The sequence below is a fragment of the Ruegeria sp. CDSC054 genome, from assembly GCF_059610645.1.
Window position 1 is genome coordinate 113,175 of the sequence record NZ_JBXWOA010000009.1, and the last position, 55,394, is coordinate 168,568.

Genomic DNA, 55,394 nt, shown 5'->3' on the forward strand with positions numbered 1-55,394 from the left:
GGTCGGAGAGCTTTTTTCCCAGATGGAGGACGCCTTTAGGCCTATGGCGCAAGCAAAAGGGCTTGGATTGGGATTTGTGGGTACCGATGCGGTTGTCAGAAGCGATGCCAGTTACTTGCGGCGTATTCTGCAAAACCTTTTGTCGAACGCGATCCGGTACACGGAAACGGGCAGGGTTCTGGTCGGTGTAAGACGACAGGGGAAAACCATATCGATTCAGGTCTGGGATACCGGCATTGGGATCGCACCTGACCAAAGAGACGTTGTTTTTCAAGAATTTAAACGTATTCATTCAGACGCCAGTGCGGCCGAAGGGATGGGTTTGGGCCTTGCCATTGTGGAACGCGCCTGTGGTTTGTTGAAACATCCGATACGTCTGCAGTCCGAACTGGGGCGCGGAACCGTTTTCTCAATCACGGTTCCATCAGCAGGCCAGGCACGCGACGCGCTGAATAGTGGTGAACCGTCGATACCGCCGCGCTCGGACGTGCTGCACAGGACGGTCGCCTTGCTGATTGAAAACGATGACAACCTGCGCGGCGCGCTGTGCATGACGATGGAAAACTGGGGCGTTCAGGTATTGGAAGCGGCCAGCAAAGATGAGGCTGCAAACCTGCTGCGCGAGATCGGGATCCTACCGGATGTCATTGTCGCCGATTATCAGCTGGACGGCGGCAAGACCGGGACCGATGCCATTGCCGAACTGGAGCGCGAATTCGGGCAACTGCCCGGTTGCATCATTTCCGCTGATCGTTCGACCGAATTGGCGACCTCTTGCAAAACGGCAGGCTACCTTTTGCTGCATAAGCCGATTGATGCACAAAAGCTAAAATCAGTGTTAGAGGCTTCGGTCAGTTGACAGGTCAGGGCGTTGGTCCTTTGCCGACTGTGCGCATCATCTGCCGGACGTAGAACTTTGGCGCCAGACGGTTCACCAAATTGGCGATCCGTGCGATCCGTCCGACAGGGATGTAGTCTTTACGTCGCCGATAACCTTGCAAAATCACCTGCGCCGCTGCTTCCGGCTCCATGTAGTCGATGCCATCTGAGGCTGAGCCGGGACGAACGAACCCAGCGTCAGCAGTTTCGGGTCGCCCGATATTGGTCGCAACAAAGGATGGCGCGGCGATGGAAACGCGAACCCCGTGGGCGGATTCTTCGGCGCGAAGGGACTTAAAGAACCCCTCCATCGCGTGTTTGCTGGCTGCATAGGCGGTTCGATGGATGAGCGGTGCAAAACCCGCGACGGAAGAGATTGCAAGGTGCGTTCCCTTGGCCTGCCTGATCGCCTCCAGAAAATTCTGGGCGCAAGTAACCGCAGCGAAGTAATTGATTTCGAACAGGTTTCGGTGAGATGTCATATCGCTGTCAGAAAACGCAGAAATCTGCGAGACGCCCGCATTATAAATAACCAGATCTATGGAGTCTCTTGCCGCAATGATCCGGGTGCAGGTGTCTTTGCATTGATCAGCGTCGGTCAGATCACAGGCATAGATGCTGACTTCATCCTGATTGGCAAGCGCGTCAAGCTCTGGCCCCGGTAAATCGATCAACGCCGTGTGCCAGCCGTCGGCCCTCAGCGCGGCGGACAGCGCACGGCCCAAACCGCCAGCGCCTCCGGTGATGACAGCGGTTGGTTTCATTGGGCAGCCTCCCACCAGCGATCAAACGCCTCGGCACTTGTGAATTTGGGGTGATAGCCGAATTCGCCTTTCAGCGCGGCATTGTTCAACACGGGACGGTATAGAAGGAAACGCACTTGTTCTGGCCCATAGCGCGACAAACCCAGCGGGCGGGCAATGGACAGGGCGATTTTGACCACCGCAGGGGACAGCCAACGCACCGATTTGCCCATTTGTGACGCGATCTGTGAGATGGTCAGCGCGCCGTCACCCGCAACGTTGAAAACGCCGGCAGGCCCGTCCGTGGCCGCACGAACCAGTATATCGGCCAAGTCTTCGTCCCAAATGAACACGAAAGGGCTGTCGGAGCCTTTCAAGCCCAGCAGACTGGGCTTGTGGAACAGAGCCGTTATCTGGTTTTCGACCTTGGGCCCCAATACTGTGCCCACGCGCAGAACAACCTGTTCGAGGTCGGGCGCGCTTTGTCTGGCTTCGGCCAGCATTTCTTCGACCAGCCGCTTGTGCCAGGAATAGGCAAACTCCTTATTGCCTCGTATCGTATCCGTTTCGCGCAAGGGAACCGGGTTATCGGCATGATACCCATAAGCGGCCCCCGAAGAGGTAACCACCAGACGCTTGACCCCGGCGGCAATCGCCGCACTCAGCACATTTCGGGTACCTTCGACATCAACCTGATATTCATGGTCTCTGGTCGAGCTCGGACCGGGGGTCACGATGGACGCCAGATGAACAATGGTGTCCGGTTCTTCGGCCAGAATGACGTTGAGAGGCGCGTTGCCGGTGACATCCATCCGTACGAACCGTGCATTTTTCGGCAAGTTGGCGGGCTCTTGAATATCGGTTGCAGTGATCTTGATGTCGGCCCGACCGCCCAACCGTTGCAGCAAGGCAGTTCCCACCGCACCGGCGGCCCCGGTGATCAGGATGTGGCGCATTCGGGCACCTCTCGTCTTGCGAAGAAGGCGGCCAGAGCCAACCCCGAGATTGCGTGCCAGATGCCCCAAAGTGCGGCGGCCACCGCCATTCCGCCAAGCCCTCCGAAAAAGGCGAAAATCAGGATGAGGCCAAGGCCCGAGTTCTGTATCCCAGTTTCGATTGTGACAGATCGGCGGTCGCGTTCCGACAGGTTGGCGGCCGTCGCGGTCAGATACCCGCCCATAAAAGCCAGCGCGTTATGCAGGATGACGATTCCGATGATCGCGGTCGCAAAATGTTGGAAAATTCCCCAGTTCGCAGCGAGCGCCACCAGGATGAAAGTGATGAAGATCGCCATCGAGAGCCACTGCATCGGGCGGCGGATTTTATCGGCGACGGCTGTGAAACGCGCATTGACCAGCATGCCAAGGATCAGCGGTAGGATCAGCATGAAGCCGACCGTAATGGCCACTGCGACCGGGTCGATTTCTGTCCTTTGCAGGATTTCTCGTGTTGGGGCGTAAAGATTCCCCCACAACGCAACATTAGCGGGCGTGATGATGATCGCGCCGACGGTTGCGAACGCTGTCATCGACACCGAAAGCGCCACGTTTCCGCCAGCACGGTGCGTCATGAAATTCGAGATGTTCCCTCCCGGGCAGGCCGCTACAAGGATCAGCCCCATCGCGACCGACGGTAGTGGATTGACCACCAGCAGCATCAGAAAGGTGAGTGCGGGTAGAACCAAAAACTGGGACGCCAGCCCTACAAGCAACGGTTTCGGTCCGCGCAGGATCCGGCGAAAGTCATCCATCCTAAGATCCAGCGCGATTGAGAACATCACGACGGCAAGGATGACGTTCAGCAGCTTTAGGTTGCCTGCATCGAAGTTCAGCGCGACGTCGTCGATCCCGTTCATGACTGGGCCGCTTTCAGCGCCGCGATCTGTCGGGTCACTTCACCGCGGTAGGTCGCTTTGTCGACGTAGTAAGCCATCCGGGGCAGGTCGATATAGTTCATGCCGCCAGTCGCGCGTTCGAATTTTTCGGATTTGGTCGCGTGAATGGCCTTTGCGGCAGAGTTTCCGGATCTTAGCCCTGCGATATAGCGCGCCACCATCTCGGCCTGTTCATGCCGTCCCTGCCACCCCAGACCGGATGCTTCGATCATACCCAGGACGAAAAGGTCATCGCGGGTTGGGTGCATGCAGTTCAAGTACAGGTGCGGGGCGTCGCCCTGCCAGTTCAAGTGCGACTTGTCGATAAACGGGTAGTGCAGTTTATAACCGGTCGCGGCCAGAATCATGTCGTATTCAGCACTGGTGCCATCACGGAAATGGACGGTCTTGCCGTCGAAACGTTCAACGTCAGGGCGCACCTTCAAATCGCCATGCCCGGCGTGGAATAGGATCAGCGAATTGACGACGGGATGGGACTCGTAGAGGGCGTAATCCGGTTTGGGAAAGCCATATTTCTGCGGATCACCCACGAACCATTTCAGAATTGCCCCGTCCACTTTACGTTTCAGCCACATGGGCAATTTGATCTTCCCGCCCATCGTGTCAGCCGGAACACCGAAGACGTATTTGGGTACAAAATAGTACCCCCGGCGCATCGAGATGTCACAAGACTGCCCGTGGTGAATGGCGTCAACCGCGATGTCGCAGCCCGAGTTTCCGGCCCCGATAACCAGAACCCTCTTACCTGTGAATCGCGTCGGATAACGGTAATCCGAAGCGTGGATCAACTCGCCGGTAAATTCTCCCTCAAACTTGGGTAGATTGGGTTCGGACAAGGTGCCGTTGGCGATCAGAACACCCGCAAAGATCTGGCAGTGCTCAGTGCCTGCCTTGTCGCGCCACTTCACCTCCCATCCGCCTGCGTCCAGCGGTGTGGTACTCAGGACCTCGGCACCAAAATGATAGTGCTGGTACAGGTCAAATGCGTTCGCGAAGTCGTGGAAATACGTCTTGAGCTCGCGATGTGATGGATACTCCGCCGTTTCTTCCTGCATAGGGAAGTCGGTGAATTCGGTCATTTTCTTAGACGATATGAGGTGGGCGGTCTCGTACATCGTAGACCGAGGGGCATCGATGTTCCACAGACCACCCACATCATCAGCCAATTCAAATCCTTGAAATGGCACTCCCTGCTCGACAAGTGTCTTGGCCATCGCCAGACCCATGGGCCCAGCTCCGATCAGAGCAAAACACTCTTCCGGGCGGGCCTTCACCGTGACCGGCTGGCCCGCTCCGACTTGCACCTGTTCCATCCGTCTCTCCTCCTGCGACATTATTTATCTTGAACGATCGTTCGAAATAAGGCAAATTAGTTTTTGAAATGGCACAACACGCTGTAAAAGAAAGAAAAAGGGCGCCCTCGCAGCGATCCATTGCGGCACGAGAACGTATTCTTGACGCTGCGGAACTTGTCTTTGCCGAGCAGGGATTCGACGGTGCCTCGATTCGCGACATCGCCGAACGGGCGCAGGTTCAGAAGGCCAACGTGAACTTTCACGGTGGTCCAAAGGATGAGCTTTTTGAACGCATCGTGGCACGCCGCGCCAGCGAGCTATCGCAAGAGCGTCGTGAAGCCATCAGCCGATTGGAGGATCGCGGCGATTGGGACGCCGCGGACCTGATGTCAGCCTTCATGCGGCCGCTGTTGACCCGCGCATTCAGTAATGACCCGCAGTGGCTGGCGTACGCGCGCATTGTGGCGATTGTTTCCGCTGATGCGCGCTGGCATGCGCTGGCCAAAACCCATTTTGATCCCGTCGCTTCGCTGGTCGTTCACAAGCTGTGCACAAAATATCCCAAGGCCGACCCGGCGAACGTTGCCGGGGCGTTGGTCTTTTCAGTGTCGTCCATGCTGGCGTTGTGCACGTCGGAGTGGCGGATTGGGGCACTTTCCGGCCCTGACCAAAAACGCGACGCCGAGGGCGCAATCGGGAACCTGTTGCAGTTCTGTCATGCTGGGCTCGCCGGTGTTTTGAACCCGTCGCGGTAATCTTGGAACGATCACAACACTTCGCCCCAACCCGCTCAACTTGAAGTTACGCATGGGACCAAATCAAATGGTCGCATGCGTTATTATCTAGTGATTATCCAAGTTTATCGATTGGGAGCGTGGGGTGACATGACAGAGAAAAGGGACCGCCTGACCGCGGAGGAGGCGAGGGGGCTGCGGACGGCCAAAGAGCTTGAGGCGCATCTGGCCTGGTTGGACACGTTCACGCCAGCCGCTTTGGGTGTTTTGGCGATCGCTTAGGGAATCTACACTTACCTTGGTGTTTCGTTACTGTTGGAAGACAATGGCGCGGTAATCTTTTTCGCAGCGGTCGCATACTCGATCGCGGTGTCCGTCGGCATCTTTTTGTTCTGGAGCCATATGCTGCGGTTACTTCCGTCGATTTGCACGGCCAGCGGTTCGTTGGCCTGACGTTGTCGACGATCGTTGGATCCGTTGCAATTATAGCCATGTCCAGCTGGCTTAACGCCACTGCACTGGCTGGTGCCGCAGCGGTCGAACAGCACTTGGAAAACACCGTGCGCGACTACCAGGCAGCGCTTGAGCAAGCGCATGACATTGCACTTAGCGGTCAGGCGCTGGGGCAAGAGGTCGAGCGCGCGCGTCAAAGCTTCGAAGATCTGGCTGAGCTGGAGTAAGCCGGTGATCTGCGGCGTGTCCTTCTGATGAGTGGTCAGATCGAAACGGGCGATGCCGAAAGGTTCGAAACTTATTTGTCCGAGATGCAAGAACAACCCGACATGGTCGCGCTGCTCAGCCCGGGCGGCCACGTGTCCGAAGCTTTGTTGATCGGCGCGCAGATTCGCGAGACCGGGTTGTCATCGGCTGTACAGCCGGGCGCGGTCTGCACGTCCGCCTGTCCATATGTTCTGGCCGATGGGGTCGCGCGTATCGTGTCATTGCAAGGCATTGTCGGACTTCATCAGCATTACTAAGACCAACCACGCCTGATCCCCGTGGTCTTTGCCGTTGAAAGCATCCAAAAGGGGCAAGGCGAAGCAATGCAGCAACTGATCGAATTGGGCGTCGATCCTGCTTTGATGCTTTATTCTCTGAACACGCCGCCGGATCAGATCTAGGCCCTTGTAGAAGATGAGCTGGCAAGCACCGGTATTGCAACGCAAATTCTGGAATAGAGCAAAGGCCGGACCAGCGGGCCGTTCTTATCAATTCTGCAAGGCAGAGATGAGCGCCTCGGCCAGCGGTAACGAGGAATATCCGTGCCGGGAGGGCGTCAAACCCAACCGCACAACGACCATGTCTTGGGATGGGAATACACCGATGAACTGCCCGTCATGCCCCTGAAGCCAGACGGCGTCCTCATAGGGCGGCAACCCTCCCGGAGAGTCCAGCCACAGATGACCTTTGGCATACATCCCGTCAGATGCGGCAACCGGCTCAAACATCCAGTCCGTAAAGCCCTCGGGCAGGATTTGTTGGTCGTTCCATTCGCCTTTCTGCAATAGCAGTTGCCCAAAACGCGCCCAGTCACGCGCAGTGGCATACATATAGCTGGACCCGACAAATGTGTCCGCCGCGTCGGTCTCGAGCACGACGGATGTCATGCCCAATGGTTCGAACAGAGCCTCTTGCGGATAGGTTAGGCTGCCATCGGTCAGCTTGTTCTGCCAGACGCGCGACAAGGCTGTGGTCGTCCCCGATGAGTAGTTGAAGTCCGCCCCAACCTCACTTTCCGCCGGACGGCCCGAGACAAAACCTGCCATGTCATCATTAAGATACAGCATCTTGGTCACGTCCGAGACGTCGCCATATTCTTCATTCCATTGCAGACCGCTGGACATGGCCAGCATGTCCTTAAGGGTGATGTTTTTGCGTCCGTCCTGTGCCCAGTCCGGATAACTGTCGGTCAGCGTATCCTCCAGCGACATCTGGCCGGATTTGATCAGGGTACCGATCAAGCCCGCAGTAACCGTCTTGGTCATCGACCACCCAAGCAAAGGCGTGTTTTCGTCAAACCCCTCCGCATAGGTCTCGCCAACGATACGCCCACCCCGCACGACAACCACGGCGCGGTATCCTTCGCCCAGAAGGGTGCTATCTGCCAGGATACGCGCAACTTCAGGATCTTGTGACAATTGAACTTCGTCGCCGGCGGGCCAGAGACCAGTAGGCAAGGGCTCGATTGCGGCTAAGGTCGCAGTGCTGAGTGTCGCGTCATGGATATTGGTGCAGCCAAGCCCCTCGCGATATTGCGAGGTCGCGGGGGCAAAGAACCGGAATATCCGCGCTGTCACGGTTTGGGCCTCGGCGTCCACGTCGATCGATATCTGCTTAAGCAATGGATGCCCCGGGGCCTGAACATCGACGGTCAAAACCTCTTCCGGGTCGCGCCCGGCAATGAAGACATTGGAGCAGACGATCTTGGCCGAATAGTTTGTTCCCACCTTCAAAAGGTCAGGCGGGGCGATCAGCAGATAGCCCACAATTGCGACGACACCCAGAATAAGCGTGCCCGCGATAATTTTCAGCGCTTTGATGATCAATCGATTTTCTGAACCGGTCGTACCGGCCCCCTCCCGTTTCTCTCCGGATTTCGTCCGAGTTAAGAGCGTATCGGCTTTGGTTGCCACCTTTCCGTCGCGTAGGTTCCGACCAAATGCGCCCGTCGACCCGCCCTTGTCGTAGCACTTGGCCAAAGCTTTGGTGTCGTCCTTGATGGTGACATGTCCCGTCGGTGACGCCGGTAACTGGACCAGCAATTGCGATTTTCCGAGCGTAGCTAGGTGACTGGCTATGATGCGCCGACCTTTGACAACATCAGTGGGGTGCGTCAGGCGGCCGAGGCCAGGTGGGTCAGTGGTGCAGGGAACTACAACCGTATCCGTTGATTTTGATCGCCAAGCTGATTTTTTTCGGCCGGTGATCCCGAGGGCGCCCAGCAGGTGTTGATCGAGGCGCGCCAGCACCAGAAACTAACAAACGAAGGCTGGGCGCAGGTCGAAACGGACCGGGTTCAGGCGTGTTTACTGCTGCTGCAAGAGGCCGCGAATTAGCGGACACGCCAATCAAAACCCGCTGACGCGTTCAACTAACCAGTACAGCGACACGCAGCCGATGGTATATCCGGTGACGGGTACTGCGACGACGCCAGCCTTTTGCGAAATCGTTGGCAGCGCAAGACGCCATAACAGGATCAGGCCCGACAGTGCGGCGATGAACAGAAGCTGACCGGTCTCGACCCCGATGTTGAAGGCCAGCAGTGCCGCGAAGATATCCTCTGTTGGAACTCCGATATCGGCCAGCGCGCCAGCAAATCCCAGTCCGTGCAACAATCCGAAGCAAAAGCAGACGATCCAGGGATATTGTTCGGACAGGCGCAGCTCACCATCCTTTCGGTTGAGGATTTCCAAAGCGAGGAACACGATCGACAAGGCGATCACGGCTTCGACCGGTGGACCGGGCACGTTCAGAACGCCCAGCGTGGCAAGCGCCAGCGTAATGGAATGCGCGACGGTAAAGGCTGTAACCGCCCCGACCAACCGCCATGGGTCGCGCACCAGCACAAATAAAGCGAAAACAAACAGAAGGTGATCCCAACCCTCCAGGATATGCTCGAACCCAAGGCGGAAGTAACTGCTCAGAACCGACCAGGTCGTTGGCTGTTCTGGTATGATCAAAGCAGGCGTCTCGGGTGTGAACCGCAAGGTGGAGGGTTCCGACGATATGGGTTGGATGCGCAGCAGAACGTCGTTTCGTTGTTGCTCCAGCCCTTCAATGGTGATGGTGTGACCGGCGATATCCTCCTCGCACTCAAGAACCCAGGTCGTGATCCAAGCTGTTCCGTCGGATCGTGGCTCGGGTCCTCGGTTTTGGGCACATTGAGCGGGTAGTATGGCATCGATACCCATGGGGCGGCCATTCACATCAGGCTTGCGCCATAACACTTGCCAGGTGTTGCTCGCCAATTGCCGCAGGTCCAAATAACCGGGGTCAAGTGCATGTGCATGTCCCGCTTGTGCGGCGAACATCAGCCAGCCCGAGAATAACAGGCAAAAGAGCCGCTTCATTCGACCGCCTTGTCCATGTCGGGTGTTTCGACCTGGTAATTCGACGCCAGGCTTTCATATTGTGCCTGCGCCAGATCCGACCCGGCTTCGCGGCGCCATTCCAGTAAAACGGTATCGCGGATATCTTCCAGCTTTGGCAATATGGGTTCTTGTTTGTCCGTAACACGAACCACGTGGATGCCATATGCGGATCGGACAGGGCCGGACCAGCTGCCTGGCTCCAACGAATTCAGAGCCGCCGAAAAGCCAGTGCCAAAGTTTGCGTCCACCACGCGCACTACTGTCAGAGGCATCGACTTTGGAAGCAAAGTTGTCGGTCCGATGCTGCTCCAGTCCTGCTGAGTGTTTGCAGCCTCGATCGTGCGTTCGATGGCATCCGGATCAGCGTTCTCGCCCAGATAGATCTGGTCAAAAGCGATCTGTGGCGGTTTGGTGAACCGTTCCGGGTTTTCGTTTAGAAAGGTCTGCAACACTTCGGGCTCGGGCTCGATCGAAGCTGCGATTGCGTCAGTCAGAAAATCCATCTTCTGCGCCAGACGTGCACGGATGACCTGATCACCTTGATCCAGCCCAAGCTTGCGTGCTTCGCGCACAAGAACTTCTTCGCGGATCGCCCCGTCAATCAGGGCCTGTAACTCATCTTCCGTCGGTGGGCGGTTCCAGCTGTTTTGGAAACGTGTTTTCAGTAGGGCGACATCGTTACCATCGACTGTGATCGTGTCGGTTTCTTCAACGATGTCCTGTTGCGGGGAAATCCATGCAAACCAACCGAAAATGGCAACCCCGATCAAAATGAAGTGGACTAAAGGTTGTTTTAAAATTTGCATGCGGGTTCTCAATGTCGTGTCGCAATATTGCCGGGCGGGGTTGGCCGCCCGGCAATGTCTTTAGTGTATTGTTCGGTTACTCGCTAGGAGTGTACCAGATCGGCGAGGAGTATGCGCGCTCCTGATGAACCAGTTGCGCCTCTTCCGGCAATTCAATACCGAACCGGACCTTGTCGTACAGGACCCAACGGGGTGTGGGAATTTCAAGCGCCCGGACATAGTAGAAGGCCCGCGCATTTGGATCAAAGTCTGGATCGGCCCAAACCGACACAAGCTCGGCGGTGCCAATCGTGTTACTCCAGCTGGCGGTTTCGATATCGACGGTGTTGCCGACAGCCGGGACTTTGCCGTTTTCATCAGCAGCCCGGTCATCCGACCATGCAACGTCGTAGACTTTCTCGTGCAATTCTCCTTCGCCATCGAGCCACCCTTTTACGACCTGTACCCGGTCCAGATTGGCCCCAACCGGATCGCGTAGCGCTGCAATCAGGAATGAAGGCGCTCCATCACCTTCGTTAGGGCGTAAGTCCGAGCCCATCGGAACGCCTTTGGTGTAGCCAACGTCCGCAAGGAACCGGGTCTCAAGATCTGCTTCGTCAAATTCCCATCCACCAAAGAACCGCAGACCGATCCGAGGACCAGTCGTGGCATAGGTTTCACGCCGTTTGAAAGCATCAAAGATCGCCGAACGCGTGTTCTCGGTGGCCCAGACGGCAGTGTAACCAGATGCGACAAGAAGGTCGCCGGGGATTTCGCCAAGATCATTGGCGATGAAGGGGTGCTGGATTCTTGTGGCCGACGGTTCAACGCTGACGGATTTTCCGAAAAAGTTGTCCTCTTCAGCTGTTGCCAGCGATGTGTGGCTGTCTGTTGCCCCACCCATTCCGAACTTATAAGGGTTCACCCCGAATTTTTCTTCCAGCATCAGGCCACGTTTCAAGGCTTCCCTGGCATATTCACCGGCCAGCATGTCCTCTGTTTTCAGCTCGGTAATATCGAGGTTGCCGACGTCCCAGTTTTCATAGTCCGCAAATTCGTCTTCCGGGCTAAGGAAGGGGTGTGCTTCTCCGTCGCCTTTGATTTGGGTGACCTCATAATGCGGCTCCCACTTGGCGCGGTTCTGCACGTATTCTTCGTCTACCTTGCCGCCGTGATAAGTATCCTCAGTGGGGAACATCCAGCCATTTGACAGGTTGCCATTATGTGCAAAAGCAACCGCGCGACCGCCGGTTTTACCCTGATATTCTTCAAGCCACGCATAAAGCGCCTTGGGGTCGGTGTCGCCGTAAGGAGGCTGAGTCACCGGCGGCACCATTTGCAGTGCCCGAATTGGTCCGTCACGTAGCATGACATTGCGGTGCAGGTTGAATCCCTTGGGAACGGACGTCCATTCAAACCCAATAAAGGCGGTGAAATTGCCGGGGTCGTTATGCCGTTCCGCTGCCATAACGATGTTTTCCCATGTAAATGCGAATGCGTCCGCGCCTGGGCTGTATGACTCAAGTAGGATTTCCGGCAGGGTCATTTGAGAGAAATTAGTAATAATGTCGAAGGCCGCTTTCCCGGCTTCTTCACCACCCGCCTTGTAACCTTCGTACCACTCCAAGCCTTTTGGGTCACCAATAACGCCAGGTTTACCGGCCTGCAGGTCCGGGGCGAAACCCATCAAATCAGTATGATCCGTCAGCACCATCCAATCCAGGGGCCGCGCCAGCCTGACGGCCTGACCGGTCGACGAAATAACCTGTTCCCCCTTTGCAAACCGCCATGCTTCGTCGGGCAACAAAGTGTTCCCGAACGCGCCCGCATCTAGCGACAATCCGGTGTGTAGGTGTGTATCACCCCAAAGCGGCCGTTCGGGGAACGATCGGTTGGCGTAGGGCGAATAAGGGCGGTCTGCAAAGGTGCCCTCGGCAGCCTCTTTGCTGGGGACCGCGTCTGCCCAAACAAGCGCTGGTAGTGTCAGCAAAGAGATCAAACAGGTTGTAAGTCGAAGCATTGAATCCTCCCCAGGTCTTCGCGCTAATCGAATATCGTAAATTCAGTATATTCATTTCTTATAATGTATTGAGCGAGTTTTGGTACTGATTTTTCTACCATGAGACCTGCGTCCAGTGCAGGCTGGTACCCCGCATGGCGGTACCCGCGGTCAGAGTACCTCACCGCCATCGACCGTTTCGCACGGCGGCCACATGCGTGCCCGCCCTCGACATACACTGCGCGAACGTATGCGCCGAAAAGGTAGTACGCGCCGGGATGGGTGAGTTTGTCCTGTTCGTTGAGAACGGCAACCTTCCCGTCGATCAGGCATTCCCGGCAAAATCCGTTGACTTAGAATGCTGGATGCGAGGCGCCAGTGGACGCAGCGGCGGACGCCGATATCCAAAGCGGTAAGGATTTTCGTACTGCAACATCATCGTAGCGGCGCAAAATGCGGATTGCCAAAAAAGGTAGGGCTGTAATCGGCGCGCACGGCACAAGTTTGAGGTTGCTGACTAGTGCCCATCGCGGGCAGATTGATTTCCAGGACAAAGGGACGGACCAGCCAATGACACAACAATCCACGGGCATGGCTGTCTTTTTGACCGGCAGTCTGATGCGGCATGTGACCCGAATGTCGCTGACCACCAGCATTGGTCTTATGGCAATCTTTGCCGTGGATTTCGTGGACATGGTGTTCATCTCAATGCTGGGCAATGACGCCTTGGCCGCAGCGGTCGGCTATGCGGGCACGCTTTTGTTTTTCACCAACTCGATCAATGTGGGGCTGTCCATCGCAGCCGGGGCTCTAGTCGCCCGCGAGTTGGGGGCCGGGCGGCCCGAAAAAGCCCGGCAATTTGGGACCAGCGTTGCCCTTCTTGGGATTCTGATTGGGTTGATTGTGTCTGCTATCGTCATGATCAATATCAAGTTTTTTCTGTCCTTGCTGGGCGCGCAGGGCGAAGTTCTGCAACTGGCCGCACGGTATGTCAGCATCATTCTGCCAACCATGTGGGTTATGGCAGTGGCAATGACTGGTATGGCCGTGCTGCGTGCGCATGGCGATGCGCGCCGATCCATGCAGGCCACGATTTACGGCGGGCTGGCCAACGCGATTTTGGATCCGATCCTGATTTTCGCTGTCGGTCTTGGCCTGGACGGGGCGGCGATTGCCTCGGTTATTGCACGTATCTGTATGTTGATAGCGGCGGTCCGGCCCGCAGTGCGCGTGCACCATGGATTTGCGCGACCGTCGCTGAGGCAAGTGATGGATGACCTCCAACCGGTTCGGGCGATTGCAATACCGGCAGTTCTGACCAATGTCGCCACGCCGGTCGGCAACGCCATCGTGATCCGTGAGGTTGCACAGTTTGGAACAGACGCCGTGGCTGGCATGGCGGTAATAGGGCGGTTGATGCCTGTCGCATTCTCCGTGGTATTTGCTCTATCCGGGGCGATAGGCCCGATTGTCGGGCAGAACTTTGGGGCAGGGCAGTATGACAGGGTGAAGGGCGCGTTCCTGGCGGGCGTGAAATTTACTGCCGTCTATGTGGTTCTGATGGCTGCGGTGCTGTTCGTCCTGCGTGCCCCCATCGCCGACTTGTTTCAGGCCCAAGGCGAGACGCGGGCGCTGATCTATCTGTTTTGCGGGCCGCTGGCCCTTGCGTCCTTCTTCAACGGGGTGATCTTTGTTGCGAATGCCAGCTTCAACAACCTTGGCTATCCCATTTACTCCACGTGGGTTAACTGGGGGCGACATACGCTGGGCACGTGGCCATTTGCAGTGGCCGGAGCCTATTTCGCAGGCGCTCCGGGAGTGTTGTTGGGGCAGGCGCTGGGCGGTGTGATATTTGCTGTAATCTGCTGGGTAATGGTGCGCCGCGTTGTCTCGGGCCTGACTGCGCCATCAGAGGTCGATCCTTTTGCCGGGCAAAGCCGGCTGCAATCCCTGTTCGGGCGCAGGGGGTGGTGAGCCTTCCCAGCGCGTTTGAATACCAACGTTTTTGGTCACCAGAGGCAGTTTTCGTCTCCTTTGTCGCAACAAAGACATCCTCATTTGCCAATTCATGAATTCGTTGTAAGCTGAGCTTATGATTGCAAAAAACGCCAAGTTATTACGGGGCGTTGATTTCAAAAAACACCTTTAACGACCGAGGATGAGCAATGTCCGGAAGTCTTTTGAAGTACACGCGTGTTCTTGAGATTGTCGGAGACACGATCAAAGTCAGGGTGCCTCTGGACGGATCGACCGACGCAGCGGTGCGTTTCAATGATCTGGCCGTAATCGAAACCGTGGACGGCCACAAGACGCTGGCGCAGGCCATTTTCATTGACCGGGATGTTGTCACCCTGCAGGTGTTTTCCGGCACCAAGGGCATCTCGACCGAGGCGACGGCGACGTTCCTGGGCCACCCGATGCAGACGCCATATTCACAGAACATACTGGGCCGCGTTTTTGACGGCGCGGGTGTATCTATTGATGGTGGACCTGACCTGTCGTCTGAGCCGCGCGTGGATATTGGCGGGCCAACCGTGAACCCGGCGGAACGCGCCGTTCCCAACAAGATGATCCGAACCGATGTGCCCATGATCGACGTGTTCAACACGCTGGTCGAAAGTCAGAAAATCCCGATCTTTTCGGTTTCAGGTGAGCCGTTCAACGCGTTCCTCAGTCGTATCGGCATTCAGGCGGACGCGGATATCGTGGTGTTTGGCGGGCTGGGGTTGATCTTTGACGACTACTTTACCTTCAGGACGTCCTTCGAGGATGCAGGCGTGTTTTCCCGAACGGTGATGTTCGTCAATCAGGCGATGGATCCGCTGGTCGAACGGCTGCTGGTACCCGATATGGTGCTGGCCGTGGCCGAAAAATTCGCGGTGGAGGAAGGTAAGCGCGTTCTGGTCCTGCTGACCGATATGACCGCCTATGCTGATGCGATGAAAGAGGTCGGGATCAGCCAGGAACGCGTGCCGTCGCAGCGTGGCTATATGGGTGACCTCTATTCCCAATTAGCCCGTCGGTACGAAAAGGCCTGTGATTATGCCAAGGGCGGATCGGTCACTGTGCTGACCGTGACGACGATGCCCGGTAATGACGTGACCCATCCTGTGCCGGATAACACGGGCTATATCACCGAGGGGCAGATCTATTTGCACTCGGGTGTGATTGACCCGTTCGGCAGCCTCTCGCGGCTCAAGCAGAACGTGATCGGCAAGACGACGCGCGAGGATCACGGGCAGATCATGAACACCATGATCCGGTTCTATTCAGAAAGCCGCGACGCCGCGCAGAAACAGGCAATGGCGTTCGACCTTTCGGATTACGACCATCAGTTGTTGAAGTTTGGTGACCTGTTCAAAACCCGGTTCATGGACATCAACGTTTCAATCTCGCTGGAAGATGCGCTGGATTTGGGGTGGAAAACTCTGGCCGAGTGTTTCGCACCTGAGCAGCTACTGATGAAACAGGCCCTGATCGAAAAGTATTTCCCAAAGGATGCCGATGGCGCGGTTGCAGCTGAATAAATCGTCGCTCGCGCGCGAGCAGACGCAGCTGAAAAGCTATGAGCGGTTCTTGCCATCGCTGGACCTTAAGCGTCAGCAATTGATGGCCGAGCGCGCGAAGGCGCGCGAAGATGTGCAGCGCCTTCAGGATGAGGTGCAGGAACTGGCGCAAAAGGTTGGAGAAAAACTGCCGATGCTGGCGCAGCAAGGCGTTGATCTGGACGGGTTGGTCGCGCTGAAAGACTACAAAGTCAAAGAGGTCAACGTCGTGGGCGTAAAGATGCCTGCGCTAGACCGGATCGAGGTCGCGGTGCGTCTGTATTCCTATCTGGCCAAACCTCATTGGGTCGATGCGGCGGCCCGGTTGCTGCACGATATGATCGAGGCGCGTCTACGGGTCAAAGTGGCCGAAGAGCGGGTGAAGATATTCGATAGGGCTGTGGCCACCATCACCCAGCGTGTCAATCTGTTCGAAAAGGTTCTGATCCCGCGCGCCAAAGCGAACATAAAGAAAATCCGCATTTATCTGAGTGATGAACAGATGCAGGCCGTGGTCCGGTCGAAAATCTCAAAGCGCAAACATGCGCAGGAGGCGGTGTCATGAGTGTCGCGCGCCTCAAGAAACTGTCACTGGTCGGGCGATCAAATCAAAAGACCGAAACGCTTGAGGCGCTGCAGGAATTGGGATGCATGCACGTCCTGCCGCTGGTCCCGCCGCCCTCTGAACCGGAAAAGATCAGCGAGCGTGGTGCGCGGGACGCCTATAAGGCGCTGCGGTTCCTGCATGACGTGTCCGAACCGCGCCGACAAATCCAGCGCGACCCCGGTTTTGACATGGAGCAGTTCGTCAAGGATGTGCTGGACCTGATGCAACGGACCCGTGACATGACGGACCAAAGGGATTTTCTGGCCAACCGGATCGCGCAGGTTCGCCCTTGGGGTGACCTGGATTTTCCACCCGACGATGTATTAGCAGGGAACCGATTGTGGTTCTATCAACTGCCGCTCAAGCATCGCGATGCGTTGGAAGCCCTGGATATGCCCTGGGCTATACTCGAGCAGGACCATAGGTTCATCTATGCCGTGCTGATCGACCCGGATGAGCCGGATGACGATATCCTTCCAGTCCCGCGCACGCACACAGGATCGCTGCCCATTCACGAGCTTGAGGCGCAACTGGAAGAGGCTGAGATCGCCATCGAAGCGCTTGAGGCTGAGCGCGTCGCGCAGACCCGATACCTGACACTGATGCGCCGGAACCTGTCGGTTGCCGAAAGTGCGGCTGAGCTGGCCCATGCTACCCAAAAGGTGCGCGACGAAGAGGCGATGTTTGCCCTTCAGGGCTGGGTGCCCGAGGATCGTATAGATGCGGTTCTGGACATGGCAAACGCCAAGGATGCCGCTGTGCTGATCGAAGAACCCGGCCCCGAAGACAGCCCGCCCACCTTGTTAGAACAACCAGAAAAGCGCAGTGCTGCTGTAGACTTGGCACTGTTTTATCAAGTGCCGGGTTACAAGGATTGGGACCCTAGCGTCATCGTCGCCGTTTCGTTCGCGATCTTCTTTGCGATGATCGTGGCCGATGCCGGGTACGGGGCAATTATCTTGGCGGGGCTCTTGTTGTTTTGGAAACGCCTTGATCGCACACCACATGAGCGTTCCTGGCGACGCTTTGGCGTGATCATCTCGGGGGCGACGATCCTGTACGGCATATTGGTCGGCAGCTATTTCGGCGTATCGCCAACTGAGGGGTCGTTCTGGTCCAAGCTCAAACTGCTCGACCTGAACAATTTCGGCGCGATGATGATGGTTTCGATTGTCGTTGGCGTATTGCATCTGGTGCTGGCCAATGCGCTTGCCGCCCGCGCGGCTTGGGGGCACCGAAACGCCATTGCCAATCTGGGCTGGATCGCGGCGCTGATTGGAGGATTCATTTTGTGGCTTAGCTACATGAAGGGCAATTCTCCGGTGCCGGGTGCGGCCTTGATGGGGATCGGGGTTCTGGCCATCGTCTGGTTCTCAAGCGAGCGGGTCATCAAGAAACCAACCGACTGGTTATGGCGGCTGATCGAAGGGCTGCAAAGCCTTGCCGGGGCGATGGGTGCATTTGGCGATGTGCTTAGCTACATGCGGCTGTTTGCGTTAGGTCTGGCCTCAGCCTCATTGGCGATCACGTTCAACGATCTGGCGGGGTCGGTGATGCAGTCCCTCAAGGGGCTCGGCGTTCTGCTTGCCCTGCTGATCCTAATCATCGGCCATATTCTCAACTTCGCCCTCGCCATGATGAGCGGCGTCGTCCACGGATTACGTCTCAATTACATCGAATTCTTTAAATGGGGTCTGCCGGACGAAGGCGTTGTCTTTCGCCCGTTCGCCCGCAAGGAGGTTCAGGAATGAATGAGCTTGTTTTGACATTGGGTTGGCTGGGCATTTACGCGCCTATGGCGTTGGGCGCGGCCTCCAGCGCGATCGGGTGCTCCATCGCCGGCATGGCCAGTATTGGCGCCATGACAGAAACTGAAGGCGGCTATGGTCGCTTTGTTGGCGTATCAGCCTTTCCGTCGACCATGGTGATTTACGGCATCGTCATCATGTTTACCTTGAACCGAGATGTGACACCCGAAAACGCGGGCGGCTTGTTCGGGATAGGTATCCTGTCAGGCATCGCATTGATGTATTGCGGGATCTGGCAGGGTCGGGCCTGTGCTGCGGCGATCAACGCCACCAAGGAAAAGCCCGAGATCTTTGGCCTGGCACTGGCTCCGGCGGCGATCATCGAAGGGTTCGGCGTCTTTGCCTTTGTCTTTGCTCTGGTGATCAGCGCGGGGATCAGCTGATGGCGCAGGATGGCATGATTTCACACGGTGTGGATGCCCTGATCGATAAGCTGCGAAATGATGGCGTGGCGGCTGGTCAGGCTGACGCTGAAAAACTGCGGTCAGAGGCCAAGGCCGAAGCCGCCAAAATCTTGGCTGACGCGAAACGCGAAGCGGACGACTATCAGAAAAAGGCGCGCAGCGATTCCGACAAATACCGCGCGGCGGGAGAAGAGGCGTTGAATACCGCCATGCGTGATGCAGTTCTGACCATGAAAGGTGGATTGACCGACCGGTTTCGTGAAGATGTCGAACGTCTGGTGACCAAGGAAATGGCTGACCCGAAATTGCTGAAACAGATGATTTTGGAGGTCGTCGGTCAAGAGGCTGATGGCGTCAATCTGGATGGCAAGGTCCAGGTCATTCTGCCTGCCAAAGTCGCGACGCAGGAAGACATCAAGCAGAACGCGGATGACATCCAGTCTGGCAAGCTGACCAAATATGTTCTTGGGCTGACAGCTGAAATGTTGCGCGAACAGGTAGAGCTGCATGCATCGGACGACAACCAAGATGGTATCCGCGTTCGGGCCGAAGATCAGGGCGTTGTGCTGGACCTGACGGACAAGGCGGTCGCCTCACTGCTGATGGAGCATCTTCAGCCGCGGTTCCGTGCCGTGCTGGAAGGTGTGATCCGCTGAGATGTCAGACCCTGACGCCTATATCGCGCTGATCAGCAGCCTGCCGGGATCTGAACGGCTGTTTGTGGCCAAGCAGCCACCGCTGTCACGGCTGCGGTTGGATCGTCGCCTGACCGCGCTTGCATCTGAGGATGCGCGTGTTCTGAAAGCGTTGGAGCAGGCGCTGAACTGGAGTGCATATGACATGGATGTCACGGATGCGCAGGCAGTACAGCGATGCAATCAGGCGTTGGGCAAAATTCCGCAACCAACCTTGCGTAGACTGTTCCTTGAGCGGATGGACTTGCGCACTGTTGTTGCTGCACTGCGCTTGCGCGCGCGTGGAGGCAATCCGCCCTCGGGAGCGTACGGCATTGGACGTTGGAGCCGCCATATTCCAGCCAACTGGGGGGACCCGGATTTCCGCCTTTCGGTGCCGATGCCGTGGATCAGGGAAGCGCGTCAGCTGCTAGAAGCCGAGGACCCTTTGGGTCTGGAACGGCTGTTGCTGTCGGTCAACCACAAGCAACTGAAACGATACGCCGCCCGCCACCTGTTCGATTTTGAGGCCGTGGCAATATACGTCCTGATCTGGAACATTTTTGATCGATGGGCGCAAAGCAACGCTCAGGACGCAGCCACCAGGTTTGAGAAACTGGCCCAGCAGGCCATGGCCAATGTCGAAGAATTCGATTTTGAGAGAGTAAGCGCATGACTGCCCAAACACCTCCAGTTCAAACCGCAACCGCCCGTGTCGTCTCGGTCCAGGAAGGGCTGGTGCAGATTCAGGCCAACCAAGATGCAGCCGGAGTTCCCGGGCAACTGGTCAAGAACGAGGTGGTGTTCATCCTGCCGACCCGTGCTGGACCGGGCGGGCGACAGGAACGGCTCAAAGCCGAGGTGCTGCGCGTGCGCGGGGACACAGCTGATGTACAGGTGTATGAAAGCACAGACGGCGTGGCCGTTGGCGATCCGGTGGAACAATCGGGTCAGTTGCTGTCCGTAGAACTGGGGCCGGGGCTGTTGGGTCAGGTCTTTGACGGCCTACAATCGCCTTTGCCGAAGGTTGCGGCCGAGTTTGGGACCTTCCTGCCGCGCGGTGCTGATGTGGCGCCGCTGGACGATCAGGCGAAATGGTCCTTCACGCCTTCGGTTAAGGTCGGAGATACAGTCACGGCAGGCGACAGCATTGGGACAGTTCCGGAAGGCCGGTTCACCCATAAAATTATGCTGCCCTTCAATTGGGTTGGCGAATACAAGGTCGTTTGGGTTCAGAAAGGGGCCGCGTCGATCCATGAGATTGTTGCCCGACTTGAAGACGAGCAGGGGGGTGAGCACACATTGACGCTGTGTCAGAAGTGGCCAGTTCGGCGACCTTTGCCCGAAAGCATCTTGAAGCGCTCCCTGTCAGAACGCCTGTACCCAACCGAGCCGGTGCTGACCTCGCAACGCCTAATCGACACGTTCTTTCCCATTGCCCGCGGCGGCACGGCCTGCATTCCCGGTCCGTTTGGGGCGGGCAAAACCGTGCTGCAAAACCTGATCGCGCGGAACTCCAAAGTGGATATCGTGATCGTCGTTGCCTGTGGTGAACGCGCGGGCGAGGTTGTTGAAACGATACACGAATTCCCCAAGATGACCGATCCGATGTCGGGCGGCAGTCTGATGGATCGGACGATCATCATTTGCAACACCTCTTCCATGCCCGTTGCGGCCCGCGAGGCATCAATCTTCACCGGAATTACACTGGGCGAGTATTACCGGCAGATGGGCTATGATGTGCTGCTGATTGCCGACAGCACCAGCCGCTGGGCGCAAGCGATGCGCGAAACTTCGGGCAAGCTCGAGGAAATTCCGGGTGAGGAGGGCTTTCCAGCGTATCTGGAAAGCTCGATCAAGGGCCTTTACGAGCGCGCGGGCGCATTGAAAACAAATGACGGCGATCTGGGCAGCCTTACGCTGATTGGCACAGTTTCCCCCGCGGGTGGCAATTTTGACGAGCCAGTGACGCAGTCCACGTTGTCTACCGTGAAGTGCTTTCTGGGGCTGTCCTCGGAACGGGCTTACAAACGGTTCTATCCTGCGGTTGACCCAATGCTTAGCTGGTCGCGATATACCGATCAGCTCTCGGATTGGTACGACAATAACGCTGAGCCCGGTTGGACAGGCAAGGTGCGCGATCTGCTGGCCCTAATTGAAAAAGGCGAACAGGTCGACCAGATGATGCAGGTGACCGGCGAAGAAGGTGTCACCATCGAGGACTTCGTCACGCAGCAAAAAGCGCTGTTCGTGGACATGGTGTACCTACAGCAGGATGCCTTTGACAAAGTCGACGCAACCGTCCCGCTAGAGCGTCAGAAGATGACATTCAAGCTGGTCTATGATGTTACGCAATCAACTGCGGAATTCGAAGATAAGGGTGAAGTGCGTCAGGTGTTCACCCAGCTCACAGGTCTTATGAAGAACTTCCACTACGCCGCGGAAAACACGCCGGAATTCAAGTCGCTGTGGGGACAGATACAGGACCTGAGTCGTGGAAAATTTGGAGTGTAGGTCAGGGATATGGTAGCCCGTAGGGGAATCGAACCCCTCTTTCCAGGTTGAAAACCTGGCGTCCTAACCGATAGACGAACGGGCCATCTGGTAGTGGCATTAGCACAAGTGGTAGCCCGTAGGGGAATCGAACCCCTCTTTCCAGGTTGAAAACCTGGCGTCCTAACCGATAGACGAACGGGCCACGCTGGCTTGTGGAGGGCCTTTTACGGTTTACCTCTGACCCCCGCAAGCCGAAAAATGCAGGGATGCGAAACTTTTTTGGCAGGGCCGGAAATGGGCTCAGTTTGCCTCTGCCGCATCCTCCAGTCTCAGCTGAACGCTTTGCCGTCCACCCCATGTGTTCACCTCAAGCCGTCCGGCGAAATGAAAGCGCGCGCCGCCATGGTTGGACAGCTTTTCACCCATTGGTCCGTCAAAGGCTCCAAAGGCAATGGCATCAAGGCCGCCACCAACCCCGTCGGACAGCGACAGTTTCAGATGCGATTCCCCCACGCGCTTGGCAAATCGCACCTGCAAGTCCGGCAACGCATAGCGCGGGGCAGGGGCGCTGGCCCCGAAAGGACCGGCTTTTTCTATCTGTTCGATCAGATCGACCGAAGCTGCGCCCGGCATAAGCGCTCCGTCTAGCTTCATGTCTGCAGGACCGCCCTTGCCCGCGCCTTGTTTGGCCAACAACGCGCTGAGCCGTTCCATGGCCGGTTCCAACTGATCCCGCATAACGGTCAGCCCTGCGGCCATTTTGTGCCCGCCGCCTTTGACCAAAAGCCCCTCAGCCGCCAACCGTTGGATTGATGCCCCCAGATCAACGCCAGAAACCGACCGCCCCGAACCCTTGCCTTCATCGCCGTCAAAGCCGATGACAATGGCGGGTCTGTTGGCGCTTTCCTTGAGGCGGGATGCCACGATGCCGACAACGCCGGGATGCCATCCTTCGCCCGCCGCCCAGACTAAGGGGGCATCCAGCCCACGTTCCTCGGCCTGTTCCAGCGCCGCTGCACGGACTGCGTTTTCGATATCACGACGCTCGGTGTTCAACTCATCCAATCTTTGAGAAAGCGCTTCGGCTTCGGTCATCGAGTCCGTGCTGAGCAGACGCGCGCCCAGATCCGCTTGACCGATCCGCCCGCCCGCATTGACGCGCGGACCCAGAAGAAAACCCAGGTGATAGCTGGTAGGCGCTGAATCCATACGCGCCACATCCGACAGCGCCACTAATCCCGGTCGTTGCCTCTGCGCCATGACCTTCAAGCCTTGCCGGACCAGCGCCCGGTTCGCGTCGATCAGCGGGGCCACGTCCGCAACGGTTGCCAATGCCACAAGATCCAGCAACCCGATCAGATCGGGACCCTTAACCTGAGCCTCACGCAGTTGCCGTCCGGCCTCAACCAGCATCAGAAACACCACCGCAGCGGCGCAGAAATAACCCAGGTCGCCGCTTTCATCCTGCCGGTTCGGGTTCACTACCGCCACGCAATCCGGCAGCGTTTCACCACCAAGGTGGTGGTCCAACACAATGACATCCGCGCCTTTTGCCGCCGCGATAGGTTCATGGCTAAGCGTTCCGCAATCCACGCAGATGATTAGGTCATGCGCAGCCGCCAGTTCCTGCATTGCAGGCACGTTCGGCCCATAACCCTCATCAATTCGGTCTGGCACGTACAGCGTGGCTTGCAGCCCCATCTGACGCATCCAGACAAGCAACAAAGCCGCCGAACTGCCCCCATCGACGTCGTAATCGGCAAAAACCGCGATCCGCTGCTTGTTTCGGACAGCTTCCAAAAACCGCGTTGCGGCGGTCTCCATATCCTTCATGGACCGGGGGTCGGGTAGCAATTCCTTCAGCTTTGGTTCAAGAAAGCTTTCGGCTTCCATGGGTGGCACTCCCCGCCGCGCCAGAACTTGACATACCGCACGTGGCAGCCCGGACTGTTGCACCAGCATTTCCGTGGCCCGTTCGACCTCGGCCTCCGGTCCGATCCAACGCCGCCCGGTCAGCGACTGCTCAACCCCTAAAAAGCTCATGCCTGCCTCTCATATGCTAAGGCCGGACCCTCTCGGATCCGGCCTCATTGTATCTATCGAAACCTCTGCCAAAGGCAAAGGTGCAAGCCATCACGCGTTGTCGTGCGGCCAGGTTGGCGTGCGGTAGGACATGCGGCGCACCGAACCGGTTTTGGAACGCATCAGCAGGGTGGTGGTTTCAACCCAGCCCGGCTGGCGTTTGATCCGCGGCAACAAAGAGCCACCGGTCACGCCAGTTGCGGCAAAGATCACGTCTGCGGTCACCATCTCATCGCGAGAGTAAACGCGGTCCAGATCGGTGATACCCGCCTTGGCGGCGCGGCCACGCTCGTCGTCGTTGCGGAACAGCAGGCGGCCAAAGATCTGACCACCCATGCATTTCAGCGCGGCAGCGGCCAGAACGCCCTCGGGGGCGCCACCCTGGCCCATATACATGTCGATGCCGGTCTCTTCGCTTTCGGCACAGTGCATGACACCAGCCACGTCACCATCGGTGATCAGGCGGATCGAGGCACCGGTTTCGCGCACTTCGGCGATCATCGCTTCGTGGCGGGGACGCTCCAGAATGCAGACGGTGATGTCGGCGGGCTTGCAGCCTTTGGCGTTGGCCAGCGCTTCAACACGCTCGCGCGGGCTCATGTCCAGGTTCACGACGCCTTCGGAAAAGCCCGGGCCAACGGCCAGCTTATCCATGTAAACGTCAGGAGCATGCAGCATCGACCCGCGCGGGCCCATCGCGATCACGGTCAGCGCGTTCGGCATGTCCTTGGCGGTCAACGTGGTGCCCTCAAGCGGGTCCAGCGCGATGTCCACGCCGGGACCGTTTCCGGTGCCCACTTCTTCGCCGATATACAGCATCGGCGCTTCGTCGCGTTCGCCTTCGCCGATGACAACAACACCGGCGATGTCCAGCAGGTTCAGCTGTTCGCGCATCGCGTTCACAGCCGCCTGATCCGCAGCCTTTTCGTCACCACGTCCGACCAGCGAGGCCGAGGCCAGTGCGGCCTGCTCTGCGACCCGTGCAAGTCCCAGAGACAACAGGCGGTCGTTGAAATCGATTTTGGCAGCGCTCATTTTCGTATCCTCAGGTCAATAAAGGCGTTTCATCGGGCATAGCCTGCGTTTTGTGCAGGCCGCAAGGGTCAAACCTCTTCAATCCGCAGTGCAACGGGCTCACCCGACACGACATCGGTCGTCCGGAGGCCTTCCAAAGCGACATCCAGCGTGGCACGTGTGGTCTTGTGCGTAACAATCAGAACCGGCGCGGTGGCTTCGGTGTGCCCGTACTGGCGCATTCGATCAATTGAGACGCCTGCATCACCCAGAATAGCCGCCACTTTCGCCAGAGCACCCGGTTTGTCGAACAGTGCAAGGCGCAGATAGTAGGGGGCGGGCAGGCCGGTTATGGCAGGTTTTGCCTCTTCCAGTGTCGTGGCGGGACGGCCAAAAGTTGGGATCTGCAATCCCCGCGCCAGATCGCAGACGTCGCCCATAACGGCGCTTGCCGTTGGACCTTCGCCCGCACCAGGGCCGCGCAGGACGACCTGATCGACCGCGTCGCCTTCGATCACCACCATGTTGGTGCCGCCTTCCAGCTGACCCAAGGGCGAGCCGCTGGGGACAAGGCACGGCTGCATCCGCTGTTCCAGACCGCGTGCCGAGCGCTGAGTGACACCCAGCAACTTGATACGATAGCCCATGTCGGCTGCCTGATGAATGTCATCCAGACTGATATGCTGGATGCCTTCGATCTGAATGCCGTCGAAATTCGGTTTGGTGCCAAATGCGATCGAGGACAACAGCGCCAGCTTATGCGCCGCGTCGATGCCGCCCACGTCCAAGTTCGGGTCAGCCTCGAGGTAGCCCAGTTCCGCGCATTCTTCGAACAGCGCGTTATACCCTAGTTCCTGCGATTGCATCCGCGTCAGGATATAGTTGCAGGTGCCGTTCATCACGCCCATGACGCGGGTGATCTCGTTCCCGGCCAGCCCCTCGGTCAGGGATTTGATCACGGGGATACCGCCTGCTACGGCGGCCTCAAAACGGATCACACGGCCTGCGGCCTCCGCTTGTTCAGCCAGCTCCTGACCGTGAATGGCCAACAAAGCCTTGTTTGCGGTCACCACATCCTTGCCAGCGGCCAACGCGGCCTCGACAGATGCTTTGGCGGGGCCGTTTTCGCCGCCCATAAGTTCGACAAAAATATCGACATCGTCGCGCTGCGCCAATGAGACGGGATCAGTCTCCCATGCATACTCCGACAGGTTTACGCCACGGTCTTTGTTTGCGTCGCGCGCAGAAACAGCGGTGATTTCGATCGCGCGACCTGTACGCGCCTGCAGCAGTTCGGCATGGCGGCGCACGATCCGCACGACACCCACGCCAACTGTTCCCAAGCCGGCAATTCCCAGCCGCAGCGCCTGTGTCATCCCGTGGGTTCCTTTCCGCTCGAATGTCCTTGGTTTCGGGCTGTTTGCCCGTTCAAAGGTGCCTTAACGGGTTCGGCGTCGAGGCGCAATCCGGGACAGCGGTAACAGTCGGTTGAAACGCGAAAGGTCAGTTGGTTTGCGCGTTCTGCAGCGCTTCGGCCCTTTTGGCCAGCGCTTCGCGGCGCGCGGTCAGGTCTTCTTCAACCTCGGCCGCTTCGTTCACGGGATCTATGGGCGGGCCAAGAATGTTCTGAAGTGGGACCAGCTTCGGATACGCGGCCGAGCGCACATTCGGCTGTTCGCGTCCTTCCAATTCCGGGAAGTCCGTGCAGGCTGCGCAAGTCAGAAGCAGAACCAAAAGTGGCAGGGGCTTCATACCGAACCCTTTCAATGGAGACTGACCCCGTGATGCACCTTTTGCGGCGGTCGTTCAAGCGGGGTTCTATATGAACGCTTGTTCATATACGATGGCAGTATGGCACGTACCCAAGGCTCACACTCGGATATCACCGGCCCGCGCATTCGAAAAGCAGCGCTGGGGCTGTTTGCCCGACATGGCTATGCAGCCGTGTCCATGCGCCAGATCGCAAAAGACGTGGGTGTGCAGGCGGGGGCGCTGTACAACTACACGCCCGACAAGCAAAGCCTGCTGTTTCGCCTGATGCAGGATCACATGCAGGATCTGTTGGCCGCTTATGGTGAACTTGAAAAACCCGCCGATGCCGAGACCGCGCTGCGCCGCTTTGTCGGCTTTCACATTCGGTTTCATATGGAGCGACCGGATGAAGTCTTTATCGCCTATATGGAGCTGCGCAACCTCACGCCCGAAAACTTCTCGGAAATCGAAGGCCTGCGCCGGGCTTATGAGGATTCGCTTGAAGCCATCTTGCAGGATGGGCAGAAGTCTGGGCTCTTTTCGGTTGCCGATACCAAAATCGCGACCCTGGCCGTGATCGCGATGCTGAATGGTGTGATGACCTGGTACCGTGCAGGCGGACGCTTGTCGCTGGACGAAGTAGAGCAGGTTTATTGGGATATGGTCAGACGCGCCGTAACCGCCTGACCAACTTTGCTTAATCAGTGCGCGGCGCGGATGAATGTGCCATTGCGCAGTTCTTTGAACGCCAGTTCCAGCTCGGCACGCGTGTTCATAACAATTGGACCATGCCATGCGACAGGCTCATCAATCGGCGCACCCGAGATCAACAGAAACCGGACACCTTCCGGACCAGCTTGAACCGTGACCTCATCACCGGTGCCAAACCGAACCAGAGTGCGGTCACCGGACAGATCGCGGATGTTGACCTCTTGGCCCGCGACCTCTTTTTCCAAAAGCACGCCGGTAGGTTGTGATGCATCGGCAAAGGCCGCCTGTCCTTGGAACACATAGGCAAACGCCCGCCGGTAGGTGTCGATGCGAAAGGTCTTTCTCACACCGGCCGGAACCTGAATATCCAAGTACTGCGGGTCGGCGGCAATACCGACTACCGGGCCGGTTTTGCCCCAGAACTCACCAACAATAACGCGCACAGTGGTGCCGTCATCATCAATGACCTCGGGGATCTCTTTGCTTTGGACATCCTGATAGCGGGGGGCTGTCATCTTTTGATCTGACGGCAGATTGCCCCACAGCTGGAAACCGTGCATTTGGCCCGCACCGTTTCCCTTGGGCATTTCCTGATGCAGGATTCCGGACCCGGCGGTCATCCACTGAACGTCGCCTGCGCCCAAAGTGCCGGTGTTGCCCAGCGAATCCGCATGCTCGACCGAGCCGGACAGGACATAAGTGATGGTTTCGATGCCGCGATGCGGATGCCAGGGGAAGCCTGCCTGATAATCCTTGGGGTGATCATTGCGGAAGTCGTCGAACAACAGGAACGGGTCAAGCTCGGACGGGTCCTGAAATCCAAAGGCCCGGTGCAATTTGACGCCTGCGCCTTCCATGGTTGGCATGGCTTTGCGGGTTTCCAATGTTGGTCTAAGGGACATGATGGCCTCCTGAATTTGTGGGGATCATGTATGCTGTTGGCGATATGCGTCAATTTGCGTGCAAACACGGGTGCTGTGCGCAATTCCATAGTCGGCTTCCCTCTGTTTTTCGGCAGACAAAGCGGATAAACCCGGACCGAGCAGAGCAGGGGACGTCAATGCAACAAGAAATTCTGGCCACGGTCCGACCTTCATCATCCAGACGTTGGATAGGGGTGGGGATGCTGTCGACCGTGGGTGTGCTGGTCATCTATGTCGCTTTGACCACGCCACCGGAACCGGCCTGGCTGGTCTTTTTACTTGTCGTTGGTGTGGCGGCGTTCTGGCTGGCCTATCGCATGTGGCAAGCCACCAGTGACTGGATCGAGCTGACCGAGACTGAATTGCGGACCGGTTCAGGGCAGGTGATTGCGCGTGTCGAAGATATCGAGTCGATCGATCAGGGGGTGTTTGCGTTCAAGCCGTCAAATGGATTTTTGTTGAAGACTACGGAAAGCGCAGGAAACAGCTGGGCACCGGGACTGTGGTGGCGATTGGGGCGCCGTGTTGGCATCGGCGGCCTGACCACAGCCGCCGAAACAAAATTCATGATACAGGTGCTACACCCACTGGCTCTACATCCTGCTGACAGAAGTGATCAGAAACGTTCCCCTTGACGATTGGAACAAAACGCGGACGCGTGAAAACAAAGTTATTGAATGTGTGATCTCTGTCCAGCCAAGTGGTGTTCAGCAATGGAACGTAGTCTTTCGACGTTTCGACAATGATCATAGTGTCCAAATCCGCCATTTCCGGAAGCAATTCAACCAAAGGGTCGAGGTTGTCATTGGTCCAATTGCCCTCGAACCCGCAAGTTGTCGACCACTCAATTCTATAGCGCTCTTCTGTACCCGCATCTACATCTGCAGCGATGTACTGGATTACCGACAAACGCATTTTTAGCGGTGAATTGTCGGTCACCATACGGTTGTATACCAAATACATAGATTCCGCATAGTTATCGGTAATTGCATCCTCACCTTCGCGTGAAATCAAGTCACTTACTGTGTACGCAGCTTTTAGGTTGGCGGTGTTTTCGCGAAAACCATCAAAGTACGTATATGTAAGTGTAACAGTCCATACGAGGAGAGGTAAAATAATAGCCGTCTCCACGGACAGGTTGCCGTTTTCGTTGCTCGCAAAAGTGCCAAGCGAGTGACGGATACGTGAAGCAATACGCGTCATTTTAAGGCTCCTGAACAAAGGTCGTCGTCGACGTAAGAGTGACCAGACCATCTTCGCCTGACAGAGCTCGCCCCATTGCCGTCGTGGGAAATACTGGATCGACCTTTGCACAGGCGCGCATGATCATCAGTGCGTTGGATCCGCCGTTTTGGAACACGGTAACAGGTTGAACCTCTTCCGCTCTGTCAACGCAGGTGGGCTCGACCGGAAAATCCAAAACGCCACGCGGATTCTGAACAATCATCTCCAATAGCAGGTTGTCAGAGCATGCGTGCATAACAACCATATGGTCGCAGATGGCATTCTTGATTGTATCGTGCTCAGTATCCGGCAAATTGATCCCAAGTCGAATGTCGCGCACGACCAGATCCATAGAGCGATCCAGCATCGCTTTCTGAATCGTGACCAACGAGTATTCGATGACGCCTAGAATGAAGAATATGTACAAAGGGAACAGTATGGCGAACTCGACGGTCAACGAACCGTCCTCAGTTCGTTTGAACCTGATCACTTTTCCCAGAGCTTTGCGGATCATTGCGTCAGTCTCAGTTGTTTGATTGAAACGGCAATGGAGTCAAAAACTTGTGAAAGCGAGAGGTTATCGTCGCCCAGGCCGCCGCCGTCGTTGACTTTGAAAAAGAAGCCGTCGCCGCTAGAACAGTTATCGATGACCGTGGCACCTGCTTCCGGTGCCTCGAATGCAATGCCATAGACATCAACGTTCTTAGCCTTGATCGCACCGCAAATATCACTCACCCTAGTGTTTTTGGTTCCGCTACCAATCGTTGTGAAGGCATTATTGTACCAGTCTCGAGTGCGCTGGTATTCGAATGCATAGTTATACTCGGCGTTCCAGTCCAAGTTCACACGATTCCACAGTTCCGGGTAGGTCAGTCGGACGGATTCACCCTCTTCATTGAAGGGTTCCGAGTGCCCTCTTGTTCCGCGTCGGGTATATAAATACTCAGGTGGGTTTTCCGAGATTTGAACACTGTACTCACCGGAGCGGGTAAGCGTTCTGGTGCAGTCGTATTTAATCCATAATCCGGCGCCCCAGTCGTAATACTCGCGACAGTTCCTATATTCCCTTTCATAACTTGTGCTGGGATTGTACCAAACATCCGACAATCCATCGCGCAAGTCCTCGTCCAAAATCCAATTGCTGGTGTTCTGTCCGTCTGTCATGACAATCATGATCTTTTTGACATTAGATTCATATGCCAGTGGGCGGTTGCTAAAAGTCGGTGGAACGACTTTGGGGGGAATGTTTCCATCCGCGTCTTTTCCCGTTTCCGGATCAACTACGACATTCGGGTCGGCGTTCTGCGTTGACAGTCTGCTGATGACCGGCTGGAATTGGGGATCCAGCAGCGCGGCACCCCATTTGACTCCGATATCAATCGACGTGTTTCCGCCCGCAGTCATGGCGTTTATCTGTTTGTGCAGGTCAGTGACGATATTGGTTACCGGCGTGATGGAACTGCCGGCTCGGGTAGTGCAGACTGAAGAGGTGGGGGCTTCTCGATTATATCGGTCACTTTTGCCAAAGGGGTCGAAATGGGCCGTCCGATTGAGTGTTTTGTTCGGATCAATCCAAGATTCTTTGAATTGGTCTTCGATTGAAGTGTCCTTGAAATCCACGCAATGGGAATAACTGTGTTCCGTCGTAACACCCGGCATGTTGTCCAGAAGGTTCGCGCCAGCGTTCACCTGGTTGTTGTAGGGTATGATCGAGATAGAAATCTTGTCCGGGTCTTCGCCAAGATAGATCGTATCCACGAATTGTACGGCGGCCTCTCGAAGCGCCTGTATCTTTGTTTTACCCGCCGTTGCGGATGGATCGCCCATAGAGCCGGAAATATCCAGAACCAACGCGATTTCGAGCGACCCAATGGCCTCTTCAGCGACGCTTGTTACCGAAGCTGTCAGTGTGGGATACCCAAAAAACCACATGAAGTGTGTAGGGACGTCGACTTTAGCGTTTGCGGTAACTTTTCTTGATCCGATGGTCGGATCATCAAAAACGATAGGTTCTTCGGTAAGATCGCCGCGGACGTCGGATTTCTCAATGTAAGAAATGACTACATCTTTTGGGGCGAGTTTTTGTTTGACGTTGGCCGCTGCAAGAACCGCACGGTCCAGAGTTCCTTGAAGGCTCGCTCGGTCACGCTCAAAATTCATAATGTCAACGCCGATACCTGCCGTCGCAAATATGAGCAAAAACCCAACAACCACAAAGATCGTGAAAACGCCACCGTCCTCGTCGCGTGAAAAACGACGAGCAGCAGCGGCTGCGTTCCTATAATTCTTGGCGTTGCACTTAAATACGCGCATTTTCATCTAGCCGACCTCGCTGAGCAGATATCCGACGCTGCTAAGGAAAAGTTAACGTATGAAAACTAACGGCGAATCGTGGCGTGAATTGGGCGGAAGCGCCAGAGTTATGGCAACTTTGGGCTGGAACCGTAGATAATTGAACGACTTTATCGCCTCTGTTTTCGGGCGAGCGACAATTTCTCAGGTGTTGAGCCCAACGCGCGACTCAGCCCGGTCTGAGCGCCTTAATGACGATTTCGAGTTTTATTGTTGCTTAATTATTGATCGTTTAGCCAATGGGTGCGACAAAACGTCAGAACGCTCGTCGTTCGTCGGCACGGAGGATTACATGACGGCCATTAATGAACCAAGCTTTCGCGAAAGTGTAGATTTGATGTTTAACAGGGCGGCGTCCCTTATGGACCTGCCGCCGGGGCTTGAGGAAAAGATCCGTGTCTGCAACGCCACCTACACCGTTCGGTTCGGCGTCCGCCTGCGCGGCGATATTCATACTTTCACCGGCTACCGCTCGGTTCATTCCGAGCATATGGAGCCTGTAAAGGGCGGTATTCGTTACGCCCTTGCTGTGAACCAGGACGAGGTCGAGGCGCTTGCCGCTCTGATGACTTACAAATGTGCTCTGGTCGAAACACCCTTTGGCGGATCCAAAGGGGGATTGTGCATCGATCCCCGTAAATACGAAGAGCACGAGTTGGAGCAGATCACCCGCCGCTTTGCCTATGAGCTGGCCAAGCGCGATCTGATCAACCCCTCGCAAAACGTTCCCGCTCCCGACATGGGAACGGGTGAGCGTGAGATGGCGTGGATGGCGGACCAATACGCCCGGATGAACACGACGGACATCAATGCGCGCGCCTGTGTGACCGGTAAACCGCTGAATGCGGGCGGCATCGCCGGCCGGGTCGAAGCAACGGGCCGTGGCATCCAATACGCTCTGCGAGAGTTCTTCCGCCACCCGGAAGACATGCAAAAGGCAGGGTTGTCCGGCAAGCTGGATGGGAAACGTATCATTGTTCAGGGACTGGGCAATGTGGGCTATCACGCCGCAAAGTTCCTGAGCGAGGAGGACGGATCCAGAATTGTCGGCATCATCGAATGGGATGGTGCGCTGTATAATCCCGACGGGATCGACGTGGAATCCGTACGCCAGTGGATCGTCAAGCATGGCGGTGTCAGTGACTATCCAGATGCGACGCACTCGGCCGAGGGTGGTGCAGTTCTTGAAGAAGAATGCGATATCCTCATCCCGGCTGCTCTGGAAGCGGTTATCAACCTGTCTAATGCAGACCGGATCAAAGCGCCTTTGATCATTGAGGCTGCGAATGGCCCGGTGACTGCCGGTGCGGATGAGATTCTGCGCAAGAAGGGCACGGTGATCATTCCGGACATGTACGCAAACGCGGGTGGTGTGACGGTTTCCTATTTCGAATGGGTCAAGAACCTCAGCCATATTCGCTTTGGCCGTATGCAGCGCCGTCAAGAAGAGGCGCGGCATGAGTTGATCGTCAGCGAACTGGAGCGGCTGGATCGTTACCTAGGCGATGCCTGGTCGATGTCGCCGGACTTTAAGGCCAAGTACCTTCGCGGTGCGGACGAGTTGGAACTGGTGCGCTCGGGCCTCGATGACACGATGCGCATTGCCTATCAATCCATGCGCGAAGTCTGGCACAGCCGTGATGATGTCGAGGATCTGCGGACGGCGGCCTATATTGTGGCCATCGACCGTGTGTCCAAAAGCTATCGCGCTAAAGGGCTATGATGGTTTGAAATCAGGGGCAGCCTGGCTTTGTCAGGCTGCCCCTACGATAAGGGCTGGCGGCCTCAACCCCGGCAGATACGCCGAAAACGGTAATGGCGGGCCGTGCCTGCGACAGGTAAGCTGCAGCGACAGAATCGATTACCGGAGTTTTCTATGTTGCGTATCGCCATTGCAGCCGCTTTGCTGGCTACCCCATTAGCTGCGGAAGAGACCAAAGAGCAAAGCTGCAAATATCAGGCAGACGTTGTTGCGGCGATCCAGAAGGCACGGCTGGACCGTGTAAAAGAGCGCAACGTGCCCCAGGCAGTTGCCGAAACCAGCCCGACTTGGCCCGAAAATTACAATGCTGCCATCCCGTTGATCGCGCCTTGGGTCTACGAACAAAAGATGCGCGACGTGCGCAAAAAGGATCTGGGCGCCGCCTGGCTTGAGCTGTGTTTGCAGCAATAATCCACAGCCCCATCATTTCCCTGTGGACAAACGCGCGTCATACCCTTGGCGCGCGTTCTTGTTTCTGTCAGGTTTGACCCATGTCACTGCCCCCCGGATTTCTGGATGAACTGCGCACCCGCCTAAGCCTGTCTCAGGTCGTCGGGCGCAAAGTCATGTGGGATCAGCGCAAGTCCAATCAAGGCAAGGGGGACATGTGGGCGCCATGCCCGTTTCACCACGAAAAGACCGCGTCCTTCCACGTAGATGACCAAAAGGGGTTTTATTACTGCTTTGGTTGTCACGCCAAAGGCGATGCGATCAGCTTTGTGAAAGAGACCGAGAACGTCTCGTTCATCGAAGCGGTGGAGATTCTAGCACGTGAGGCGGGCATGCCGATGCCCGCACGTGATCCAAAGGCACAGGAAAAAAAAGATCGCCGGTCGCAACTGGCCGACGTCATGGAGCAGGCCGCGCAATTCTTCCGCTTGCAACTCAAGACCGGGGCAGGGGGCGCGGCGCGAGACTACCTGACGCGTCGAGGATTGGATGCACAGGCGTTGGACCGGTGGGAGATCGGGTTTGCGCCTGATGGCTGGCAAGGTTTGTGGGATCACCTGCGCGGAAAGAATGTGGCCGAGGACCTGATCCTTGGGGCAGGGCTGGCCAAACCTTCAAACAAGGGCAAAAAGCCTTATGATACGTTCCGCAACCGGATCATGTACCCTATCCGCGATCCGCGCGGGCGGTGCGTCGCGTTTGGCGGTCGGGCAATGGACCCCAATGACAATGCGAAATACCTGAACTCGCCCGAAACGGAATTGTTCGACAAGGGGCGCAGTCTTTATAACCACGGCCCTGCGCGTCAGGCCGCAGGCAAAGGGCAACCTCTGATCGTGGCCGAAGGGTACATGGATGTGATCGCACTGGCCGAAGCTGGATTCGGGGCGTCGGTCGCCCCGTTAGGCACGGCAATCACCGAGCATCAATTGCAACTCCTTTGGCGTGTCTCGGATGAGCCGATCATCGCATTGGATGGCGACACGGCCGGTCTGCGTGCCGCGATGCGGGCCGTTGATCTGGCGTTGCCACTGTTAGAGGCCGGGAAATCCCTACGCTTTGCTCTGATGCCCGAGGGCAAGGATCCCGATGATCTGCTGCGGGCTGAGGGTCCGGCAGCGGTGAAAACAGTGCTTGAAGGCGCGATCCCGATGGTCAAACTGCTGTGGCAGCGTGAGACAGAGGGCAAGGTGTTCGACAGCCCGGAACGCAAAGCTGCGTTGGATAAGTCGCTGAGGGACAAGATCAAACTGATCCGCGATCCCTCGATCCGGTCACATTACGGGCAAGAGATCAAAGACTTGCGCTGGCAATTGTTCCGCCCGCAGCGCCAGCCGCAAAATCGCCAATGGCAGCCACGCGGCAAGTGGCAACCTCCGAAACAGCCGGCAACCCCCGGTGCGCGCTCATCTTTTCTGGCGTCTTCAGAAACCGCGGATATCCAGATGCGCGAGGCTGCAATTTTGGCAATCGCCATCCTGAATCCCACCGTTGTGGTTCAATTCGAACATCAGCTTGAAGAAATGGAGTGCCATGATCCCGATCATGCCGCCTTGCGCGCCGCCATCCTTCGGCATGCGATCGACGACCCAGAGCATCTGAAAGACCACATTTTTGAAACTTTGGGCGGCGAAATCCTTGAAAACCTGCTGGCCCTTCGCCATGTCGCAGTAATCCCTTGTGTGTTCAAACCAGGCGACGTCGAAAAGGCCGAGATGACTCTGGCCGAGGAACTCGCGAAAATCAAAGCGCTCCGGGGATTGGATGCCGAGATTGCCGAAGCTGCAGAGGAACTGTCTGATCTGGCTGATGAAGCGCTGACATACCGGCTGGCCCAGGCCGCCGAAGAGCGTAACCGCACAAGCCGCAGTCAGAACGAGGATAGGGCGGTTTTTGACATCGCCGATAACGGCGCACGAATCAACCGCGACGAGAAAGACGCGTTTCAGGCGATCATGTCTGGCATCAATTTTGAACGGAAACGTCGCTAAAGTGGTGTTTTCGTAAGGCACTGGAAAAGAAAAACGGGTAAACGGGTGGCCGAATCACTTCTACGCGCTAATGATTCGGTACAAACGAATCACCCATCCCTGCAGGAGCATTGAATGGCCGCCAAGGATACAAACGAAGACCGCAAATCCGACGAGCAGGAACAGGAAATCTCGCTGGACATGAGCCAGGCCAACGTCAAGAAAATGATCGCCGAGGCCCGCGAGAAAGGTTACATCACCTACGACCAGCTCAATCAGGTTCTGCCGCCTGATCAGGTCAGCTCGGAACAGATCGAAGACGTTATGTCGATGCTGTCCGAGATGGGCATCAACATCATCGAAGATGAAGAGGCCGAGGAAGAAGAGAACAAAGGCTCGACCGAACTGGTTGCTGCAGAAAGCAACCGAGAGGTTGCGCTGGCGGGTGCTGGTGCTGAAAAGCTGGATCGCACAGATGACCCGGTCCGCATGTATTTGCGCGAGATGGGCAGCGTCGAACTGCTGAGCCGCGAAGGCGAGATTGCCATCGCCAAACGGATCGAAGCCGGTCGCAACACCATGATTGCCGGTCTGTGCGAAAGCCCGCTGACCTTCCAGGCGATCACCATCTGGCACGACGAATTGTTGTCCGAAGACATTCTGTTGCGCGACGTCATTGATCTGGAGGCCACGTTTGGCAACCAATTAGACGAAGACGGGGATGTTGAAGAGCCGGTTGTCGACACGTCTGCGGTTCAGGCGGCGAAACCCGCCAAGGATACCGGCCCCGAGCTGGACGCCGACGGCAACCCGCTGAACAACGACGACGACGATGACGACGACGAGCAGGCCAACATGTCGTTGGCAGCGATGGAAGCCGCGCTGAAAGATCAGGTTCTTACCACGCTGGAACGGATCTCGACCGACTTCTCGATGCTTTCGGAAATGCAGGATAGCCGGATCTCGGCGACCCTGAACGAAGACGACACGTTCTCGGAAAAACAAGAGGCGACCTATCAACAGCTGCGGTCTGAGATCGTCGAATTGGTGAACGGTCTGCATCTGCATAACAACCGTATCGAAGCGCTGATTGACCAGCTGTACGGCATTAACCGTCGCATCATGTCTTTGGACAGCTCGATGGTGAAACTGGCGGATCAGGCGCGCATCAACCGTCGTGAGTTTATCGACGCCTATCGTGGACGCGAACTGGACCCGAACTGGCTGACCGAGATGGCAGAAAAGCCGGGCCGAGGTTGGCAGATGTTCATCGAACGTTCGACCGCCAAGGTCGAGGAACTGCGCAACGATATGGCTCAGGTCGGTCAGTATGTCGGTCTGGATATCCCTGAATTCCGCCGTATCGTGCAGCAAGTTCAAAAGGGTGAAAAAGAGGCGCGTCAGGCCAAGAAGGAAATGGTCGAAGCCAACCTGCGTCTGGTGATCTCGATTGCCAAAAAGTACACGAACCGTGGCCTGCAATTCCTTGATCTTATTCAGGAAGGCAATATCGGCCTGATGAAGGCAGTCGACAAGTTCGAATACCGTCGCGGGTACAAGTTCTCGACCTACGCGACCTGGTGGATCCGTCAGGCGATCACGCGTTCCATCGCGGATCAGGCCCGTACGATCCGTATCCCGGTTCACATGATCGAAACGATCAACAAGCTGGTCCGGACCGGTCGTCAGATGCTGCACGAAATCGGACGTGAGCCGACGCCGGAAGAACTGGCCGAAAAGCTGCAGATGCCGCTTGAGAAGGTTCGCAAGGTGATGAAGATCGCCAAGGAACCGATCAGCCTTGAAACGCCGATTGGCGACGAGGAAGACAGCCAACTGGGCGATTTCATCGAGGATAAGAATGCCGTGCTGCCTTTGGACAGCGCCATTCAGGAAAACCTCAAGGAAACGACTACACGGGTTCTGGCCTCGCTCACGCCGCGTGAGGAACGTGTTCTGCGGATGCGTTTTGGCATCGGTATGAATACCGACCACACTCTGGAAGAGGTTGGTCAACAGTTCAGCGTGACCCGCGAGCGTATTCGCCAGATCGAGGCGAAAGCGCTGCGCAAACTCAAACATCCTAGCCGATCGCGCAAACTGCGGTCGTTCCTGGATCAGTAATCGAAAAGGCGCCTCAACCGAGGCGCCTTTTTCTTATCCGTTCACGCGATGATCACGGTGACCGGTTCAAACCTCAAATTGGCGAGAACTCACAAGGCAAGCGACGTTGCGGCCCCTATTTCTGACTTGTCCACTCATGGGACAGGCCGGGGCGAGGCTGTGCCGCTGACGACCCCCGGCCACCCTTTCCGTGTTACGGTTCCAACCGAGTGCGGAACGTGCTGGGTGCCTGACCGGTCCAGCGTTTGAAAGCCGTAGAAAACGCAGGTTGATCCGCATAACCCAGCGAATAGGCGATTTCCGATAAGGGCATCCCGTTGGTGATAAAAGTCTGCGCCAGATCACATCTCAGGTCTTCGACAATCTCACGATAGCTTGTGCCTTCGTCATTCAACCGTCTGGCAAAGGTGCGCGGGCTCATCCCAAGGTTCGAGGCTGCGTCGTCCGCTTGAATAATCGCGCCGGGCATCGACCGGGTGATAAGCCCCTCAACTTGCGCCCTAAGTTTTTGCGCAGGCTGGTCATTTTCGGCCTGAACCCTGTCGCCATATGACAGAAGATGCTCGCGCAGAGAGGGGTCATATGTCGGCACCGGCAGATCCAATGAAGACAGCGTCAGTATTAATTCCAACCGTTCTGCACCAAAGGACACAGGAAAGCCCGCTAGTTTCTGAAACTCTTTTCTGGCTTCGCCGACCTCGTGCTGAAAGCGGATTTCGATAGGAAAGAAACTTGTCTGCGTTAACGAGCGAATGCGGGCGAGGGCCGCGAAAATCAAAAATTCGGTACGACGGTGATATCGGGCAAAACTGGCATCCTTCCAGTCGGCTTCGATTGAAGCAAAATTTCCAGAAACGCGCAGACTGAAGTATAGCGCCGGGTCTATCATCCCGTGAAATCGCGACGAGTTTTCGATCACCTGCTTCAGATCACGCGAGTATTTACTGATATACGCCGTCAGGCTGGAGGATGACCTGAAGCCAAGCCCAGCACTGGCCGAAAAGGTGATGTCATTCAGCGCGTCGCAGGCGTAGCGGACAAACAACGCCTCTTTGTGCGCGCTATAGGCTGTTGCAGGTGGCGCAATATCGCTGCGGCTCAAACCGGATTTGGCCAGAACGCGGTCACCAATCGAAGGATCTTTTGCCCGTTGATCCAACGTTTTGGACAACACTTGAATGCGCGCAATATCGACGTCCATGTTCAAACCCGAGTTAGCAGCATGTTTCTTATCACAGCCGAAGTTCCGGCCGCTGGTGACAGTGTTGTCACCTATTCAAATGACAATGGCTGAACTTCGCAAGACTACAGTGACCATCAAGCGTATTTTCCGCGTGCTGTCGGGTTAGGCCTTGTGGGGATGAGGCCAGAGCCCAGGAAACTTGTCGCGCAGATGACCCGAGGCTCCCCGACACATATCAATTCGCAAAGATGGCCCAGTGTCGCATTGCCGGAAAGGCGCAGTGGTGGGAATGTGCGTCAAATTGGGTTAGCGGGCGTAACTGATATGACCACACTGGGAACCGATGCGGCAGATGGTCAGGATTTCATCGTCTTTGACGGCGAATGCGTTCTGTGTTCGGGCTTCTTTCGTTTCATCGTCGCGCGGGATAAAGTGCAACAGTTCAAATTTGCCACCGCGCAATCGCCTTTGGGACAAAGGCTATACAAAGAACTTGGACTGCCGACCCGGGATTTTGAAACCAATCTCGTTGTGACCGATGGCGTGGTGCATCAACGGTTGGATGCTTTCGCTGCCGCGATTCACAAGCTGCCAGGGTTCTGGCGTGCTCTTTCGATCTGCAAATACCTTCCAAGTATCATCAAAGACCCACTGTACTACGCGATCGCCAGAAACCGGTATGCCATCTTTGGGCGTTCACCGACCTGCATGGTCCCGGACAAAGCTCTGCGGGCTCGTTTCCTGCCCGAGGGGTTCTGAGTGCAGCCTGATCCTTTTTTGCAAACGTTGCCGATGGGAACAAGCCTGCCCAAAGCGTTGCAGGCATTGCATAGTACGGGCGGGTTTTATTCCGGGCGATGTTCGGTCACGCCGGGCAGGGGATGGCTGGCCAAACTCGCGTTGCGCTTTGCCGGTATGCCGTTTGGGTGCGACGATATCCCGGTGCGGCTCGGCGTCGAGAAAGAAGGGAGCGCTTGGATCTGGACGCGCGATTTCGATGGTCACATCACCCGATCGCAGCTGACTTTGGACCAGGACATGGGATGCGTCCGCGAGCAGTTTGGACAGGTTTGCGTTTGGCTGAAACCGGTTGTTGCGAACGAGCGGTTAGAGATCCAGATCCTGCGCCTCAGCCTGCTGCGAGTACCTTTCCCAAAGGTGCTTCTGCCGCAATCAAAGACCGCGGAATGGCAGGATGATGACGGACGATTCCGGTTTGATGTTGCGGCCCGAATGCCCTTTGTCGGGGACTTGATCCGGTACAAGGGCTGGCTTACGTACGATCACGCGCTGGCCAGCCTGAACTGAAATGATTGTGAACCAGCTTTGCCCGGTAAGAATGTATACTATTTGAAAAATTACCTCGAAGCGAATGAGAGTATGATTATGAAAAAGGTTATGACTTTGGCGGTTTCCGCCGCGATCTTGCTGACCGTGCCAGTGTCATCGGCTTCGGCCGCACGAAACGGGTATCAGACGGTTTCAGTCAACAACACTGTGTTCGAAGTGATCCCGCGGGCACGACAGGATGTGGATGGGTATTGGTGCGCGGCTGCGGACTATGCGCGTCGAACTTTGGGTGCCGGTTGGCAGCAGCGAATTTACGTCTGGCGCGGCTATGGCCCCAGCGAAGCGACGGGTCGCCGCACAGCCGTTCAATTCTCGCTGCAGCAACCTACAAACGTTGCCCAGCAAAGCAGCTCGATCTCGGTCGGCTTTAAGGCTGGCGAAAGCATGTCGGTTCAGGGGGCAAACGGACGTTGCAACATCCGCCCGTTCCGCGACTGATCGAGGACTGATCGCCATATGCAGACCGAGTTTATTATTTCGACGAACGGACCAGGGTTGTACGAATTTACCCGGGACGTGCGCAACTGGCTTAACTCGGTCTCAGGCGATGGATTACTTACGCTTTTCGTACGACATACGTCCTGTTCGCTGACCATTCAGGAAAATGCTGATCCTGAGGTGCAAACAGATCTGCACGCATTTTTTGAACGTTTGGTGCCGCCGTCCGACAACCCCGCTATGGCCTATCTGCGCCATACCTACGAAGGCCCAGACGACATGCCCGCCCATATTAAGGCGGCTCTCTTGCCTGTTTCGCTTTCTGTTCCCGTGTCCGCGGGGCAACCGGTGCTGGGAACTTGGCAGGGCATTTACTTGTTTGAACACCGCACCGCAGCGCATGTGCGAAAGGTCGCTGCGCACTTCGCCTGACCCCTTTATGTTGCGGTGGAAATTTCCGACTACCCAAATCCTAGCGGCTACCCTATAGTTGTGGATAAGTAGGTCGTAGTGCTTACAAAAAGAGGCGGAACCAGGGACGAGGAGACGGTGGATGCGCTGCCCGTTTTGCGGAAATATCGATACTCAAGTCAAAGATTCACGCCCGGCAGAGGATCACGTCGCGATCCGCAGACGCCGGTTCTGCCCTGCTTGCGGCGGACGTTTTACGACTTACGAACGTGTCCAGTTGCGCGACCTGGTGGTGATCAAAACCAACGGCAAACGCGAAGACTTCGATCGGGACAAGTTGGAGCGTTCGATCCGCATTTCGATGCAGAAACGCCCGATTGATCCGGAACGTATTGACCAGATGATTTCTGGAATTGTGCGTCGTCTGGAAAGCATGGGTGAGACCGACATCCCGTCCAGCAAAATTGGCGAGATCGTCATGGAAGCTCTGGCGCGGATCGACACCGTCGCCTATGTTCGCTTTGCGAGCGTATACAAGAATTTCCAGGCGGCCGATGACTTCGAGGAGTTTGTCCACGAACTGCGCCCGCCGCAGCCTTCGACGGACGAGTGAGCGAAACAGATAAGCGATATATGGCGCTTGCCCTGTCTTTGGGGCGGCGCGGTCAAGGAACGTGCTGGCCAAACCCAGCCGTCGGTTGCGTGATCGTACGTGATGAGCGCATTATGGGGCGCGGCTGGACCCAGCCGGGTGGCCGCCCACACGCCGAACCCCAAGCGCTGGCTCAAGCCGGAGACGCGGCGCGGGGTGCAACGGCCTATGTCACGCTTGAACCCTGCGCCCACCACGGCAAAACACCCCCATGCGCCGAGGCCCTGATCGCTGCCGGTGTGGCCCGTGTTGTCGCGGCCATCGAAGACAGCGATCCGCGTGTTGCGGGGCAGGGCTTTGCCATGCTGCGCGAGGCGGGGATCGAAGTTGTCACCGGTGTTCTGGCCGACCAAGCAGCCCAGGATCTTGCGGGGTTCTTCCTGAAAACCGAACAGGGGCGCCCTTTCGTCACCCTGAAACTGGCCAGCAGTTTTGACGGGCGCATTGCCACCGCGACGGGGCATAGCCAATGGATCACCGGCCCAAAGGCGCGGCGTGCGGTGCATGCCATGCGTGCGCGTCATGATGCGGTGATGGTCGGGGCGGGAACCGCGCGCGCCGATGACCCATCCCTGACCGTTCGGGATATTGGGGTCGACGCTCAGCCTGTGCGAATTGTGGTCTCGCGCCATTTGGACATTCCCTTATTGGGGCAGCTGGCGCGCACGGCTGCTGAGATACCCGTTTGGCTATGTCATGGCCCATCCCCGGATGCCGAGCGTGCCCGCGCGTGGGAAGGGCTGGGCGCGCGCTTGCTGCCCTGCGCGCTGGACGACCACCAGATCGATGCAGCGGACTTGTTGCAGCAGTTGGGTAAAGCAGGTCTGACCCGCGTGTTCTGCGAGGGCGGAGCGGCTTTGGCCGCGTCGTTACTTGCCGCGGATATGGTCGATGAATTGGTCGGGTTCACCGCCGGGCTTGCGATCGGTGTCGAAGGGTTGTCAGCCATCGGCACGCTGGGGCTGGACAAGTTGGACAATGCCTCGCGTTTTGAGTTGATCGAGACCCAGGTCATCGGGCCGGACATCATGCACCGTTGGGCGCGGGCGCTGCGTTAACGACGCCAGATATGTGCATGGGTCGCGAATGCGCCTTGTAGTTTTGATAGAACTCGAAGCAGTGGACCGCCTGCGGGTGCAGCACCTTGTGACAGCCGTTCAACCGCAACTTCTACGGGACAGGGCTCACCTGTCACAGGGTCCAAGTACCGGGGATAGTCGATCAGCGCCGCGTGGACCAAACCTAAAACCGGTGGTCGAGCGCCCCTGCGGACTGGGACGGTTCCCAAATCGTTTGTCAGCCCCCAACCCGCATAGAAAGGCGCGCCCAGGGTGGTAACACCGACACCGCGCATCAAAGCCTCAAACCCCAGCAATGAGGTCATGGTCCAGACTTCTTGGACCTGCGGCAGCAGAGCTGCCGGGTCGCAATGGGTGGCGATGACATCGGCGAGGTCTGCGGCCTCGATTGCCCCATCGCGCAGGCCCGCTTCGACATCGGGGTGCGGTTTGTAGACCAGAATGGCGTTTGGGTTAGCCTCGCGAACGACGCGCAACAGATCGGTATTTGTGCGAACAGTGCTGGTGCCCAACTGGATCGAAGCATCGTCTTCGACCTGACCGGGCACCAGTATGCGATGCCCAACTGGCAAATCCGGTGCGCCGACCCCCGTGTTGTACTTGGTGATTTGGGCGGACACGATTTGAGCGATCAACCTTTCGACACGCAATTCCTGATCTGGCCGCAGAGTTTCCCGGGCGGCAATAAACCCTTCCAGTTGGCTGGGATGCGTCGGGTCGTAGTAAATCCCCTGATTGTCCGTTGCCAATGACAGGGGCGGAACAAGATCTGCGCCCAGCCCGCGCGAGCGCAGAAATCCATCTTCTACCCTGACGGCACTTTCCGTGCCCTTGGCTTTACTTGCCCAGACCATATGAGGACGATCTGACTGCGCTGGTTGATCGTCAGTGAAGCGGACCGTTTTCTCGCGCCCAAACATCCGTTGCAGGTGTTTGCGTTTCCACAGGCGCATACCCGAGGCGGTCCATCCCTTGTGATCCTGCCGCCAGGCGCGGGTTCTCGCCTCAAGCGTGTCCAGAATGGTTTCCAACTCGCACAGCTGGTCCCGGTATGGATCGTACCAGGTTGGATAGAGGATCATCGCTGCAGCAAACAATTGCGCGCGCGTCAGGTTGCGTTGGCGGCGTGGCAGGTGTGCTTCATCCTGCGTCAGCCCCCAGCCTGCATAGAAGGGCTGGCCGAAAACACGCGGTTTATGCCCGGCCAAAATTGCCTCGAACCCCATCTGTGAGGATAGGGTGTAAACGCCAACCGCACCTTCCAACAAAGACCACGGGCTGACCGGTGTGCTGATGACCGAGACGCGATCGGATTGGTCAGCGGTGGAGAAATAACCTGAACGATGCCCGGCGATGGTGTCGGGATGTGTCTTGATCAGAACTTTGGCGCCGGGATTCTCTTCCTGCGCCATGACCAGCATTTCGCGAAACCGGGCCTCATCCCCGGCGCTGGCCGTCACAGCCGCGTCGTCGCGGACCTGATCAACCACCAGTACGTAGCCGGGGTCAGGGGGCGGAGCGGTCAGATCAAAGGCCGAGTACTTGCTGAGATGCAGGTCGCGCATCCGTTCAATCCCGCCCCGTGCGCGGTTCAGCAGGGCGGTGTCGTCCAAAGGATCGGTGGCCAACAGCGTTTCCAGATCGGACGTCTGAGCCGCATCGAAATGTAAGCCGGATCGATCAAGCAACAGGCCAAGAGGCGGCTCTCCGCTGCGACCTGGATGCAAAGACCGAAGAAAGGCATCTTCAACGCGCAACACCGGGGCATTGTGCCGATCCGCGACAGCAAGGCCGCGATGGGCCGTCGGGCTATTGCCCCAAACCCCGACGGCATCACCGCCTTTTGGCAGGCCAATCCGGATGTCGTAACCGGACAGGGACAATATTCGGCGAATTCGGCGGGATGTCAGGAAACCACCATTGTAGACAAGCAGCCGGGTACGTTCAGACCCGGCTGTTGTTTCAGGCGACATCAGTTGCCTGTCAGCGTGGCGACATTGGCCAGGGGTGTAAGGCCACCGGAGATCAGGGAAATAGACTTGGTCCACTGCGCATATGGTGCTTCGGTCACGTAAATAGTGTCATCATCGCGAATGACGAAATCCCGTGCAATGAACAGACCGTTTGGTGCCGTCAGGTTCAGCAGGTAAATCATACGCTGATCGCCCTGCAGGTCCGGACGGCCCATCACCGAGCGTGCGATATCCTGACGTTCCTTTCGCAACACGAATATGCCGGTAGGGTCCGAGGATAGGGGCAGCAATCCGCCAACCTGCGCCAATGCTTCAAGCGCCGAAAGGTCCTGGGTGTCAAACGCAACCCGGGATTGGCCACCAGTTGCGCCAAGCGCAATGTACGACCGGCTGTCGGCTTCAACCAGAATGCGATCGCCGCCGCGCAGAGCGACATCCAGCTTTGGGTTGCTGAACAGGTCGTCGTACCACACCGTCCCTTTTTGGTTGCCCCTGAGTAGCGTCACAACCGCTATGTCGGAACCAACGGATACGCCACCTGCACGTGACAGCATGCCTGAGAGGGTACGAGTAGGAAGTTCAATTGGATAGATCCCCGCCGACCCAATGCTTCCTGTTAGTGAAACGGTCGCACCATCTCCCGCAGCCCGGCGGACTTCGACTTGGGGGTCAGGAGTCTGGTCCTGCAATTTTCCAGTAATTATTTGACGGAGTTGCTCGGGCGTGTTTCCAGCGGCGCGCACACGTCCTGCATAGGGCACAAAGATGAAGCCATCGGCGTCTACCTGAACTTCATTGAGTGATGTGGCAGAACCGACGTCACCTGACAGCAGGCCATCATCGACGTTTTCCCAGATCGTCAATCCCAACACGTCTCCAGGGCGAACGGTATCCGCCGTCAGGCTTTGCGCGCTGGTGAAGGAAGACGAGAAACCGAATTGGGGGATTTTGGATGTCGCTCGTGCGACCCTGTCATCCACCTCGACGACAAAGGCATTGCCACCATTTTCAACTGAACCCGCCAAAATCTCGGACTTGTTGGGGCCAGATTTAGGGAGCTGGCACGCGGCCAGCACGCCACATACAGCCACAAGGGCGGCCCCTCGCACCCAGCGAATTGGAAAGCACTGCACTGCCGATTATCCTCAGTCGTCTTTTGTTTGCGTCAAGTTAGCTTGTTCGGGGTCCAACATCCAGCACCAACCAACCCGGCTTAATCGACGAGTTTCAACTGTGGCGTCGACGCCTCGTTGTCGGACAGAACGGACTGATAGGGGTCATGCGCCTGCAGCAGCATGTCGGCGGCGCGGCGCAGCAGTTGCCGTCGCCCACGCAGCGAATAAAAGCCGCCGGGTAACTGACTGGTTTTCAATAGAAATTTCCGGTAAGCTTGGTAGGATTCGTGGTCTGGTACGTCCGGGTCGGCAAAGAACTGGGCAATGGGTTGTTGCGAGACAAACTCGGGTTTGTCGTAGACGGACTTTCCAAAACTGCGCAACGGGATTCCGCGCCACAGAACTTGTTGACCGGCTGTGGAATTGATCGTCACGGCTGTGTTCGCGTCATCCAGCAATCCGGCCAGTTTGCCGCCGGGAACGTAGTGCACGCGATCCGCCACTTGGTGCGCGCGGGCTATTTCGCGCGCCCTGCGGCGCAGCGGCTCGCGGTGGTTTTCGAGCGGATGTTCCTTCAGAACCAGAAGGTGATGGGCCGGAGCGCCTTTGGCGAAACCTGATATGACATGCTCCAGAAAATCCGACATGCAGGTATAGTCTGAATGGGCCTGCACCGAACTGTCATGACCCAGTTGCAACAGGGCCAAGTGATAGGGTGCACCGTTTTGCCGAACGCGCATGGTGGCCCAGCGACGCCTAATCCTGTGGAAAGGCATCAGTGCAAGTCGTTTGAAGTACAGGCGAAACTCTTTTGAAACGGGCAATTCCCGGTGCGTCTTGAAGTTGGAGTACCTCCGGTTCAGGAACAGGACAAACCAGTGATAAAGCGCGCCGTAGAATATGTGTTGCCGCATATCGCCCCAATGGGATGGTGGCGGTGGAACCGGCGCCTCGGACTGGTCAAGCGCATCCTGCATCTGCGCGACGTCCAAAGACATCAGTCGTGAGTGTCCATTTGATCCGTTCCGTTCGTAAGTGACCCACCACGGGCGCAGATACCCCTCTTCGAAAACATGGACAGTCACTCCCATTTCGCGCGCAATATCCACAGCATTGGCATGAACCGGACGGGTGTCGCCGTATAGGACGATATCTGTGACCGACTGTGACCGGATCAGTTCCCTAAGGGTTTCGGGCCATTGCTCGGAATTGTCCAAAAACGGGATGTAGGTGCTGCGGTCAAACCAGAACGCCTGATCGCCCGCATTAAACCCCACGCGCAAAACATCAGCCCCGGCGGCGCGCAAAGCGCGTGCCAGTGCGCTAAAGAAAGGGCCATGCGGTCCCTGCAAAAACAGGAATACACGGCGATGCGAGCGCGAGGCGAGTGGATGCATCCTGGTCTGCTCTTTATCGTTTGGTACCAAAATTATGCCTGTATACATCAATCCGGGCAAGGCAGGGCTTGCCCGCAGCGTTTCTTGGGCTTACCTCGGCGGTTACACATACGCACAGGTTATAAGCTAAGGGTGAAAGCAATGTTCACAGGGATCGTCACCGATATCGGAATTGTTACCGAGTTGGACCAGCAAGGGGATCTGCGCGCCCGGATCAAAACCGGCTATGACACTGCGGGTATCGATATTGGCGCATCCATCGCCAGTGACGGCGTCTGTCTGACCGTGATCGCCCTTGGGGATGATTGGTACGACGTGCAGATCAGCGCCGAGACGGTGTCGAAAACCAATCTCAACACATGGCAAGTTGGCAAACGCGTGAACCTTGAACGCGCCCTCAAGGTTGGGGACGAACTGGGGGGGCACATCGTTTCCGGCCATATCGACGGCGTGGCCGAAGTTGTTGCCCTGCAGAACGAAGGCGACAGCACCCGTGTAACGTTGCGTGCGCCCAAGGAATTGGCCCGCTTTATAGCGCCAAAGGGATCGGTTGCGCTGAATGGCACATCGTTGACGGTCAATGATGTGGACGGCTGCGATTTCGGGATCAATTTCATCCCCCACACCAAAGAAGTGACGACCTGGGGCGATGTCTCGGTCGGAGATCAGGTAAACCTTGAGATCGACACCCTGGCCCGCTACGTCGCCCGCTTGGCTGAGATGTCCTGAACCACAGGTTGAGACGTCGCGTTTCGGCGGAGTGTAGCAGCAAGCGCTCTGGTATTTGAGTGCTTGGTGGTCTATCCAGCCGTCCAGACACGCTCTTGTGAAAGGCTGCCCCATGAGCTTTGAAACCCCCGGTCCCGTCGAGGCCCTGCTGCGCGACGCGATCAGTCCGATCGAAGATATCATCGAAGAGGCGCGCAAGGGCCGGATGTATATTCTGGTCGATCATGAAGATCGCGAGAACGAGGGTGATCTGGTCATTGCGGCCGAGTTTGCGGATGCCGAGGCGATCAACTTTATGGCCACCCATGGGCGCGGGCTGATCTGCCTGCCGATGACGGCGGAGCGCGTCGAAGCCCTTGGCCTGCCGATGATGGCCGTGAACAACTCATCCCGTCACGAAACCGCATTCACCGTGTCCATCGAGGCGCGCGAAGGCGTGTCAACCGGCATCTCGGCAGCAGATCGCGCTCTGACCGTTGAAACGGCGATCAACGAGCAAAATACGATGGCGCACATCGCGACACCAGGCCATATCTTTCCGCTGCGCGCCAAGAGGGGCGGGGTGCTGGTGCGCGCCGGTCATACAGAGGCGGCGGTCGATATCTCTCGGCTGGCCGGGTTGAACCCATCGGGGGTGATCTGCGAGATCATGAAGCCCGACGGCACCATGGCGCGCCTACCTGATCTGGTCGCGTTCGCCAAAGAACATGACATGAAGATCGGCACGATCAGCGACCTGATCACATATCGCTCGCGCAACGACAATCTGGTTGTCGAAACCTCGCGCAGGACGGTGGCGTCTGAATATGGCGGCGAATGGGAAATGCGCCTGTTCACGGATCAGACACATGGCATCGAACACGTCGTCATGATCAAGGGTGACATCACCACGCCCGAGCCGGTTTTGACCCGAACCCATGCACTGCATGAAGCGCCTGATGTTCTGGGCCTGGGGCCGAAATCGCCACAGGAACTGCCGCGTGCTATGGAAAAGATCGCCGCCGAAGGACGTGGCGTAGTTTGCCTGTTTCGTGAACCGCGCAATGCGCTTTACGCAACCGATGACGAAGGCCCGCGCACCATCAAACAAACAGGTCTTGGGGCGCAGATCTTGTCCAAACTGGGCATCCAGGAACTGGTGCTGCTGACCGATACACCGGAAACGAAATATCTGGGTCTCGACGCGTTTGGAATCTCCATCGTCGGAACCCGTTCCATTCTCAAGGATGATTGATCGTGGCTGAACAAGACAAACACGGCGTACTGCCAACGCCGACATTCGACAAGCCTGTGAAACTTTTGATCGTGGTGGCCCCGTTCTATCGCGCCATTGCCGACAATCTGGTTTCTGGTGCAAAGGCCGAGATCGAAGCCGCTGGCGGCACCTGCGAAGTTGTTGAGGTTCCGGGCGCGCTGGAAATCCCGACCGCCATCGCCATGGCGGATCGCCAGTGCAACTATGATGGCTACGTGGCGCTGGGCTGTGTCATTCGTGGCGAGACCACGCATTATGAAACGGTGTGCAACGACTCGAGTCGGGCGATCCAGTTGATGGGTCTGCAGGGTCTTCTTATTGGAAATGGCATCCTGACGGTCGAGAATGACGATCAGGCCGAAGTACGCGCAAATCCCGAAAAGATGAATAAAGGCGGTGGTGCGGCCGCTGCGGCCTTGCATCTGATCGCACTCAGCCGTAAGTGGGGCTCTTCCAAAAAGGGCGTCGGGTTCAAGCCGCCGTCCGAGTCCATCCTTGTGGCGGGCGACAACAACGGACCCACAACAGCATGACCCAGACAGACGCGCCGAAACCGGCCAACCAGAAACGCCTGATGAAATCCGCCGCCCGGCTTTATGCCGTGCAGGCGCTGTTCCAGATGGAGCAATCGGGCCAAACGACGGAAGCAGTCGTGAACGAGTTTTTGGATCATCGGTTTGGCGCTGTCTATGAGGGTGAGGAAATGCTGGACGGCGATATCCGCGTGTTCCGCAAGTTGGTTGAAGACGCGGTGAATTATCAGGCGCCGATTGACCAGATGACCGACCGCGCTTTGGTCGCCAAATGGCCGATCGCGCGCATCGACCCGACCCTGCGCGCCACCTTCCGTGCAGCCGGGGCCGAACTGACCCAAGGCGATACGCCACCAAAGGTCGTCATCACCGAGTTCGTTGATGTGGCGCGCGCGTTCTTCCCGGAAGGTAAAGAACCGAAATTCGTCAACGCAGTTTTGGATCACATGGCCCGCGAAGCACAGCCAGAGGCGTTTTGAGTTAAGCCTTAGTCCAGTTGAATAAGGCGCAGCCACACAAAGCGCTGCGCCTGAAATCTAAAAATACACTTGTTCAAACAAGTCTTCGGCCTCCACCACTCACAGTTTTTTCCAAAGACACCAACATTTTACCGGAACGTAGCCGGCGTGCCACCTATCGATTCCGATAGCCCGGCGGATTGATCAGGCCAAGTTGCATCGCACGGACCAGTGCGGATTCACGGGTCGGGGCTCTCAATTTTTCGCGCGCATTCTTCAAATGGGTTCGTACCGTAATTTCCGAGAGGTTCAACAGTTCGGCGATTCTGTCGTTTCGGTGCCCAAGAGCCAAAAGGTTCAGGACCTGCAGCTCTCGTGGCGTCAGGTCCGGAGTGGTTGGAGCAATGCTTGTGATGTCGTACACACGACCGTGATTGCTGGGGATATCCGATCCCAGATTGGTGGCCAGCACGGTTGCCAGGACACGCATTTCGCGCTGCCGTTCAGTCATTTGAGCCTGGGCGTCCGGTCGGTCCGATGACAGAACCACCAGCTTGACCTCGTTGTCGGGGCAGGGAACCACCAGAGAGTAAAGGTGAATATATCCGGCCTTTTCCAGATCGTGGTTCAAACCCAGCGCCTTGGTGGAATGGCCGTCCGCAGGCCGGAGGCTTGCGGCCTGCACGTAGAGGCTTTCCCTGCCATTTTGAACCTGCGCCAGCATCGGATCCGCTTCGGCGTACCCTTGGCTGTCATAGCGGTTCAGCCAACCTTTGGACATTGAACTTCGAACCCAATGAATGGCGCCAGTCTCGGGTGTAAAGCAAAGCATGTTCAGTGCGTTAAACCCGATCTCAGCCAGCCGGTCTAACGTGAACTCCCACCGTTCCTGATCATCATGGCGCAGAGAAAGTTCTTCGAGAAGATCCAACGTGAACAGGCTGAGGGCATTCATAGAGACTCCGAATATAGTGTCGCACCCGTTGAGGCTGCAGTTTACTCAGCACGACCATGCGCTATCATCACGGTATCAGACAAGGAGCTTTGTCGTGCCCAAACTGATCCGCCTTTACATCACGCAAGTTGCATGGGGATTTGTCATCTCGGCCCTGTTTGTCGGGGTGCTGCTGGCCCTGAACGTGGCCAACTTGCGCGGCCTGATTTTCGGATCCGAGATCGGGTTGATCGCTCTGGCAATGATCTGGTTCATGAACGGCATCGTGTTCGCCGGTGTTCAGTTCGCCTACGCGATCATGAGCTTGGCGGAAAAGCCAACAGGCCCCAGGCGCGGTACACCCGTTGCGGCCAAGTTCGAACCCGCCCGCGTTGCGGTGGACAAGGGCTGAGCCAACCTATTTCGGAAAATGAAGACTCTCCCAGACCGGGCGAGAGATAAGTTTATGTGGCGGGACCGCCAGTCAACCGTGCGGTGTGATTCCCGAGGACCTGTATGTACAGGTGGGCGCCAGGTAATCAGGCCAGGACCTGAACAGAGCCAGCCCCCTCGGAATTGCTTAAGGCCACCAGAATGCTACCAATCACAAGAAGGGCAGAACCCGCCACGGGCCTAAGTAGGGGTTGCGGCGGGTTTGCACAAGGGGTCAGGCGTCAACAGTTTCGTGCAGCGCATTGCGCATCTTGCCCAAATGTTCGTCCCAACCATCATCGAGTGCAAGGATCAGGCCAAATGCCTCTGCGCCTTGCGGCAGCCCTTCGTGAACCAAGCCCAGCCGGGTACCGCCCGGTACCGGGTCCAGCGTCCATTTTACGACACTAACAGCGTCTCCCATGGGTTTGATGGTAAATGTATATTCGAGATATTCGGGCGGACGGGCAGCGCGTACCTCACCCCAGATCAAAAGATCGCCGCTGGATGTCCCGAACATCTCAAGCTTTTGACCCGCGGCAAGCGGTTGTTCGGGTTTGTGAAACCACTCCGCCAATCGGGCGGGCTCAGTCAAATAGGCCCATACGGTTTCCGGCGTTGCCCTCAGGAAAATCTGCTTTTGCAGAACTGCATTCGTCATTTCTTATTCCTTTCAATAGCTTCCTTCAGATTTTTCAGGCGATCATCCCAGAACTGGTCAAAATAGCTGAACCAGTCGAGGATGGGGGCCATTCCATTCGGCTCCAGCCGGTTAATGCGCTCACGTCCACGTGCCTCGACGGTGATGAGGCCGCCATCGGAAAGAACGGTCAGGTGCTTTTTGACCGCTGCACGGGTCATATCGAACTGATCGGTCAGCTGCGCGATCGTCATGTCGCCAGAGGCAAGGATCTGGACGATCTCCCGTCGGGTCGGGTCCGCAAGGGCGCGGAACGCGTTTTGAATTTGCGTCTGCATTCGTCACCTCAATAGTGATACCATTTGGTATTGTAGTTTATGGGATACCAAATGGTATCACGTCAAGAGTCTTTCAGGCGCTTGATTTTTGTTCACGAATTGTTCACATTTCGGGAATGACACTGGATTTACAGCCCGGACAAAAACTGGCCCGTGGGGTTTCGCGCCATTTATTGGCGCATGGCTTTGTATCTGTTGAGGAATTTGTCCCCACCCGCGGTCTGCGAGTCGACGTCATGGGATTGGGTCCCAAGGGGGAACTGTGGGTGATCGAGTGCAAATCCAGCCGCGCAGATTATCTGACGGATTCTAAATGGCAGGGGTATCTGGATTGGTGTGATCGCTTTTTCTGGGCGGTGGACACCGATTTCCCGACAGACTTGTTGCCAGTAGAGACCGGTCTGATCATCGCAGATGCCTATGACGCCGAAATCATCCGAATGGCACCGGAAGATAAGCTGGCGCCAGCGCGGCGCAAGAAGATGATTCAGAAGTTTGCAACAGACACAGCCCGCAGATTGCAGGCATTGCGTGATCCAAGAATTTGAACTGTCAGTCTTTTACGATCCGGGCAGCTTGCACAGCGGCGAGGATTTCGTCAGCGATTTCTTCCGCTTCTTCAGGTTCGAAGTCCATTGGAATTTCGACGCCGTCGGCCTCGATGAACAGGCGCACCATGCCATGGTCGGTCGGGCCGATCTGAAGGTTCGCCTGAATGTCACGTTCGGTGTTAATGCCCATTTGCGCCTCCGGGACTGAGCGTTCCTGCTAGCGCGCAAAGGGTTGAGAATCAAGCCGCCTTTGAGGTCAGGTAAGGTATGAATGATATTCTGATCAGACCATTCCGGCCAGATGATGCGCCCTGGTTGGTAGAACAGCACGGCTGCCTCTATCAGCGGAACGAGGGGTTTGATGACACATTCGCGCCACTGGTTGAAAGGATTCTGGCGGATTTCATGGCATCACACGATCCAACACGTGAGAAGGGCTGGATCGCGGTGCGGGATGGCGTGCGCCTTGGCAGTATCTTTTGTGTCGCGCTGAACGACCACACCGCAAAATTGAGGTTGTTTCTGTTGATGCCAGAGGCCCGTGGACAGGGCTTGGGTAAACGCATGCTCAACACATGCATGGGGTTCGCCCGCGATTCCGGTTATCGTGATATGGCCTTATGGACCCATGAAAGCCATCGGGCAGCTTGTGCACTTTACAGGGCTTCCGGATGGCAATTAACCGGCAGCAAAAAGGTTCATTCCTTTGGCTGTGATCTTGTCGAACAAAGCTGGGAAATTCGTCTTTAATTCTCTTGCATTCCCTGCGCGTGTTCGGTACATCGCCCCTCACGAGTGCCGCCTTAGCTCAGTTGGTTAGAGCGCTGGATTGTGGATCCAGAGGTCGCCGGTTCGAATCCAGCAGGCGGTACCATATTTTCTACCCCCCTAGAAATAGAACTTTGCAAATTCAAATATTTATGTCGCTCGATTTTGTCAGACCACTGGATTTTCCAATGGCGGTGAGGGTGCCAGTCCCAATTAGTGCACCATTAGTGCACCAAAACGGCTAGTGCACCGCGAATTCAGGAGCACCACTGTGGTGCACCGCGACCTTGACAAGGGAATCGCGGCCGTCAAAATAGGCGACGCATTAGAGGCCCTTGGCCTCGGCACCCACGAGCGAGCCGAGACCAGCCGATGTACGTTTCCACGCACTACCTGACCCAAGAACAACTCTGGTCGGTGTACCACAATAACGACCGGAGGACGGTCGATGCCCCGCAGAAACGCATCGCCGCTGCCTATGGGGTGCCTAGCCGCCAAGCAGCACTGTTCTATACGTTGGCTGATCTGATTTTCCCAGATGCGAAACTAGCGGAGGACAAGTGGTACGATGCCTTTTTACCGCTTGCAGAACGATCTCATTGGGGCACCGTTCACCCGCTGGACTTCATTCGTACCTGCGATTGGCTCAGAGACATTTGGGCCGACTGCCGGAACGACGGGACCTTTCCGGCCAAGGTGATGCTGGACCTGAACCTGAACAAGGTGCTGGGCGTGGATAGTCTGCACACCATCGCAAGGCCAGGTTCGAAGAACGGGCGGCTTACGATGGCTGCCATCACCCCCATCGGCGCGGTAATTGCAACCGCCGTGAACGGTGCG

Annotated in this window: 55 protein-coding genes, 3 tRNA genes and 1 pseudogene (2 of these 59 cut by a window edge); 33 read left to right on the forward strand and 26 right to left on the reverse strand. The window is 56.9% G+C overall.

All coding sequences use genetic code 11. From position 1 onward, the window contains the following. Positions 1–859 carry the final stretch of a PAS-domain containing protein gene (locus tag AC2FGC_RS16960; protein ID WP_496782950.1) on the forward strand. 1,346 nt of this gene lie to the left of the window's left edge, so the window shows 859 of its 2,205 coding nt (coding positions 1,347–2,205); its start codon lies beyond the left edge, outside the window; the stop codon is at positions 857–859. 4 nt (positions 860–863) lie between these two features. Here AC2FGC_RS16960 and AC2FGC_RS16965 read toward each other — a convergent pair whose 3' ends face one another. Genes AC2FGC_RS16965 through AC2FGC_RS16980 form a run of 4 tightly spaced genes read right to left on the reverse strand, consistent with a single transcriptional unit; the run spans position 864 to position 4,829 of the window. Further along, the gene (locus tag AC2FGC_RS16965) at positions 864–1,643 is read right to left on the reverse strand and encodes an SDR family NAD(P)-dependent oxidoreductase (protein WP_496722026.1); all 780 of its coding nucleotides are present in this window, start codon (positions 1,641–1,643) and stop codon (positions 864–866) included. After that, positions 1,640–2,578 carry an SDR family oxidoreductase gene (locus AC2FGC_RS16970; protein ID WP_496722028.1) on the reverse strand — a complete coding sequence of 313 codons (939 nt, stop codon included), beginning with the start codon at positions 2,576–2,578 and terminating at the stop codon, positions 1,640–1,642. The genes AC2FGC_RS16965 and AC2FGC_RS16970 overlap by 4 nt, the downstream gene beginning before the upstream one ends. Further along, complete coding sequence (locus AC2FGC_RS16975) at positions 2,563–3,477, reverse strand: bile acid:sodium symporter family protein (RefSeq protein ID WP_282150874.1); 915 nt, start codon at positions 3,475–3,477, stop codon at positions 2,563–2,565. Before AC2FGC_RS16975 ends, AC2FGC_RS16970 begins: the two co-directional genes overlap by 16 nt. Continuing rightward, entirely contained in the window at positions 3,474–4,829 is a 1,356-nt protein-coding gene (locus AC2FGC_RS16980) for a flavin-containing monooxygenase (protein ID WP_496782952.1), read from the reverse strand. Before AC2FGC_RS16980 ends, AC2FGC_RS16975 begins: the two co-directional genes overlap by 4 nt. Positions 4,830–4,897: 68 nt before the next feature. Here AC2FGC_RS16980 and AC2FGC_RS16985 point away from each other — a divergent pair, with 68 nt between their 5' ends. From AC2FGC_RS16985 to AC2FGC_RS16995, 3 genes and pseudogenes are all read left to right on the forward strand, one after another. Continuing rightward, positions 4,898–5,566: a TetR/AcrR family transcriptional regulator gene (locus tag AC2FGC_RS16985; protein ID WP_496780479.1), complete on the forward strand. Its 669-nt coding sequence runs from the start codon at positions 4,898–4,900 to the stop codon at positions 5,564–5,566. 129 nt (positions 5,567–5,695) lie between these two features. Further along, positions 5,696–6,222: pseudogene (locus AC2FGC_RS16990) on the forward strand (hypothetical protein); the annotation flags it as partial. A gap of 30 nt (positions 6,223–6,252) precedes the next feature. After that, positions 6,253–6,522: a hypothetical protein gene (locus AC2FGC_RS16995; RefSeq protein ID WP_496722034.1), complete on the forward strand. Its 270-nt coding sequence runs from the start codon at positions 6,253–6,255 to the stop codon at positions 6,520–6,522. Positions 6,523–6,753: 231 nt separating this feature from the next. On the opposite strand, the gene AC2FGC_RS17000 is transcribed toward AC2FGC_RS16995, so the two are convergent. The 4 genes from AC2FGC_RS17000 to AC2FGC_RS17015 all read right to left on the reverse strand — a co-directional run bounded on the left by AC2FGC_RS17000 (position 6,754) and on the right by AC2FGC_RS17015 (position 12,441). Then, positions 6,754–8,307, reverse strand: coding sequence for a serine hydrolase domain-containing protein (locus tag AC2FGC_RS17000; protein ID WP_496722038.1), 1,554 nt, complete (start codon positions 8,305–8,307; stop codon positions 6,754–6,756). A 306-nt stretch (positions 8,308–8,613) separates the two neighbouring features. Continuing rightward, positions 8,614–9,615 carry a HupE/UreJ family protein gene (locus AC2FGC_RS17005; RefSeq protein ID WP_496722040.1) on the reverse strand — a complete coding sequence of 334 codons (1,002 nt, stop codon included), beginning with the start codon at positions 9,613–9,615 and terminating at the stop codon, positions 8,614–8,616. Then, complete coding sequence (locus AC2FGC_RS17010; protein WP_496782954.1) at positions 9,612–10,442, reverse strand: peptidyl-prolyl cis-trans isomerase; 831 nt, start codon at positions 10,440–10,442, stop codon at positions 9,612–9,614. The genes AC2FGC_RS17005 and AC2FGC_RS17010 overlap by 4 nt, the downstream gene beginning before the upstream one ends. 76 nt (positions 10,443–10,518) lie before the next feature. Then, positions 10,519–12,441 (reverse strand): DUF3604 domain-containing protein, encoded by a 1,923-nt coding sequence (locus AC2FGC_RS17015; RefSeq protein ID WP_496722044.1) that lies wholly within the window; start codon positions 12,439–12,441, stop codon positions 10,519–10,521. A gap of 549 nt (positions 12,442–12,990) precedes the next feature. On the opposite strand from AC2FGC_RS17015, the gene AC2FGC_RS17020 reads away from it, so the two are divergent. The 8 genes from AC2FGC_RS17020 (at position 12,991) to AC2FGC_RS17055 (ending at position 21,972) form a co-directional block, all read left to right on the forward strand. After that, complete coding sequence (locus tag AC2FGC_RS17020; RefSeq protein ID WP_496782956.1) at positions 12,991–14,394, forward strand: MATE family efflux transporter; 1,404 nt, start codon at positions 12,991–12,993, stop codon at positions 14,392–14,394. Positions 14,395–14,585: 191 nt separating this feature from the next. After that, the gene (locus AC2FGC_RS17025; RefSeq protein WP_496722048.1) at positions 14,586–15,947 is read left to right on the forward strand and encodes a V-type ATP synthase subunit B; all 1,362 of its coding nucleotides are present in this window, start codon (positions 14,586–14,588) and stop codon (positions 15,945–15,947) included. Beyond that, complete coding sequence (locus AC2FGC_RS17030) at positions 15,925–16,530, forward strand: V-type ATP synthase subunit D (RefSeq protein WP_496722050.1); 606 nt, start codon at positions 15,925–15,927, stop codon at positions 16,528–16,530. The genes AC2FGC_RS17025 and AC2FGC_RS17030 overlap by 23 nt, the downstream gene beginning before the upstream one ends. Next, positions 16,527–18,323 carry a V-type ATP synthase subunit I gene (locus AC2FGC_RS17035; RefSeq protein ID WP_496722052.1) on the forward strand — a complete coding sequence of 599 codons (1,797 nt, stop codon included), beginning with the start codon at positions 16,527–16,529 and terminating at the stop codon, positions 18,321–18,323. Before AC2FGC_RS17030 ends, AC2FGC_RS17035 begins: the two co-directional genes overlap by 4 nt. Further along, positions 18,320–18,763 (forward strand): ATP synthase subunit C, encoded by a 444-nt coding sequence (locus AC2FGC_RS17040; RefSeq protein WP_050602715.1) that lies wholly within the window; start codon positions 18,320–18,322, stop codon positions 18,761–18,763. Before AC2FGC_RS17035 ends, AC2FGC_RS17040 begins: the two co-directional genes overlap by 4 nt. Continuing rightward, positions 18,763–19,440: a hypothetical protein gene (locus AC2FGC_RS17045; RefSeq protein WP_496722054.1), complete on the forward strand. Its 678-nt coding sequence runs from the start codon at positions 18,763–18,765 to the stop codon at positions 19,438–19,440. Before AC2FGC_RS17040 ends, AC2FGC_RS17045 begins: the two co-directional genes overlap by 1 nt. 1 nt (position 19,441) lies before the next feature. Next, positions 19,442–20,134 (forward strand): hypothetical protein, encoded by a 693-nt coding sequence (locus AC2FGC_RS17050; protein ID WP_496722056.1) that lies wholly within the window; start codon positions 19,442–19,444, stop codon positions 20,132–20,134. Continuing rightward, a complete protein-coding gene (locus tag AC2FGC_RS17055) occupies positions 20,131–21,972 on the forward strand; it encodes a V-type ATP synthase subunit A (RefSeq protein WP_496722058.1) in 1,842 nt (613 codons plus the stop codon). The genes AC2FGC_RS17050 and AC2FGC_RS17055 overlap by 4 nt, the downstream gene beginning before the upstream one ends. A gap of 10 nt (positions 21,973–21,982) precedes the next feature. Here AC2FGC_RS17055 and AC2FGC_RS17060 read toward each other — a convergent pair. From AC2FGC_RS17060 to AC2FGC_RS17085, 6 genes are all read right to left on the reverse strand, one after another. After that, positions 21,983–22,057, reverse strand: a tRNA-Glu gene (locus AC2FGC_RS17060). A 24-nt stretch (positions 22,058–22,081) separates the two neighbouring features. After that, positions 22,082–22,156 (reverse strand) — tRNA-Glu (locus AC2FGC_RS17065). A 98-nt stretch (positions 22,157–22,254) separates the two neighbouring features. Next, positions 22,255–23,997 carry a single-stranded-DNA-specific exonuclease RecJ gene (gene recJ, locus AC2FGC_RS17070; protein WP_496782958.1) on the reverse strand — a complete coding sequence of 581 codons (1,743 nt, stop codon included), beginning with the start codon at positions 23,995–23,997 and terminating at the stop codon, positions 22,255–22,257. Positions 23,998–24,087: 90 nt separating this feature from the next. Next, entirely contained in the window at positions 24,088–25,071 is a 984-nt protein-coding gene (gene glpX, locus AC2FGC_RS17075; RefSeq protein WP_496782961.1) for a class II fructose-bisphosphatase, read from the reverse strand. Between the two features lie 68 nt (positions 25,072–25,139). Continuing rightward, positions 25,140–26,426 carry a homoserine dehydrogenase gene (locus AC2FGC_RS17080; RefSeq protein ID WP_496722062.1) on the reverse strand — a complete coding sequence of 429 codons (1,287 nt, stop codon included), beginning with the start codon at positions 26,424–26,426 and terminating at the stop codon, positions 25,140–25,142. Between the two features lie 127 nt (positions 26,427–26,553). Next, complete coding sequence (locus tag AC2FGC_RS17085) at positions 26,554–26,802, reverse strand: hypothetical protein (RefSeq protein ID WP_496722064.1); 249 nt, start codon at positions 26,800–26,802, stop codon at positions 26,554–26,556. 99 nt (positions 26,803–26,901) lie between these two features. Here AC2FGC_RS17085 and AC2FGC_RS17090 point away from each other — a divergent pair, with 99 nt between their 5' ends. After that, positions 26,902–27,489, forward strand: coding sequence for a TetR/AcrR family transcriptional regulator (locus tag AC2FGC_RS17090; protein ID WP_058277332.1), 588 nt, complete (start codon positions 26,902–26,904; stop codon positions 27,487–27,489). A gap of 14 nt (positions 27,490–27,503) precedes the next feature. Here the strand turns inward: AC2FGC_RS17090 and AC2FGC_RS17095 are convergent, their stop codons facing one another. Beyond that, positions 27,504–28,415: a pirin family protein gene (locus AC2FGC_RS17095; protein WP_496722066.1), complete on the reverse strand. Its 912-nt coding sequence runs from the start codon at positions 28,413–28,415 to the stop codon at positions 27,504–27,506. Positions 28,416–28,573: 158 nt separating this feature from the next. On the opposite strand from AC2FGC_RS17095, the gene AC2FGC_RS17100 reads away from it, so the two are divergent. Then, complete coding sequence (locus AC2FGC_RS17100) at positions 28,574–29,071, forward strand: hypothetical protein (protein WP_496722068.1); 498 nt, start codon at positions 28,574–28,576, stop codon at positions 29,069–29,071. Here the strand turns inward: AC2FGC_RS17100 and AC2FGC_RS17105 are convergent. Genes AC2FGC_RS17105 through AC2FGC_RS17115 form a run of 3 tightly spaced genes read right to left on the reverse strand, consistent with a single transcriptional unit; the run spans position 29,001 to position 31,979 of the window. Then, positions 29,001–29,639 carry a TadE/TadG family type IV pilus assembly protein gene (locus tag AC2FGC_RS17105; protein WP_496722070.1) on the reverse strand — a complete coding sequence of 213 codons (639 nt, stop codon included), beginning with the start codon at positions 29,637–29,639 and terminating at the stop codon, positions 29,001–29,003. The genes AC2FGC_RS17100 and AC2FGC_RS17105 overlap by 71 nt on opposite strands. 1 nt (position 29,640) lies before the next feature. Then, complete coding sequence (locus tag AC2FGC_RS17110; RefSeq protein WP_496722072.1) at positions 29,641–30,174, reverse strand: TadE/TadG family type IV pilus assembly protein; 534 nt, start codon at positions 30,172–30,174, stop codon at positions 29,641–29,643. Then, positions 30,171–31,979, reverse strand: coding sequence for a Tad domain-containing protein (locus tag AC2FGC_RS17115; protein WP_496722074.1), 1,809 nt, complete (start codon positions 31,977–31,979; stop codon positions 30,171–30,173). The genes AC2FGC_RS17110 and AC2FGC_RS17115 overlap by 4 nt, the downstream gene beginning before the upstream one ends. 325 nt (positions 31,980–32,304) lie before the next feature. Between AC2FGC_RS17115 and AC2FGC_RS17120 the strand changes: the two genes are divergently transcribed. The 4 genes from AC2FGC_RS17120 (at position 32,305) to rpoD (ending at position 38,318) form a co-directional block, all read left to right on the forward strand. Continuing rightward, positions 32,305–33,735 (forward strand): Glu/Leu/Phe/Val family dehydrogenase, encoded by a 1,431-nt coding sequence (locus AC2FGC_RS17120; protein WP_496704433.1) that lies wholly within the window; start codon positions 32,305–32,307, stop codon positions 33,733–33,735. Positions 33,736–33,888: 153 nt separating this feature from the next. Further along, positions 33,889–34,185 carry a hypothetical protein gene (locus AC2FGC_RS17125; RefSeq protein WP_496722077.1) on the forward strand — a complete coding sequence of 99 codons (297 nt, stop codon included), beginning with the start codon at positions 33,889–33,891 and terminating at the stop codon, positions 34,183–34,185. Between the two features lie 80 nt (positions 34,186–34,265). Further along, on the forward strand, positions 34,266–36,215 hold the full coding sequence (gene dnaG / locus AC2FGC_RS17130) for a DNA primase (protein WP_496782963.1): 1,950 nt from the start codon (positions 34,266–34,268) through the stop codon (positions 36,213–36,215). Between the two features lie 114 nt (positions 36,216–36,329). After that, positions 36,330–38,318: an RNA polymerase sigma factor RpoD gene (rpoD, locus tag AC2FGC_RS17135; RefSeq protein WP_058277324.1), complete on the forward strand. Its 1,989-nt coding sequence runs from the start codon at positions 36,330–36,332 to the stop codon at positions 38,316–38,318. Between the two features lie 193 nt (positions 38,319–38,511). On the opposite strand, the gene AC2FGC_RS17140 is transcribed toward rpoD, so the two are convergent. Beyond that, entirely contained in the window at positions 38,512–39,519 is a 1,008-nt protein-coding gene (locus AC2FGC_RS17140) for a helix-turn-helix domain-containing protein (RefSeq protein WP_496722081.1), read from the reverse strand. 306 nt (positions 39,520–39,825) lie between these two features. Between AC2FGC_RS17140 and AC2FGC_RS17145 the strand changes: the two genes are divergently transcribed. The 6 genes from AC2FGC_RS17145 to ribD all read left to right on the forward strand — a co-directional run bounded on the left by AC2FGC_RS17145 (position 39,826) and on the right by ribD (position 43,410). Further along, entirely contained in the window at positions 39,826–40,260 is a 435-nt protein-coding gene (locus AC2FGC_RS17145; RefSeq protein ID WP_496722083.1) for a thiol-disulfide oxidoreductase DCC family protein, read from the forward strand. Further along, positions 40,261–40,809: a DUF4166 domain-containing protein gene (locus AC2FGC_RS17150; protein ID WP_496782965.1), complete on the forward strand. Its 549-nt coding sequence runs from the start codon at positions 40,261–40,263 to the stop codon at positions 40,807–40,809. A 78-nt stretch (positions 40,810–40,887) separates the two neighbouring features. Then, the gene (locus AC2FGC_RS17155; RefSeq protein WP_496722087.1) at positions 40,888–41,289 is read left to right on the forward strand and encodes a hypothetical protein; all 402 of its coding nucleotides are present in this window, start codon (positions 40,888–40,890) and stop codon (positions 41,287–41,289) included. A gap of 18 nt (positions 41,290–41,307) precedes the next feature. Beyond that, positions 41,308–41,721 (forward strand): secondary thiamine-phosphate synthase enzyme YjbQ, encoded by a 414-nt coding sequence (locus tag AC2FGC_RS17160; RefSeq protein WP_496722089.1) that lies wholly within the window; start codon positions 41,308–41,310, stop codon positions 41,719–41,721. A gap of 121 nt (positions 41,722–41,842) precedes the next feature. Continuing rightward, positions 41,843–42,313: a transcriptional regulator NrdR gene (gene nrdR, locus AC2FGC_RS17165; protein WP_037307671.1), complete on the forward strand. Its 471-nt coding sequence runs from the start codon at positions 41,843–41,845 to the stop codon at positions 42,311–42,313. Further along, positions 42,310–43,410 carry a bifunctional diaminohydroxyphosphoribosylaminopyrimidine deaminase/5-amino-6-(5-phosphoribosylamino)uracil reductase RibD gene (gene ribD / locus AC2FGC_RS17170; RefSeq protein WP_496722091.1) on the forward strand — a complete coding sequence of 367 codons (1,101 nt, stop codon included), beginning with the start codon at positions 42,310–42,312 and terminating at the stop codon, positions 43,408–43,410. The genes nrdR and ribD overlap by 4 nt, the downstream gene beginning before the upstream one ends. Here ribD and AC2FGC_RS17175 read toward each other — a convergent pair. The 3 genes from AC2FGC_RS17175 to AC2FGC_RS17185 form a co-directional block, all read right to left on the reverse strand. Further along, positions 43,407–45,404: a capsule polysaccharide biogenesis protein gene (locus tag AC2FGC_RS17175; protein ID WP_496782966.1), complete on the reverse strand. Its 1,998-nt coding sequence runs from the start codon at positions 45,402–45,404 to the stop codon at positions 43,407–43,409. The two genes, ribD and AC2FGC_RS17175, sit on opposite strands and share 4 nt — an antisense overlap. Beyond that, positions 45,404–46,537, reverse strand: coding sequence for a polysaccharide biosynthesis/export family protein (locus AC2FGC_RS17180; protein ID WP_496722096.1), 1,134 nt, complete (start codon positions 46,535–46,537; stop codon positions 45,404–45,406). The genes AC2FGC_RS17175 and AC2FGC_RS17180 overlap by 1 nt, the downstream gene beginning before the upstream one ends. A gap of 80 nt (positions 46,538–46,617) precedes the next feature. Then, entirely contained in the window at positions 46,618–47,916 is a 1,299-nt protein-coding gene (locus AC2FGC_RS17185) for a capsule polysaccharide biogenesis protein (RefSeq protein ID WP_496722098.1), read from the reverse strand. Between the two features lie 141 nt (positions 47,917–48,057). Here AC2FGC_RS17185 and AC2FGC_RS17190 point away from each other — a divergent pair, with 141 nt between their 5' ends. From AC2FGC_RS17190 to nusB, 4 genes are all read left to right on the forward strand, one after another. After that, complete coding sequence (locus AC2FGC_RS17190; protein ID WP_496722100.1) at positions 48,058–48,645, forward strand: riboflavin synthase; 588 nt, start codon at positions 48,058–48,060, stop codon at positions 48,643–48,645. A 112-nt stretch (positions 48,646–48,757) separates the two neighbouring features. Continuing rightward, the gene (ribB, locus tag AC2FGC_RS17195; RefSeq protein WP_496722102.1) at positions 48,758–49,879 is read left to right on the forward strand and encodes a 3,4-dihydroxy-2-butanone-4-phosphate synthase; all 1,122 of its coding nucleotides are present in this window, start codon (positions 48,758–48,760) and stop codon (positions 49,877–49,879) included. Between the two features lie 2 nt (positions 49,880–49,881). Then, the gene (locus AC2FGC_RS17200; RefSeq protein ID WP_496782968.1) at positions 49,882–50,433 is read left to right on the forward strand and encodes a 6,7-dimethyl-8-ribityllumazine synthase; all 552 of its coding nucleotides are present in this window, start codon (positions 49,882–49,884) and stop codon (positions 50,431–50,433) included. Continuing rightward, complete coding sequence (nusB, locus tag AC2FGC_RS17205; protein WP_058274810.1) at positions 50,430–50,912, forward strand: transcription antitermination factor NusB; 483 nt, start codon at positions 50,430–50,432, stop codon at positions 50,910–50,912. Before AC2FGC_RS17200 ends, nusB begins: the two co-directional genes overlap by 4 nt. 154 nt (positions 50,913–51,066) lie before the next feature. Here nusB and AC2FGC_RS17210 read toward each other — a convergent pair whose 3' ends face one another. Then, positions 51,067–51,846: a helix-turn-helix transcriptional regulator gene (locus tag AC2FGC_RS17210; protein ID WP_496782970.1), complete on the reverse strand. Its 780-nt coding sequence runs from the start codon at positions 51,844–51,846 to the stop codon at positions 51,067–51,069. Between the two features lie 94 nt (positions 51,847–51,940). On the opposite strand from AC2FGC_RS17210, the gene AC2FGC_RS17215 reads away from it, so the two are divergent. Further along, positions 51,941–52,237 carry a hypothetical protein gene (locus tag AC2FGC_RS17215; RefSeq protein WP_496722108.1) on the forward strand — a complete coding sequence of 99 codons (297 nt, stop codon included), beginning with the start codon at positions 51,941–51,943 and terminating at the stop codon, positions 52,235–52,237. A 255-nt stretch (positions 52,238–52,492) separates the two neighbouring features. Here AC2FGC_RS17215 and AC2FGC_RS17220 read toward each other — a convergent pair whose 3' ends face one another. Further along, positions 52,493–52,918, reverse strand: a complete 426-nt coding sequence (locus AC2FGC_RS17220) for an SRPBCC family protein (RefSeq protein WP_496781071.1) — start codon at positions 52,916–52,918, stop codon at positions 52,493–52,495. After that, on the reverse strand, positions 52,915–53,235 hold the full coding sequence (locus AC2FGC_RS17225) for an ArsR/SmtB family transcription factor (RefSeq protein ID WP_496782971.1): 321 nt from the start codon (positions 53,233–53,235) through the stop codon (positions 52,915–52,917). Before AC2FGC_RS17225 ends, AC2FGC_RS17220 begins: the two co-directional genes overlap by 4 nt. A 116-nt stretch (positions 53,236–53,351) precedes the next feature. Between AC2FGC_RS17225 and AC2FGC_RS17230 the strand changes: the two genes are divergently transcribed. Next, entirely contained in the window at positions 53,352–53,783 is a 432-nt protein-coding gene (locus AC2FGC_RS17230; protein ID WP_496722113.1) for an MmcB family DNA repair protein, read from the forward strand. A gap of 4 nt (positions 53,784–53,787) precedes the next feature. Here AC2FGC_RS17230 and AC2FGC_RS17235 read toward each other — a convergent pair whose 3' ends face one another. Beyond that, positions 53,788–53,976, reverse strand: a complete 189-nt coding sequence (locus tag AC2FGC_RS17235) for a DUF6324 family protein (protein ID WP_058274816.1) — start codon at positions 53,974–53,976, stop codon at positions 53,788–53,790. Positions 53,977–54,053: 77 nt separating this feature from the next. Between AC2FGC_RS17235 and AC2FGC_RS17240 the strand changes: the two genes are divergently transcribed. The 3 genes from AC2FGC_RS17240 to AC2FGC_RS17250 form a co-directional block, all read left to right on the forward strand. Next, a complete protein-coding gene (locus tag AC2FGC_RS17240; protein WP_496722115.1) occupies positions 54,054–54,536 on the forward strand; it encodes a GNAT family N-acetyltransferase in 483 nt (160 codons plus the stop codon). Between the two features lie 47 nt (positions 54,537–54,583). Next, positions 54,584–54,660 (forward strand) — tRNA-His (locus tag AC2FGC_RS17245). Positions 54,661–54,926: 266 nt separating this feature from the next. Then, positions 54,927–55,394, forward strand: partial view of a hypothetical protein gene (locus tag AC2FGC_RS17250; protein WP_496781074.1) — the 5' portion only. The gene runs 114 nt beyond the window's last position; only the first 468 of its 582 coding nucleotides appear in the window; the start codon lies at positions 54,927–54,929; its stop codon lies off the right edge, out of view.

Excerpts from the sequence above, each read along its gene's own strand:
- AC2FGC_RS16965 (WP_496722026.1), bottom strand. The coding sequence starts at position 1,643 with ATGAAACCAACCGCTGTCATCACCGGAGGCGCTGGCGGTTTGGGCCGT.
- AC2FGC_RS16970 (WP_496722028.1), bottom strand. The coding sequence starts at position 2,578 with ATGCGCCACATCCTGATCACCGGGGCCGCCGGTGCGGTGGGAACTGCC.
- AC2FGC_RS16975 (WP_282150874.1), bottom strand. The coding sequence starts at position 3,477 with ATGAACGGGATCGACGACGTCGCGCTGAACTTCGATGCAGGCAACCTA.
- AC2FGC_RS16980 (WP_496782952.1), bottom strand. The coding sequence starts at position 4,829 with ATGGAACAGGTGCAAGTCGGAGCGGGCCAGCCGGTCACGGTGAAGGCC.
- AC2FGC_RS16985 (WP_496780479.1), top strand. The coding sequence starts at position 4,898 with ATGGCACAACACGCTGTAAAAGAAAGAAAAAGGGCGCCCTCGCAGCGA.
- AC2FGC_RS16995 (WP_496722034.1), top strand. The coding sequence starts at position 6,253 with ATGAGTGGTCAGATCGAAACGGGCGATGCCGAAAGGTTCGAAACTTAT.
- AC2FGC_RS17005 (WP_496722040.1), bottom strand. The coding sequence starts at position 9,615 with ATGAAGCGGCTCTTTTGCCTGTTATTCTCGGGCTGGCTGATGTTCGCC.
- AC2FGC_RS17010 (WP_496782954.1), bottom strand. The coding sequence starts at position 10,442 with ATGCAAATTTTAAAACAACCTTTAGTCCACTTCATTTTGATCGGGGTT.
- AC2FGC_RS17015 (WP_496722044.1), bottom strand. The coding sequence starts at position 12,441 with ATGCTTCGACTTACAACCTGTTTGATCTCTTTGCTGACACTACCAGCG.
- AC2FGC_RS17020 (WP_496782956.1), top strand. The coding sequence starts at position 12,991 with ATGACACAACAATCCACGGGCATGGCTGTCTTTTTGACCGGCAGTCTG.
- AC2FGC_RS17025 (WP_496722048.1), top strand. The coding sequence starts at position 14,586 with ATGTCCGGAAGTCTTTTGAAGTACACGCGTGTTCTTGAGATTGTCGGA.
- AC2FGC_RS17030 (WP_496722050.1), top strand. The coding sequence starts at position 15,925 with ATGGCGCGGTTGCAGCTGAATAAATCGTCGCTCGCGCGCGAGCAGACG.
- AC2FGC_RS17035 (WP_496722052.1), top strand. The coding sequence starts at position 16,527 with ATGAGTGTCGCGCGCCTCAAGAAACTGTCACTGGTCGGGCGATCAAAT.
- AC2FGC_RS17040 (WP_050602715.1), top strand. The coding sequence starts at position 18,320 with ATGAATGAGCTTGTTTTGACATTGGGTTGGCTGGGCATTTACGCGCCT.
- AC2FGC_RS17045 (WP_496722054.1), top strand. The coding sequence starts at position 18,763 with ATGGCGCAGGATGGCATGATTTCACACGGTGTGGATGCCCTGATCGAT.
- AC2FGC_RS17050 (WP_496722056.1), top strand. The coding sequence starts at position 19,442 with ATGTCAGACCCTGACGCCTATATCGCGCTGATCAGCAGCCTGCCGGGA.
- AC2FGC_RS17055 (WP_496722058.1), top strand. The coding sequence starts at position 20,131 with ATGACTGCCCAAACACCTCCAGTTCAAACCGCAACCGCCCGTGTCGTC.
- recJ (WP_496782958.1), bottom strand. The coding sequence starts at position 23,997 with ATGAGCTTTTTAGGGGTTGAGCAGTCGCTGACCGGGCGGCGTTGGATC.
- glpX (WP_496782961.1), bottom strand. The coding sequence starts at position 25,071 with ATGAGCGCTGCCAAAATCGATTTCAACGACCGCCTGTTGTCTCTGGGA.
- AC2FGC_RS17080 (WP_496722062.1), bottom strand. The coding sequence starts at position 26,426 with ATGACACAGGCGCTGCGGCTGGGAATTGCCGGCTTGGGAACAGTTGGC.
- AC2FGC_RS17085 (WP_496722064.1), bottom strand. The coding sequence starts at position 26,802 with ATGAAGCCCCTGCCACTTTTGGTTCTGCTTCTGACTTGCGCAGCCTGC.
- AC2FGC_RS17090 (WP_058277332.1), top strand. The coding sequence starts at position 26,902 with ATGGCACGTACCCAAGGCTCACACTCGGATATCACCGGCCCGCGCATT.
- AC2FGC_RS17095 (WP_496722066.1), bottom strand. The coding sequence starts at position 28,415 with ATGTCCCTTAGACCAACATTGGAAACCCGCAAAGCCATGCCAACCATG.
- AC2FGC_RS17100 (WP_496722068.1), top strand. The coding sequence starts at position 28,574 with ATGCAACAAGAAATTCTGGCCACGGTCCGACCTTCATCATCCAGACGT.
- AC2FGC_RS17105 (WP_496722070.1), bottom strand. The coding sequence starts at position 29,639 with ATGACGCGTATTGCTTCACGTATCCGTCACTCGCTTGGCACTTTTGCG.
- AC2FGC_RS17110 (WP_496722072.1), bottom strand. The coding sequence starts at position 30,174 with ATGATCCGCAAAGCTCTGGGAAAAGTGATCAGGTTCAAACGAACTGAG.
- AC2FGC_RS17115 (WP_496722074.1), bottom strand. The coding sequence starts at position 31,979 with ATGAAAATGCGCGTATTTAAGTGCAACGCCAAGAATTATAGGAACGCA.
- AC2FGC_RS17120 (WP_496704433.1), top strand. The coding sequence starts at position 32,305 with ATGACGGCCATTAATGAACCAAGCTTTCGCGAAAGTGTAGATTTGATG.
- AC2FGC_RS17125 (WP_496722077.1), top strand. The coding sequence starts at position 33,889 with ATGTTGCGTATCGCCATTGCAGCCGCTTTGCTGGCTACCCCATTAGCT.
- dnaG (WP_496782963.1), top strand. The coding sequence starts at position 34,266 with ATGTCACTGCCCCCCGGATTTCTGGATGAACTGCGCACCCGCCTAAGC.
- rpoD (WP_058277324.1), top strand. The coding sequence starts at position 36,330 with ATGGCCGCCAAGGATACAAACGAAGACCGCAAATCCGACGAGCAGGAA.
- AC2FGC_RS17140 (WP_496722081.1), bottom strand. The coding sequence starts at position 39,519 with ATGGACGTCGATATTGCGCGCATTCAAGTGTTGTCCAAAACGTTGGAT.
- AC2FGC_RS17145 (WP_496722083.1), top strand. The coding sequence starts at position 39,826 with ATGACCACACTGGGAACCGATGCGGCAGATGGTCAGGATTTCATCGTC.
- AC2FGC_RS17155 (WP_496722087.1), top strand. The coding sequence starts at position 40,888 with ATGAAAAAGGTTATGACTTTGGCGGTTTCCGCCGCGATCTTGCTGACC.
- AC2FGC_RS17160 (WP_496722089.1), top strand. The coding sequence starts at position 41,308 with ATGCAGACCGAGTTTATTATTTCGACGAACGGACCAGGGTTGTACGAA.
- nrdR (WP_037307671.1), top strand. The coding sequence starts at position 41,843 with ATGCGCTGCCCGTTTTGCGGAAATATCGATACTCAAGTCAAAGATTCA.
- AC2FGC_RS17175 (WP_496782966.1), bottom strand. The coding sequence starts at position 45,404 with ATGTCGCCTGAAACAACAGCCGGGTCTGAACGTACCCGGCTGCTTGTC.
- AC2FGC_RS17185 (WP_496722098.1), bottom strand. The coding sequence starts at position 47,916 with ATGCATCCACTCGCCTCGCGCTCGCATCGCCGTGTATTCCTGTTTTTG.
- AC2FGC_RS17190 (WP_496722100.1), top strand. The coding sequence starts at position 48,058 with ATGTTCACAGGGATCGTCACCGATATCGGAATTGTTACCGAGTTGGAC.
- ribB (WP_496722102.1), top strand. The coding sequence starts at position 48,758 with ATGAGCTTTGAAACCCCCGGTCCCGTCGAGGCCCTGCTGCGCGACGCG.
- nusB (WP_058274810.1), top strand. The coding sequence starts at position 50,430 with ATGACCCAGACAGACGCGCCGAAACCGGCCAACCAGAAACGCCTGATG.
- AC2FGC_RS17210 (WP_496782970.1), bottom strand. The coding sequence starts at position 51,846 with ATGAATGCCCTCAGCCTGTTCACGTTGGATCTTCTCGAAGAACTTTCT.
- AC2FGC_RS17220 (WP_496781071.1), bottom strand. The coding sequence starts at position 52,918 with ATGACGAATGCAGTTCTGCAAAAGCAGATTTTCCTGAGGGCAACGCCG.
- AC2FGC_RS17225 (WP_496782971.1), bottom strand. The coding sequence starts at position 53,235 with ATGCAGACGCAAATTCAAAACGCGTTCCGCGCCCTTGCGGACCCGACC.
- AC2FGC_RS17230 (WP_496722113.1), top strand. The coding sequence starts at position 53,352 with ATGACACTGGATTTACAGCCCGGACAAAAACTGGCCCGTGGGGTTTCG.
- AC2FGC_RS17235 (WP_058274816.1), bottom strand. The coding sequence starts at position 53,976 with ATGGGCATTAACACCGAACGTGACATTCAGGCGAACCTTCAGATCGGC.
- AC2FGC_RS17240 (WP_496722115.1), top strand. The coding sequence starts at position 54,054 with ATGAATGATATTCTGATCAGACCATTCCGGCCAGATGATGCGCCCTGG.